The following is a 57,671-nucleotide window of genomic DNA, read 5'->3' as shown; positions in this document are numbered from 1 at the left end:
TGTCTTCGTCGGTGAGGCCGAGCGCCTTGACCTGCATGCCCATGATCGGGTGATTGCGGCGCCCGTCGCGATAGTTCTTCAAGGACTGCACGATGTAGTCGGCGTGTTGACCGGCCAGCACCGGGTAGTCGGGCGCCAGCGGCTTGTCACCCTTCTCGCCATGGCAGGCGGCACAGGCCTTGAGCTTGTCGTCGAAGCTCATGCCGTTGCCGGCGGGGGCGGCCGCTTGTTCGGCGCTGGCGAGGCTGGTGAACGCGGCCAGGCCGAGCGCACAGACGAAAGAGAAAATCATTTTGGTGTTCATGCGTGGTACTCCGGCGACCTTATTGACCGACTACTTGTTGCGGTAGCTTTCGATGTAAGCGCCGATGTCGGCCATGTCCTGATCGCTCAGGTTGGCCGCGTTCGCATGCATGGTGTCGTGCTGACGGCCGCCATCGCGGTATTGCTTGAGCGCGGACTCGATGTACTTGCCACTCTGTCCGCCCAGCATCGGCACGTGATAGCTGGGATATACATTGAAATAGCCCGGCACGGCATGGCAGCCCAGGCAGGTTTCCGCCTTCTTGCGTCCCGCCGCCGCATCGCCATCGGCAAATGCGCTGGCGGAGCCGGCCAGCAGCAGGACGGCGGTGAAGACCGAGCTCTTTCGCAAATTCATCAGGTTCCCCTTCTGCCGGCGCCGACGCCAGCGACGGTAGCCATCACGGCGCACCGTGACAGTCTTGTGTTGTTTCATCTGACCGGCGCGTGGCGCGCCGCTATGACAGCGTGGGGCGGCGGCCGTCGCCGGCACTCGAGTCACCCCACGACACCGCCCATCTCGACGCCAGCGGGTACCCCATACCCGCGGCCGCCATCCGCGCGTGGCCACGAGGGCAGTCCGCGCGAACGCGCGAATACTACTAGACCCGCCTGCCGAGTGGAAGCTGAGGCGCATTCGCATCGACGGTGCGGGCCACGCGTGCTTTCCTTTACCATGGCTGGTCATGTCGATCATTGCCATCCATCGCTGCGCCGTCGCGCGCCTGTGTCTGTTGCTGTTGGTGCTGGGCGTCGCGGCGTGTGGCCAGGGCAGGCATGATGACAGCTATTTCCCGCTCGAGCCCGGCAGCCGCTGGCAGTATCGCGTCGAGCGCACCACCATGGATGGCCGCCGCGAACTGCGTCACGCCTTGTCGGTGCTGGACCCGCTCGCCAATCAGCCGGCCGATCTGCGTGTGCGCGCGACGCTCGACGGCCAACGTTTTCTTTACCGCATCAACGACGACGGCACGTGGCGCGTCGGCGTCGAGCGCAGCCGTGGTCCGCGCGCCGCCGACGACGACCAACCACAAATGGTCATGCCGCTGCATCCGGCGCTTGCGCAAGAGTGGCAGGGCCGCAGCGCCACCACAGTGCTGGAGAGCTCGGCGGCGCCGTGGGAGACGCTGTTCCGCGTGCAGGTGCCGCTGGCGATGCGCTTCCGCGTCGCGGCGCTGGACGCGGCCGTCACCACGCCGGCCGGCGACTTCGAGCGCTGCCTGCTGCTCGAAGGCCAGGGCCAGGCCGACAGCGATCTCGGCAACGGCGTCGGCGCCACGCACATCGAAGTGACGACGCGTGAGTGGTATGCGCCGGGTGTCGGCCTGGTGCGCATGGAACGCCACGAACAGACCAGCGCCAAGGGTCTCCAAGCGGGCTCGCTGGTGATGGAACTCGACGATTGGAGTCGGCCCTGATCGCGGCCTGATCCGGCGCGGCGGACGACGCCTGTCGACGCCCCTGCGCAGCATTGCGCTGACCGGTGAAAATGATTAATGTTGCGCCCCGGTTTTATGACCTGTCTTGCCGGGAAACGTGATACGTGACGCTCGAAGCAATGCGCGCGACACGCACAAGAGGTGGTTAACGTGGCCAATGCAAAGAAGAAATCTTCCGCCAAGCAGAAGGCAAGCCCACGTGCCCCGGTAAAGAAGAAGACGCCCGCGTCGAAACCAGGCAAGAAGGCCGCGCCCGCCAAGGCGGCGGCCAAGAAAGCACCGGCCAAGAAGGCTGTCGCGAAAAAAGCACCGGCCAAGAAGGCGCCGGCCAAGAAGGCCGCCCCCAAGCCCACAGCCAAACCAGCAGCGAAGAAGGTCGTCGCCAAGGCGGCGCCCAAGCCCGCTGCCAAAGCCAAGCCCGCAGTGACCAAGGCCGCGCCGCCGAAAGCCGCGCCGGCCAAGACGCCTGCGCCCAAGACCGCTGCTCCGAAGCCCGTTATGAAGAAGCCCGAACCGCCGAAGGCGGCAGCCACCAAGCCTGTCGCCGTGCCCACTCCCGCCGCGGCACCGGCGCCGGCCAAGGCCGCCAAGAAAGTTACCCCTGTCAAAGAGACCAGCGTGCGCAAGAAAGCCAGCGAAACCCATACCCCGCCCGCCCAGGTAGCCCGCGCCGCGACCGCGATAGCCAAAGCCCCGACGCATGAGCCGGCGCAAGCCGCCGCGCGCCCGCGCATGATCAATCTCGACGAAGTGAAGCTGCCCGCCGGCTACGTGCCGAGCAAGGATGAGGAGTACATGAACCCCATGCAGCTCCTGTACTTCCGCAACAAGCTGCGCAACTGGCGCGACGAGTTGATCACCGAGTCACAGGAAACCCTCGATCATCTGCGTTCCGAGATCCGCGACGTCGGCGACGAAGCCGAACGCGCCAGCCGCGAGTCGGACAACATCCTCGAATTGCGCACGCGCGATCGTTACCGCAAGCTGCTCAAGAAGATCGACGACGCCATCAAGCGCATCGAAGACGGCAGCTACGGGTTTTGCGAAGAGACCGGCGAAGACATCGGCCTCGCGCGCCTCGAGGCGCGTCCGATAGCCACGCTCACGGTCGACGCGCAGGAACGTCGCGAGCTCTTCCAGAAGCAGTTTCGCGACGATCGTTGAGTTCGTCGCGACGCCCGTCGCGCCGAAAATTCGCCCGCGGTCGCGGCCATGGTGCAACGAGCAGGATGCGGTATAGTACGGTCGAGTGACGATGTATCCGCGTGACACTTCGTCAGTCGGCTGGACAGCAGCGGCGGTAACAGCGAACGTGGCGGGAGCAAACATACTTGTCGTCGAAGATCAGCGCGCGGTCGCGGGCGCCCTGCGCATGCGCCTGCGCGGGCTCGGCTACGACGTGGTCGGCATCGCCAAAGACGGCAACGAGGCGATAGAGCGCGCGCGCGAACTGCGTCCCGATCTGATCCTGATGGACATCCGTCTCGGCGATGGCATAGACGGCATCGAAGCCGCACACCGCATCCGCACCCAGTACGACATCCCGGTGGTTTACGTGTCGGCCTACGCCGACCGCGATCTGCTCGATAGAGCGCGCGCCACCCAGCCCGCCGGCTTCATCAACAAGCCGTTCACCACCAAGGATCTGCTGACCACCATCAACCTCGCCCTGCACAAGCAGGAAGAAGCGCGTCAGCACGACGAGGCCGGCAACCGCGAGGGCAAGGATCAGGAAGCGATCATCACCGCCGATCGCGATGCCCGCATCACTTTCGTCAATCGTCATGCCGAGCGCCTGACCGGCTGGACGCGTGACGCGCTGGTCGGCCAACCGCTGGCCAACATTCTCATGACGCTGTACGAGTTGAACGCCAACGATGCCAGCGCGGTGGTGCGTCGCACCTTCAAACTCAATGCCGAACAGGCGGTGCTGGCCGACGACACCAGCGGCAACGACACCCTGAAGCCGCTCACCGACGCCCGCGGCCAGTGTTTCGGCGTCGCGCTGCGCATGAGCGAGTCGACCACCCGCGCAAGCCTCGCCGCGCTGTCGCAGGCCAGCAATGCACTGCGCTTCGTGTTCGATCAGCTGCCGATGGCGATGGTGCTGGTCGACAAGCAGTTGAAGCTGCTCTACATCAACCAGATGGCCGACGAGATCCTGAAATCTCACGCCACGGTGTCAGTGACGCGCGGCCATCTGCGCGCGACCAGCGACCATGACCACGCCAGCCTGTGCGGCGTGGTGCAGCGCGCGGCGGCGCGCGGTCAGCAGCAGGCGCCCGACGAAGTCACGAGCGAGATCTGCACCATCCGCGCCGAAGACGATCGCCGCGTGATCCTGGTGGCCACGCCGGTGCCGGCCGACGGTAACGTGACGGTCGCGCTGCTGGTGTTCGAATCACCCGGCTACCGGCCACTGTCGGCCCAGGTGCTGCAGCAGATCTACGGGCTCACGCGCGCCGAAATCGTGTTGGTGCAGGCACTCGCCAGCGGCCACAGCCTCGAAGAGGCCGCGCATGTCATCGGCATCGCGGTCAACACCGCGCGCACCCATCTCAAGCACATCTTCATCAAGACCGGCGCCAAGCGGCAGTCGGAACTCATCCACCAGGTCGAAACCGGTCCGGCCGCCCTGCCGCTCAAGCTCGAAGACCCGCACTAGGCTTGCTGCCCGCGGCCGGCGTCTCGATCTCGCGCGGTCGCCGTTCTACAATCCAGCGTACAACGCCAGGACGGCGTTGCATTCATCAAAGGGAGTTTGGATATGGATATCCTTCACGCTCGGCGCCTGCGCGCCGGTTTTCTTTCCTGCCTGTGTCTCGCCCCCATGCCCGCCGCCGTGCATGCCAGCACGCTGGTGGCGTTCAGCTTCGACGATGCCGCCGGTGTGTTCGACGCCGCGCCCGGCACGCTCGCCGCGGGCCTCGCGAGTGCGGCCTGGAGCGACGATCTCGGGCGCCTCGGCGACCTCGCCGGCAATCCCGGTCGCGCGCTGTCGGCCAGCGGTTTCACCGGCAGCAACCAACTGCATCTCGTCATCGAACAGAGCGGCGCGCGGCGGCTGGCGCTCGACCTTCTGCATTTCGACATTCGCGGCTCGGCCAGTGGTCCGAACGGCTGGACCTTGAGCCATGCCGGCACGACCTTGGCCAGCGGCGCGGTCACCGGCAGTTTCCACGGTTTCGACATCCCGCTGGCGCTGGTCTCCGACGCGCGCGAGCTGGTGTTGAACCTGGCCGGCAGCGGCGCCACCGCCATCACCGGCACCCTGCGCCTCGACAACGTGCGACTCGAAGGCGAGCTGCGCCCGGTGCCCTTGCCCGGCTCGGTGTTCCTGTTCGCGACGCCGATGTTGGGCGCGCTGCTGGCGCGGCTGCGCGAGCGCTGCGCTCAGGCGCTGGAAGCCGGCCACTCGCGCCAGCCGTCGAGCAAGGGGAAATACAGGCCGAGCATGATCGGCCGCGCATCGAGGCTGGCCATGATGCGTGCGTAGCGTTCGAGCTGCGGCCGGTAGCGCGTGAGTTCTGAATCGAGATAAGCCTCGCGCGCGCCGCCGCGATGGCTGCCGGTCTTGAAGTCGACGATCCAGCGCCGCCCTTCGCCATCGACGAAGGTGCGGTCGATGACGACGCGTGCCGCGCCGCCATGCTCGACCACCGCCAGGCAGAGTTCGGTTTCGACCTCTGCCTGGTCGGCGGCGAACAGCCAGCGACCGCGCGCACTGCCGAGGGTCGCCTCGACCGCGCGTGCGATCTCACCCACCGCGCCGTCCAGTTCATCGCTCGCCACGCCGAGCGCGCGCAGCTGCCCGCGCGCGAACACCGCCAGCGCCGGCGTCCAGGCGCCCCCGGCGCCACGCAGCGACAGGTCCTGCAGCAGACGATGGGCCACCGTGCCGATGTGCTTGGCGGTGGTGCCGGCCCAGTCGAATTCCAGCGGCGGCTCACTGCCGGCCAGCGGCGCCTCGAAGCGCGGCGAGGCGAGGCTGCCGGGCACATGGCGGCGCAACTGCGGGCCGTCCCGCGCGGCCAGCGGTGCCGCGTCCGCGCTTACCGACGGCGCCAGCGTGGCCACGGCGGCCGCGCCGATGGCGGGCCACAGCATCGCGAAGAATGAGCCCTTGGCCGGTTTCGCCGGCGCGTCGTCCTTGGCCGTCAGCTGCCCGAGCAGGTGCACTTCGCAGCGGGCGCGGGTCAAGGCCACGTACAACAGGCGCACCGCTTCGGCGGCCACGTCTTCCTTGTCGCGCTCGCGCAGGTAGGCGAACCATGGGCTGCCGCCCTTGGCGGGGGACGGCGCGAGCAGCAGGTGCGCCGAGTTGTCCTCGTCATGATGTTCCCGCCACGCCAACAGCGGCCGGTCGTCGGCGCGCGGCTTGCGCCCGCAGCCCGGCACCAGCACGTAGTCGAACTCGAGGCCCTTGGCGCGGTGGATGGTCATCACCTGCAGGCGGCTGTCGGCCGCCGCCGGCGGGCTCGAATAACGCGTCGACAGTTGCTCGGTGAGACGCTCGACGGCCAGCGGCGCATCCTCACGATGCAGCGCTTCGAGCAAATCGAGATAGCTCCTGACATCGGCGAAGCGCGCTTCGCCATCGAGCAAGGCCGGCCCGCCCAGCGCCACCCAGCAGCGTTCGACCAGGCTCGCCAGCGGCTCACGTCCGACCCGCGCCAGCGCCGCCGCCAGCACGCCGCCGACGCGCTCGAGGCGCCGCGACTCGTCGTCCGGCAGCGCGGCGCACCACGCGCGGTCCTCGAGCGCTTCGAGCAGCGTGCCGTGGCGTGCGGTCAGATGCTGCAAGGTCGCGAGCGTGATGCCGCACCACGGCGCGCGCAGCACGGCCAGCCACGCGATGGCGTCGGCCTCGTGCAGCAGCGCGCGGGTCAGGGCCAGCAGATCGACGATGCACGGCAGTTCGCCCAGCGCTTCGATCTCGCGCGCGGCGATGGCATGGCCGCGCGCCACGAGCTCGGCCGTCACGCGGCCGAGATGACTGCGGCTGCGCACCAGGATGGCGATGCTGGCGTGCGGCGCCGCGGCGCGAATGGCCTCGACCCGCGCCACGACTTCGGCGGCTTCGCGCGCGGCGTCGCCGTCGGACATGGCGTGCACCTGCCACACCGAGGCCAGCGCCGGCTTGACGGCCGACTGCAGCACGAACGGCACCTCGAACAGTGGCACGCTGGCGCAGGCCACCGGCATGACGTCGTTGATCCATTCGACCAGCGCGGCCTGCGCGCGGAAGTTGGCCGACAGGCGCAGGCATTCGAGCTCAAGCCCGCCGAGCGCGTCGCCGCGCAGCAAATTGGTGAACAGGCGCACGTCGGCCTGGCGGAAGCGATAGATCGACTGCATCGGATCGCCGACCATGAACAGGCTGCGGCCGTCGCCCTGTTCCCAGCCGGCGGTCAGGGCTTCGATCAGCTTGTACTGGGTAAACGAGGTGTCCTGCACTTCGTCGACCAGCAAATGCTGCAGGCGGTAGTCGAGCATGAGCGCCAGATCGGTGGGCTGCTCGGGCGCGCCCAGCGCCTGCTCGGCGGCCAGCGCGAAGCTGGTGAAGTCGACACGGCCGCTGCGCCGGCCCTGCACGTCGAACAGCGCCGCGGCGAGCTTGAGCGCGGCCAGCAGCGCGCTGATCACCTCGCTCTCGCCGGCCACGAACATCTGTCGCGGCAGTTCCAGCACGCGCCGCAAGGCGGTATCCAGCGAAAGCACTTCGCGCAGCGCGGCGATGATGTCCAGCATCGACTGCTTGGCGGCGGCGAACGCCTTGCCACTCGGAAAGCCCTGGTTCTTGTTGAGCGCGCGCCGCCACTCGCCGTCCTTGGTCAGCAGCAGTCGCGCCAGCGCCTGCCAGCTCGGCAGGTCGTCCAGCGTGGCGCCGGGCAGCGCGGCGAGGCCCGCCAGTTCGACGATGGCACGTTCGCCGTCATCGACCGCGGCAAGATGGCGCGCCGCGCCGTCGGCGCCGGCCAGCAGTTCGTCGAGGGCGATGTCGGCGCGGCCCAGCAGGCGCCGCGCGCGACGCAGATCGTTCGCCACCACGCGCGCGAAGCCGACCTCAAGGGCCTGGAATTCGGCGCCCCGGTGCAGCACGCGCAGCCACTGGTCGCGACGCGCCAGCATCTCGGCCAGCAGCGATTCGAGCTTGTGCCAATCGTTATCGAAGTGCGCAAGGAGCTGCGCGATCGCGGCGCTCCACTCGGCATCGTCGGCAATGCTCTCGACCGTTTCGCGCGCCGCCTCGCGGTACAGGCGCGTGGCGTCTTCCTCGACGCCCTGGGCGCTGGCGAGGCGTGCGCTGATCGGCGCCTGGCGCACGATGCTCTGGCACAGCGCATCGATGGTCATGATGCGCAGCCGTGACGGCTGCGCGCGGAGATCCCAGCCGCGTTCATGGTCGTGGGCCAGCACCGCACTGGCGTCGTCGTGGACGGCGGCGCGGAACGGGTCGTCGGGGCGCGGCCCGCAGGCGAGATCGAGGGCGGCGATGATGCGCGCGCGCATTTCCTCGGCGGCCTTGCGCGTGAAGGTGATGGCCAGCACCTGCTCGGGCTGGCGCACGCTCGCCAGCAAGCGCAGCAAACGCTGGGTCAGGAGCGTGGTCTTGCCCGAACCGGCCGGCGCCTGCACCACGAACGAGCGAGCGATGTCGAGCGCCGCACGGCGCGCGGCGGCGTCATCATCATCACGCATCGCCGTCACCGCCCGGCGCCGAGGTGCCGCCGTCCTCGTCATCGTCTTCAGCGCCCAGCGGCATCGAATCGCGCACCCGGCACAACATGTCGAACGCGCAGTAGCGGCAGGTCTGGCCGCCGCGCTTGGGGTCGACGCGCGCCACGCCGGCCGCGATCTCGTCCGCCAGCAGCTCGAGATCGGCGGCCCACGCCTGGCAGCGCGCGGCCCACTGCGCGTCGTCTTCGTCGTCGCTCATGTGCCATGCGGGCCTGGCGCTGTCGACCTGGCCGTAGGCGATGGCGCGCACCCGCGCGGCGTCGCCGGCCACCGCGTAGAACGGCAACTGCGGTTCATTCATGCGCGGCGGCTGCCAGTCGGCGCGCGAACATTTGCCGGTCTTGTAGTCGATGACGATTTCGCGACCGTCGTCGAGGCGGTCGAGTCGATCGAGACGCACCCGCAAGGCGAGTCCCGCCAGCGTCACCTCGCGCGGCTGCTCGACAGCCATCACCGTGAACGGCGCGCGCTTGCGCTCTTCCTCCAACCAGCGCAAGAGCAGCGCCTGCAGGCGCTGACGCTCGACCTCGAGCACGCGGCGTTCGAGCACGGTCAGCGCCGGCCATACCGGCAGCGCCGCGGCGACCGCCGACGCGACGAGATCGGACAAGGCCTCGGCGCCCAGCGCGAGCAGCCGCGCCTGGCTGCCAAGCTCGCTCCACAGGCGCGCCAGCGCAGCGTGCACGACATTGCCCTTGTCGAGGGCGGACAGGCCGGGGCGCGGCTCGTCGGGCGCGCGTGCCGCGAGGCGGTATTGCGCATAGGCGCGAAACGGGCAGGCGGCCTGGGCCGCGAGCATGCCGGTGCCGCCACGCGCGGCGGCCACCGGCGGCGGGCCCCGCTCATCGCGCAATTGTTCGATGGCGGCGGTGCCGGCGCGCCAGGCGCTTGGTACGTAGCGGCTCGGCGCCACCACCGGCACCGCGCGCAAGCCCGGCAGCAAGGGGCTCGGGCTGTAGATCAATTCGCCGTCGCCGGCGCGGTAGCTGGCGATGCGCGCGCCGCCGCCGGCGGCCAGCGCCGCGAGCAGGTGGCGCGCACGCGCGAGGTCGCGCCCGGCATCGGCGCCGGGCATGCCGGCCGCCCTTTGCGTGGCCAGCGGCAGGCACGACAAAGGTCGCGCAGCGCTGACGAAGGCCGACGACTCGCAGCCCGCCAGCCACAGCGCGCGCGGAGCGATGAGCGCGGCTTCGAGCGGCGTGACCACGAATACGCCGCGCCGTGCCGGCGCGCCGCGCACGGCGCTGTCGTTGAGCAAGCGGCGCAGACGCGCCAGTGCCTCGGCGGCGTTATGGGCCGGCAACACGCCGTCGAGTCTTTGCAGACGATCGCAAACCTCGCCCCACTCGCGCTGTACGCGCAGGCTCTCGCCGTCGAGCGGCGCCTCGCCCGGCCAGGCCGCCAGCGCCAGCACGCGCTCGAAATATTCCAGCCAGCGCACCAAGGGCTGACGACGCGGCCGCGCGCCATGCAAGGCCAGCACTTGTTCGAGCATGGCCAACAGCCGCGGACAGGAGTGGGCAGGCAGGCGCAGGTGTTCGCGCACCACGCTGAACGGCAACTCGTAACGATTGAGCGCCCGAAGGGCGGCGTCGGCACGCGCCCGCGCGGCGCGTTCCTCGCTGGCGCCGCCGAGGTTGGGACTGCGCAGCAAAACGCTGAGCTTGTCCCAGCGCGTGAGCTGGCCGAATTCGAGCAGCGCCAGCGCGGTCTCGATGCGCGGCTCGCGGCCGAGCGACGCGCGCACGCCGACGTGCACCGCCTCGCGCGCACCGAACACGTCGCGCACACAGCGCAACACCAGCTCCGCATCGTCACGCAGACTGTCGAGCGCCACCACCACGCGGCCACCGCCTTGCGCCTCCTCGGCGGCGGCCCAGGCCAACGCCGCGTACAGCTCCTGCTCGCGGTCGGCGTAGGCGCGCGCTTCGAAACGCGCGGGGTCCGCCGCCGGCGCGCGCGGCTCGCGCGGTAACAGCGTGGCCACCGCCGGCGGCGGCGCCAGGAAGCCATGGGCGACGAAGCCCGGCGGCAGCGCGTCACCGCCCGCCGACAGCAGGCGCGCGTGGTCGGTGACGCGCAGTTCGCGGCAGCGCTCGAGGTAGGCGCTGCTCCAGCGCTGGAAGGCAGCGACGTCGTCGTTGACGAGGGCCGGCGCCGGCGGCCACGGCAGGCGCCAGGCATGCAACGCGCGCCACGCGTCGCGCGCCGCCAGCGCCGCCGCGTCCGGCGTGTCGAGCGCGAGCACGTCATCGTCGGCAATCAGCGCCGACCACAGCGCCAGCTCCTGCTCGGGCGACAGCACGAAATCGAGCGCCGCGCCGCGCCCCGCCATCTGCTGCTGTTCGAAGCGCTGGGCCAGCACGCTGGCCAGCGTGCGCACGGCGGGCGGCCGCCATGCGGCTGAGCCGGCCGCGCGCGCGGCCTCATCGAGGGCGAGATTCACCACCGACAGCGCCGCGCCATCGGGCACCACGATGCCGGCAGCGGCCTGCATGAGAGCGTCGAATGGGTGCAGGTGCAGACTCATGGCCGCCATCAAACGACCGACACGGGCCACGCGCTGTGCGCTGTTATACTCGCCGACGCCGTCCTGGGGTGTCGTGCATGCGCCGCATCGTATTGTTGATTTGTTGCTATTGCCTGGCCGTCGCGCCGGCCGCCGCGCGCATGTACCAATGGCGCAATCCCGCCACCGGCACCACCCAGCTGTCCGGCACGCCGCCGGCCTGGTATCGCGGCACCGATGCCGGGCCGCGGGTCTACGTGTTCGAAAACAATGCGCTGGTGGATGACACCGGCGTGGCCGTGTCCGATGCCGAGCGCGAGGCATTGCGCGCCGCGGCTTTTGGCGCCGCTGCCCAGCCGCCGGCGACGGCAAACACCACGCCGGCGATGCAGCACGACAGTCCCGCCGCCGTGCCGGCCGTGCCGCCGCCAAGCGCCCCGCGCGCAGCGCCCGCCGAGGCCGAGAACGCCGCCACCGCAGCGAATGGCGACAAGGCCGACAAGGCGGCCTCGCTGAAGGCGCTGATCGACGCCTGGGATCAACGCCAGCTCGACCAGGCGCGTTCCCTGCTGGAGATGCTGCCGGGCGACCAGCCGGCGGCGCCCGCACAGCGTCCTGAGTGCTCACTTGTCGCGCCGGATGAGGCTCGCCAGCGCATCCCAGAACCCCACCTTGGCCTCGCTCGCTATATCGCGCATTTCCGCCAGGCGGTGATTGCCCGGGTCCACCTGCAGTCCGAGCGCGACATAGCTGCGCGCCTGTTCGAAGTGATCCTCGGCGATGGCTTGCTCGGCCAGCATGGCGAAGCGGTCGGCGATATCCTGCATGCCGGCCTGCGCCTCGGCGTTGTTCGGATCGAGCTGCAGCATGCGTGAGAAATAGTAATAGGCGTTGTCGCGCGCGGGCTCGGTCAGGCGCAGATCGTTCAAGCTGTGCCGCCCCAGCCACAGCAGCGCCTGCGCCACCTGTCCCGGCGCCGTGCCGGCCGCCGCCGTCGGCTCGGTGCCGGCCGCTCCGGCAACGCGGCGCTGACGGGCGGCCGGCCGCGGGTGGCGGTTCGAGGCGCTGTTCGATGGTCAGCAACACGCCCCAACCGATGCCGCACAACACCAGGAGGCTCACCAGCACCCATTGCAGCGGCCGCAGGCGGCGTCTGTCGGTCATGGGGAGTTGGGTGGCGGTGGTGCCCAGGCCTTCGGTCGAGCGTTCCTCGGTGATGTCGTAGTCCGGCCGCGCGGTCATTTCGGCCTTGGATTTCACCACCCCGGCACGGCGCATCTGGGCAATGAAATGCTGCAGGCTCTGGGCGTCGCGGAAACGATCCTTGCGCGACTTGGCCATCATCAGGTTGAGCAGTTCCTGGTACTGCTCGAGGCCGGCCGGCAGCTTGGGCACCGCCGCCTTCTTGTGCATGAGGATGACATCGATGACCGAATCGGCAACGTAGGCGCGCGCGCCGGTCAGCATCTCGTAGAGAATGACGCCCAGCGAGTAGATGTCGGCGCGGCCGTCGATGGGGCCGGACTCGGACTGTTCGGGCGCCATGTAATTGGGACTGCCGACGAACATGCCGGTCGAGGTCAGATCGGAGTCGTTGGTGAGGCGCTTGGCGATGCCGAAGTCGCTGAGCAGCGGCGTACCGTCACGCCGGAACAGGATGTTGCCGGGCTTCACATCGCGATGAACGATGCCGTTCTCGTGCGCGGCGGCGAGACCAGCCGCCACTTTCTCGACGATGTCGATGGCCTCGACCGGCGCGAACACCTTGCTCAGCAGGCGGTCCTTCAAATCGCCGCCCTCGACGTACTCCATCGAAATGAAGATCTGGTCGCCGGCCTGGCCGATGTCGTAGATGGTGATGATGTGGGGGTGATTGAGCGAGGCGATGATGCGCCCCTCGTTGAGGAAACGCTCGACGGTCTCGGCGCTGATCCCGGTGCTGGTATCGAGGATCTTGAGCACCACCTCGCGCCCCAGTGAGCGCTGCTCGGCGAGATAAACGGTGGCCATCCCACCTTGGCCGATGAGGCGTTTGATCTCGTATCCCGGGATCTCCATCGGCGGATTATAGAGCCGCTCTGCCCGAAATAGGCGAGGCTCGCCCTGCGTGCCTTTTGCCTCGGCCTCGGGTTACAGTAGGGGCGCTTTTATCAATACGAATAATCTCATGCCCGAATCCAAGAATGCCGCCAAGGCCGCTCGCCCGCGCTCGCGCAAATTGATCGAAGACATGCTGCAGGAACGCCAGCAGATGCTGGTGCTGTTGTGGGAGTTGTCCAAGCTCGACCTCGCCAAGCTCGACGATGCCACGCGCCAGACCCTGGAAGACTTCCAGGAGATCCTGGTCGATTACATCGCCGCCGCCCATTTCGGCCTCTACCAGCGCATCGCCGAAGGCAATGAACGCCGCCAGGCGGTGCTCGACATCGCACGCGAGATCTATCCGCGCATCGCGCGCTCGACCGACATCGCCGTCGAGTTCACCGAGAAATACGACAGTCCCGACGCCGATGCCGCCACCGTCAAGCTGGCCGACGACCTGTCACTGCTGGGCGAGGAGCTGACCTCGCGCATCGAACTGGAAGACCGATTGATCCTGGCCATGGTCGGCGGCGATTTCCCGATCCCGAAGGCGCCAAATCCGGCCTAAGCGCTGCCCTGTAGGTGCGAATTCATTCGCACATTCGAAGGCGCGCAGAAGCGCATCGCCGGGCCTGTGTGCAGAATGAATTCGCACCTACAGGATGCAGCCCTGCATCCGCTCTCACAACTCCCCCGCCGCCTTCAGCTTGGCGCGAATGAAATCACTGTGCGAGAGGTACAGAAGATCCGCCAGCTTGCGGATGTAATACTCCTCGTAATGATCGACGCGGCCATCGGCCTGCGCCACCCGCCACAGCATTTCCAGCAACTCCACCTTCTGTTCGCGTGACAGCCTGTCATTGGCGGTGCGGGTGAAATCAAAGAACGACACCGAGGCATCCACCGCTTCGGCGGCGGTCGTCACCAGGGCATCGATGTCCTCGTCCTCGAGTTCGCAAAAGCGCGCCAGGGCGCCGAGCACCGCGCGCCGTTCCTCGTCATCGACACTGTGATCGGCGCGCGCCACTTCGAGCAGCAGCGCGGCCACCGCGAGCGGCATGGGATCGATGTCGGCGCCCGGGTCTTTCAAGCGCGCGAGACCTTCGTCGAACAGGGCTTTCAGGCTGCGAAACATGGCTCATGGCTACGGCTGTACTGGAGCGACGATGGTAGCCCGCGCCATGACCTTCCCCCAAGCGCGGCGGCCGTAGGAGAAACGCGCGTCGCCCGCTAGCATGGCGCCATGCCTCGCATCCATGTCGACATCGAACTCGCAAGCGGCAAGGACTGCGTGCTGCCCGCCGTCGCCGCCCACCACGTGCGCGATGTGCTGCGTCTCGAACGCGGTGCCGAGCTGACGCTGTTCAACGGCCGCGGGGGCGAATACGAAGCACAACTGGTGACCGTCACGCGCGGCGAAGTGCGCGCGATGATCGGCGCATGGCGTGCCGGCATCGGCGAATCGCCGCTGGCGGTGACGCTGGTGCAATCGATCTCGCGCGGCGAGCGCATGGATTACACCCTGCAGAAGGCCGTCGAGCTCGGCGTGCACCACATCCAGCCCATCACCAGCAGCCGCACCGTGGTGCGGCTCGACAGTGCGCGCGAGGAAAAGCGCCTCGAACACTGGCGCGGTGTGGTGCGCCATGCCGCCGAACAAAGCGGCCGCACCGTGGTGCCGGCGATTGGCGCGGTGCTGAGCCTTGGCGCCTGGCTGGCCGGCGCGCAGGCGGGGCGCGCCTACATGCTCGACCCGTTCGCCCACGACAGCCTCGCGCAACAGGCCGCGCCCGCCGCTGGCGTCGCGATCGTGGCCGGGCCGGAGGGTGGGTTCAGCGCCGATGAACGCGCAGAGATGACGCGTGGCGGCGTGGTGCCCGTGCGTCTCGGTCCGCGCGTGCTGCGCACCGAGACCGCCGCGCTGTGCGCGCTCACCATCATGCAGACGCGCTGGGGGGATCTGGGCTAGACGCCCATGCCGATCGGACGCGCCGCGAATCGTTTGGACTTTAGACGCTTGAGCGGGCCTGTCTCACATTTTTCCAATTTTTACTCACGGGCGATTCGAGTGGCGGGCTATCGTTGCGGCCACTTGCTGTGCCTGGACGCGTGGGGACGTGGCCAGACAGCCCAATAAAAAAAACGAAGAACAAAGCAACCGCATTTCATGAACAAGCGCTCTGCCTCGCGCGGCCAACTGCCGTACTCACCGACATCCCGTTGGCCGAAAACCCCGTGGAACCATCGCATGCGCGACCTGGTACGCCCCGTGGCGACCCTCGCGGCGCTGGCTTTCGGCGCCAGTGCGCAGGCTGCGAACTTCGATTGCTCTTGGGCCAGTGCCGCCAGCGGCACGTGGAACGGCGCAGCCAACTGGGCCAGTTGCAACGGCGCGCGTCCGGACAACAGCGGCACCGATACTTACAACGCCACCATCAATGCCGCCGGCGCCGCCTACACGGTGACGCTCGACAGCGCGGCGAGCATCGGCCAGCTGACTCTCGACTCGACCAGCGCCACGCTGTCCCATACCACCGGCACGCTGACCGCATCGGCGATCGATATCGTCAACGGCAGCTACAACCTGGCCGGCGGCACCATCGTCGGCGGCACCATCGACACCGCGCGCCGCAGCTTGACTCTCTCCCGGCTCGTGGTCACCGCCGACAGCACACTATCCGGCGGTGTGACGCTGTCCGGCTTCATGAGCGTCGGCAATTCCTCGAGCAATATCGCGCTCACCATCAACGACGGGCTGACGCTCGACCAGGCCCCGGGCGAGATCCTGGGGGTGAACAGCGCCAACAATGGCTTCACCACCACCACCAATGGCCTTCTGTTCAACACCGGCACTCTCGGCGGCACCGGTACCGTGATGCTGACGCCCGGCGCGAACTCGACCCTGCGCCTGTTCGTCAACGACGCGCAGACCCTGACCATCGGCTCGGGCGTGACCATCGTGAACAACGGCAGTGCCGGCAACATCGCCGTCAGCTCCGGCAGCGGCGGCACGATCATCAACCACGGCACCATCCGCTCCGCTAACCGTGGCCGCACCGTCACCGTCAATCCCGACAGTTTCACCAACGATGGCACCCTCGCCGCCGTCTTCGGCAGCACCCTCACGCTGGGCGGCAACTGGGACAATTCCGCCGGCACGATTTCGCTGGACGAAGACTCGAACTCGACGGTCAACCTCGGCGGCAACTTCACCACCCACCAGATGGGTACGGTGAGCCGCAGTGGCAACGTCGCGAATGGCGTGATCAACATCACCGGCACGCTGGACAACAGCGGCGACACGCTGTTCTTCAACGACACCACCGGCAACATCAATCTCGCCGGCGGCACCATTGTCGGCGGCACCATCGACACCGCGCGCCGCAGCTTGACTCTCTCCCGGCTCGTGGTCACCGCCGACAGCACGCTGTCCGGCGGTGTGACGCTGTCCGGCTTCATGAGCGTCGGCAATTCCTCGAGCAATATCGCGCTCACCATCAACGATGGGCTGACGCTCGACCAGGCCCCGAGCGAGATCCTGGGGGTGAACAGCGCCAACAATGGCTTCACCACCACCACCAATGGCCTTCTGTTCAACACCGGCACTCTCGGCGGCACCGGTACCGTGATGCTGACGCCCGGCGCGAACTCGACCCTGCGCCTGTTCGTCAACGACGCGCAGACCCTGACCATCGGCTCCGGCGTGACCGTGGTCAACAACGCCAGTGCCGGCAACATCGCCGTCAGCTCCGGCAGCGGCGGCACGATCATCAATCACGGCACCATCCGTTCCACGGTCGGTGGCCGCACCGTCACCGTCGATCCCGACAGCTTCACCAACACTGGCACCCTCGCCGCCATCTTCGGCGGCACGCTGACCGTCGGCACCAACGCCGGCAACCTCACCAACCTTGCCGCCAACACCCTGAGCGGTGGCAGCTGGAAAGTGGACGCCGGTTCGACCATGAACTTCGGCACCGCGACCTTCAGCACCAATGCCGCGACCATCGAACTCGACGGTCCGGGCTCGAGCTTCAACGCGGTCAATCCGCTCGCCGCCAATACCGGTTCATTCACGATCAAGAACGGCCGCAATTTCACCACGGTCGGAGCGCTCGCCAACACCGGCACGCTGGCGGTCGGCCCGCTCAGTACCTTGACCGCGAACGACGCACTGAGCAACGACGGCCAGGTGCAACTCGCGGGCGGCACGGCGCATGCCAACACCTCGTTCGCCAACAACGCGGCCGGCCACATCTCGGGTTTCGGCGCCATCACCAACACGGTGTTGAACCACGGCCTGGTGCGCGCCAGTGGCGGCAAGCTCGAAATCACCGGCGGTATCGACGGCCAGAGCGGCACCATACAAGCCGACAGCGGCGCGACGCTGACGCTAGGCGCCGATTCCGACGGCGATTTGCTGGTCAACAACGGCACGCTGGATCTCGGCACGCACAACGTGACCGTCGCCGAGGACTACACCAACGCCAACTTCGGTGCTGGCAACAGCTTCAACGCGCACGCCAACGTGGTGGGCAGCGGGCAGATCCTCGCGAGTGGCGACGTCGCGCAGGCCCTGAGCGGCGAGGTCTCGGGCAGCGGCTCCAATTACTTCATGAGCTTCGGCAACGTGCACGTGGGTGATGTCGTCACCAAGAATTACCAGGTCGCCAACAGCGGCGTCACCGGCCCGGCGCTGCGCGGCGCGCTGCAGACCAGCGTCAACGGCGGCAACATCACCGATGCACGCTTGTCAGGCAGCGGCGTGACGGCGTCCAATTTCGGCCCGGTAGCCGCGGGCGCCTCCAGCGCCAACCTGGCGGTGACCTTGACCGCCTCCAGCGCCGGCCTGCTCGCCCCGCAGTCGGTGAACATCACCAGCAACTTCGACAACGTCGCCGACACCACCCTCGACATCGTGAGCTCGGCGGCCTACCGCTACGCGGAACCTGGCGCGCTGACGCCCGCGCCCGTGAACTTCGGCACGCATCGTGTCGGTGACGTGGTCGAGCAGACCCTGGACGTGACCAACGTCGCGATCAATGACGGTTTCTCGGAACGACTCAACGCGAGCTTCGGCGCCGTGACCGACGGCTTCACCGCCGCCGGCAGCGTCAACCTGCTCGGTGCGGGGCTCGGCGATTCGAGCGCAATGAAAGTGACCCTCGACACCGCCACGGCCGGTACCAAGTCCGGTACCGCGGTGGTGAATTTCGTGTCGGACGGCGCCGGCACCAGCGAACTCGGCCAGACCGCGCTCGGCGCCCAGGGCATCGCCCTCTCCGGCAAGATCTACGCGCAGGCTGTCGCCAGGCTCGACAACGCGCCGATCGACTTCGGCATCGTGCACAAAGGCGACGTGGTCGGCGCGCGCAACATCGCGATTGCCAACGGTGCGAGCGGCGCCTTGACCGACGTACTGCTGGCGAGTGTCAGTGCCAACTCGGCATTTGCCGGCAGCAGTGGCAATCTCGGCGCCGGCCTCGCTGCCGGCGGCGCGGACAACCTCAGCCTCAATGTCGCGCTCGACACCAGCGCCGCCGGCATTTTCAGCGGCACGGCGCTCATCGCTCTCAGTTCGCACAACACCGACATGTCGGACTTGAGCCTCGCACCGGCGCTGGTGGCGCTCAACGCGCAGGTCAACGAGTTCGCCAACCCGCTGCTGGCCAAGACCGGTGGCGACGGCAGCTTCGAACTGCAGGGCGCCAGCGTGACCCTGGACTTCGACACCCTCGCCGAGAACAGCGGCAGCTTCACCGCACTGCTCGCGCTCAGCAACGACATCACCGGCCCGGCCGACGATCTGCGCTTCGAGTTCTCGGGCACGAGCAGCAACTTCGGCGTCAACGGCTTCGGCGCGGCAACCCTCGCCGCCGGTGATGCGCACAACCTGTCGGTGGTGCTCGACACCCTGGTGGCCGGCAATTTCCAGGATGTCTTCACGCTCAACCTGTTCAGCGCCAATGCCAGCGGTTTCGATCTGCGGATTGGCAGCCTGAGCGTCACCTTGAAGGGCGTGGTGACGCCGGCCGCGGTGCCGGTGCCGGGTGCGGTGTGGTTGCTGGGTTCGGCACTGGCGGGCTTGGCCGGCCTGCGTCGGCGCAAGGCGCGGGGTTGAGTTCACTCTTTTTGGGTCAAGCTTCAGCCCGACATTTATTGGCAATGAAGACGCCGGTCGCCGCCGCTGAATGTCAGACTGAAGTCTGACCCACAGGTGGAGTGCTTCTCTTTGTGGGTCAGGCTTCAGCCTGGCCTTATATCGGTAATGGAGACGCCGGTCGCCGCCGCTGAATGTCAGACTGAAGTCTGACCCACAGGTGGAGTGCTTCTCTTTGTGGGTCAGGCTTCAGCCTGACCTTATATCGGTAATGGAGACGCCGGTCGCCGCCGCTGAATGTCAGACTGAAGTCTGACCCACAGGTGGAGTGCTTCTCGTGGGTCGGCTTCAGCCTGGGGGGGCCGGTAGGCTTGCCTGGCCTTTATCGGTATGGACGCCGGTCGCCGCCGCTGAATGTCAGACTGAAGTCTGACCCACAATGTTGGTGACTGCATTGTGGGTCAGGCTTCAGCCTGACATCAGGAAATGTTGTGCGGCGCGTTAGTTTCCCCGCAAACTCTTCCTCACCTGCGCCATCAGGCGGCGGCTGACCATCAGCCGCTCCGGCCGCGCCTCGAACACCACGAACACATTGCCCTCGGCATCGCGCTCGAGGCCGCGCACGTGGGCCGGCGCCACCAGCGCGTTGCGATGGATGCGCACGAAGTCGTCGGGAAATTCCTCTTCCAGCGCGCGCAGCGAATCCTCGATGAGCAACTGGCCGTGGGCGGACACCGCGCTGACATAGCCCTGGTCGGCCTGGAAATACAGCACCTCGATGATCGGCATGAGCCGCAGCGCGCCGCCCACCACCGCGCTCACGTGGCGACGCCGCACGCTGGCCGGCAGTTGCTGCTCGGCCAGCACTTCGCGACCGACGCGCAGGGTCTCGGCGCGTTGCAAGGCATCGCGCAGGCGCTCGCTGCGCACCGGCTTCAAGAGGTAGTCGAGGGCGTGGGATTCGAAGGCCGCCAGCGCATGTTCGTCGTAGGCGGTGGTGAAGATCACTAGCGGCGGCGTGGCCAGCGTGCCGAGATGACGCGCCACTTCCAGGCCGTCCATGCCGGGCATGCGCACGTCGAGCAGCACGACCTCGGGCGCCAGGCGTTCAACGGCGGCCAGGCAGGCCAGCCCGTCGTCGGCTTCGCCCACCACCTCGCCCATGCCGAGTTCGGCCACCTGCGAGACGAGTCGCCGGCGCGCCAGCGGCTCGTCGTCGACCACCAGGATCCTCATGCCACGCCCGGGCCGGCCAGGGGCACGCGCAAGCACACCACGTAGCGCCCGTCACGCTGCTCGCTGTCGAGTTCGGCGTCGTTGCCGAAATGCGCACGCAGACGCTGCCGTACGTTATTGAGGGCAATGCGATTGCCGTCGTGATGATGGGTGGCATGTTCGGCTTCGAAGGGATTGGAGACCGTCACTTCCAGGCGGCCGTCGCGGCAATGCGCGGCAATCACGATGGTGCCGCCGCCACGGATCGGCTCGATGCCGTGGTAGATGGCGTTCTCGACTATCGGTTGCAGGCTGAGCAGCGGCAGGCGCGCGCCCTGCGGCAGGTCCTGCACCTGCCAGTCCACCGCCAACCGCGCGCCGAGGCGCAAACGTTCGATGCTGAGATAGCGCTCGACGAAATCGAACTCGGTGGCGAGCGGCACCGGCGCGCGCGCGTCGGCGAGGCTGGCGCGGAACAAGTCGGCGAGATCCTCCACCGCACGCTCGGCCAGCGGCGGATCGCTGCGCGTGAGGCTCGCGATGGTGTTCATGCAGTTGAAGAAGAAATGCGGCCGGATGCGCGCCTGCAGCGCTTCGAGCCGCGCGCTGGCCTCCGACGCCACGCGCTGCTTCCAGTGGAACTGCACGTAGAAGTAGCGCAGCACCAGGGCCGCGACGATGGCCGCCACGCACACCGTGCGGCCGACCAGGTCCGCGTGTCCGATCTGGATGATGGCGCCGGCGCCGACCACCGGGTTCAAGACCCACCACGCGAGTTCCGCGACCAGCCACGCGATCGCCACCACCAGCAGGAAGCTCGCAATGGCGATGCTGCGTTCGGAACGGCCGGCGAGCGGCCGGCGCGCCAGGCACAGGGCGCCCGCCGAGGACAAACCCAGCCATTGCGAATACATCGACAGCAGCGCCAGTTCGTCGACGAAGCTCGGCCCGAAGCCATGGCGCGCGATGATGATGATGAAGGCCACCAGTTCGCTGGAGATGACGACCACGAACAAGGCATGCACGCCGCACAGGTCCGGCAGGAACACCGCTTCCGCGTCGAGGCCGGCGTCGCGTGGCGTGGCGTCAGCCATGGCAATGCGCCGACGCGGCGATGCGTGACACGTGAACGAGGGGCGAAGTGGCGGCCGGCATGGTTGGCGCTAGTGTCGTTCGCCGCTCGCCGCGGGGTCAATCCACGGCCGGGGGCCAAACCGCCGCCGGCATGGCCTGGGCTATACTGGCCACTCCTTTTCATAGCCCCAGACCGCAAGCCCACGCCATGTCATCGACCTCCGCACCCGACAAACCCTGGGGCGGCCGCTTCACCGCGCCGACCAACGCCTTCGTCGAGGAATTCACCGCCTCGGTGAGCTTCGATCAGCGCCTCGCGCTGTGCGATATCCGCGGCTCCATCGCCCATGCGCGCATGCTGTCCGAATGCGGCGTGCTCGCGGTCAGCGAATTCGAAACCATCGCCGACGGCCTCGCGGCGGTGCGTGCCGACATCGAGGCCGGCCGCTTCAGCTGGTCGGTGAAACTCGAAGACGTGCACATGAACGTCGAGAGCGCGCTGGTGGCGCGCGTCGGCGAAGTGGGCAAGAAGCTGCATACCGCGCGCTCGCGCAACGACCAGGTCGCGACCGACATTCGCCTGTACCTGCGCGAAGAGATCGATGCCCTCGTCGAACGCCTGGGGCGCCTCATGCAGGCGCTGGTGAATCTCGCCGAACAGGAAGCCGACACCCTGCTGCCGGGCTTCACGCACCTGCAGGCCGCGCAGCCGATCTCTTTCGGTCATCACATGCTGGCGTGGTTCGAGATGCTGCTGCGCGACGCCGGCCGTCTGCGCGACTGCCGCGCGCGCGGCTCAACGTGCTGCCGCTGGGCGCCGGCGCGCTGGCCGGCACCACCTTCCCCATCAACCGCGCGCGCAGCGCCGAGCTGCTGGGCTTCGACAGCGCGGCGGAGAACTCCCTGGACGCGGTAAGCGATCGCGACTTCGCCATCGAGTTCGCGGCCGCGGCATCGCTGCTCATGGTGCATTTCTCGCGCATGTCCGAGGAACTGGTGCTGTGGAATTCCCAGGCCTTCGGCTTCGTCGACATCGATGATGCCTTCTGCACCGGCTCGTCGATGATGCCGCAAAAGAAAAACCCCGACGTGCCGGAGCTGGTGCGCGGCAAGTCGGGACGCGTGGTCGGTCACCTGATGTCGCTCATCACGTTGATGAAGGGCCAGCCGCTGGCCTACAACAAGGACAACCAGGAGGACAAGGAACCCTTGTTCGATACCCTGGATACCATCAACGCCTGCACGCGCGCGTTCGCCGATCTCGTGCCGACCCTGAAGGTCGAGCGTGCGCGCATGCGCGCCGCCGCCGCGCGCGGCTATATCGCCGCCACCGATCTGGCCGATCACCTGGTGCGGCTCGGCCGGCCGTTCCGCGATGCCCACGCGGTGGTGGGCGCGGCCGTGGGTCTGGCCGTGGCGCGCGGCTGCGAACTCCATGAGCTGCCGCTGGCCGAATACCAGAAGCTCGACGCGGCGCTCGATGAGTCGGTGTACCGCGTGCTCGACATGGATCAGTGCCTCGCCGCCCGCGATCACTTCGGCGGCACCGCGCCCAACCAGGTACGCGCGGCCTGCGCGCGGGCCCGTACTCGCATCGCAAAGGTGCTGACCAGCGTCGGCGCCCCGGGAGTTGCCGATGAAAGTTCTTAAAGTCCTCGCCATCGCGGTCGTCGCGCTGGTGGCCGTGGTGGTCATCGGCGCCGGCATCTTCATCGCCACCTTCAATCCCGAAAAATACAAGGACGAACTCATCGCGCGCGTCAAGGCCGAGACCGGTCGCGATCTCGTGCTGAGCGGCCCGCTGGAAGTCGCGCTGTGGCCGAAGCTGCGCCTGAAAGCCGGCCCGCTCACGCTCGGCAACGCGGCCGGCTTCGGCGACGAACCGATGCTCGCCGCGCAGGACATCCAGGTGGCGGTCGCAACCTGGCCGCTGCTCGAAAAGCGCGTGGAGATGGATACCGTGGTGCTGCACGGCGTGAGCGTCAATCTCGCGCGCAATGCCGAGGGCGTCACCAACTGGGAAGACCTTTCCAAACCCGGCGCGGCCGGCGATGGTGCCGCCAAGCGCGACGGTGGCGCGCCGATCGCTGCGCTGATCCTCGGCGGCGTCGACATCAAGGACGCGAGCTTCACCTGGAAGGACGCGACTACAGGTCACGAGCTCGCACTCAAGAACCTCACCGCCACCACCGGCGCGCTGACCTTCGGCAAGCCCATCGAGCTCGCGCTGTCGGCCACCGCCACCGCCAACCAACCGGCGCTCGATGCCGACATCAAGCTCAGCGGCACGCTCAATTACAACGTCGATGACAAGCACTACGTGCTCGCGCCCCTGGTGCTCACCACCGACATGCGCGGTGCGACCCTGCCGGGCGGCGCGGCCAAGCTGGAACTCGACGCCGGGCTGGACCTCGATCTGAAAGCCGGCACCGCCAAGCTCAGCGGCTTGAAACTGAGCGGGCTCGGTACCGACGTCAGCGGCGAGTTCAGCGCGCGCAACATCGAAGATGAACGCCCGAGCGCCAGCGGCCAGCTGGTCTTGAAGGGCGCGGATCTGGCGCAGCTGTTCAATGCCTTCGCCCTGCCGGCCGGCAAACAGCTGGCGGGCGTCAACGATCGCAGCTTCGATTTCACCACCGCCTTCGATGCCAACATGGACAGCGGCGAAGTGAAGGTCTCGCAGCTCGAGGGCCGGGTGCTGGGCGCGCAGTTGACCGGCGCCTTCACCGCCACCGCCGCCAACACCGACAAGCCGACCGCCAAGGGCAACCTGCATGCCCACGGCCCGGACCTGCCGGCCTTGATGGCCATCATCGCGCAGCTGCAGGGCGCGAGCGGCGCCACGCAGAAGCAGCTCAACCAGGCGCTCGCCGGCAGTCCCGACAAGTCCTTCGACGTCAACGTCGACCTCGATGTCGACATGGGCGCCGGCAAGGCCGCGCTGCCGCGTCTCGAGGCAAAGCTGCTCGGCAACGAACTCCGCGGCCGCGTCACCGCGACCAATGCCAACAGCAAGCAACCGGCGGTGCAGGGCGAACTCAAGGCCAGCGGCGCGGATTTCCCGGCACTGCTGGCGGTGGCCGCCGGCCTCGAGGGCAAGGACTCGGCGCTCGCGCCGATGGCGCAATCGCTGGCCAGGGAATCGAACAAGCGCTTCGACTTCGAGAGCGGCTTCGATGCCGATCTCGCCAAGGGACGCATGAGTCTTTCCAAGCTCACGGCGAACCTCGCGGGCGTGAACCTGAGCGGCAATCTCGACGGCAGCGGCCTCGACATCGCCAACAAGCAGGGCCAACTCAACGGCAAGCTCGTCATCGAGAGCCAGGATACCGGGCCGCTGCTGCGCGCCGTGGGCCAGGGCGAGATGGCGCAAGCGGTGAAGAGTCTCAAGCTCGATACCGGTGTGGCGGGCGGACTCGACGACATGCGCCTGTCGCCGCTGTCGGTGGTGGCACGCGTGGCGAGCGCGGAACTGCCGCAGGCGGTCGACCTCGAGATCACCGCCGCGTCGGCGCACGCCAACCTCAAGGCCGAGACCGCCAGCATCAAGTCGCTGGCCGTGACCGGCCTCGGGCTCAACGCCAAGGCCGACATCGAGGCCGAGAAAATCATGAGCGCGCCGCGCTACAGCGGCAAGCTCACGGTGCCGAGCTTCAATCCGCGCAACCTCATGAAGACCTTGAACAAGGCGGTGCCGAAGACCGCCGATGCCAAGGCGCTGACGGCGCTCGCCATCGACACCTCGTTCAGCGGCACGACCAGCAGCATCAAGCTGCCGGATCTCGCGGTGACGCTCGACGACAGCCATCTGAAAGGCAGCATCGACGTGGCGGCCTTCAGCGGTCCCGACCTCAGCTTCAAGCTAGCGCTCGACAGCATCAACGCCGACCGCTATCTCGAACCACCGGCCAAGGGCGAGGGCAAGACCGTCGTCACGCCCGATGCGGCGGTGGCCGGCGCCGCCAATTCCCTGCCGGTGGAACAATTGCGCGGCTTGAAGATCAAGGGTGAACTCAGCGCCGGCGCGCTGCAGATCTCGGGCGCGAAGATGAAGAACGTGAAGTTCGCCATCGATGCGGCCAAGGGCCTCATCAAGCTCGACCCGCTGGCCGCGCAGCTCTACGAAGGCGCCTACAAGAGCGCGGTGGTGGTGGATGCGCGCGGCAAGCAGGCGACGCTGGCGCTCAACAGCCAGCTCGACAAGGTGCAGATTGCACCGCTTTTGAAAGACACCGCCAACAACGAAAGCCTGTCGGGCGCGGTGAGCTTCGACGCCGCCTTGAAAGCCGCCGGCGGCGACGGCCCGCACATCAAGCAGAGCCTCGGCGGCAATGGCCATTACGCCATCGACAACGGCGTGTTTCGCGGCGTCGACGCGGTCGCGATCCTGCGCGCCGTCGAACAAATCATCGAATGCAAATGCGTGGTGCCGGTGCCGAAGGGCGGCCAGACCCAGTTCAAAAGCCTGACCGGCACGCTGGCGGTCAAGAACGGCGTGGTGCGCAATGACGATTTACTGATGGCGGGCGAAGGCTTCACCATCAAGGGCAAAGGAATGCTGGTCAATCTCAACGACAACAGCATCAAGTACGACCTCTCGCTCGGCGTCACCGAACAGCGCACCGCCACCGCCACCAACACCTTCAAGCTCGGCGGTTACCAAGTGCCGATAGCCTGCCGTGGCCAGGTCGACAGCCCGTCCTGCCTGCCGGATTTCGGCCACATCCTCGGCGACGTGGTCAAGGACGCCGCCAAGAAGAAGATTGAAAAGGCCGTGGGCAAGAAGCTCAAGGGCATCATCGATGGCAAGGACGGCGAAACCATCAAGAACCTGCTCAAGTTCTGAGTCCGTCGGATCTCGCGCCCGCTCATGTTCATTGCCCTGCGCGCCGCGGCGCTGCTCTCGCTGCTGCTGTGCCTGCCCTTACACGCGGCCGATACCGAGCGCGCCGAGATCAGCTTCCAGGGCCGCACTTACCAGTACACCTTCGTCGCGCGCCTCAAGGCCAATGCGCAGGACGTGCACGCGGTGGTCACCGACTTCGAACACATGAAGCGCGTCAACGACGACATCGTCGAGAGCCGCGTGCTGCATCGCTACGACAACGGCGAATTGAAGCGCCTGCTGAAGCTGCGCCACTGCATCCTGGTGTTCTGTTTCGACATGGACTTCGTCGAGCGCGTCAAGGAATCGCCCGGCCACCTCACCACCACCATGGTGCCGGAGGAAAGCACGTTCGTGGACGGCACCGCGAACTGGCAGATCGATGCGCTTGGCGACGACAGCACGCGCATCAGCGTCAGCGCGCGGCAGACGCCGCGTTTCTGGATCCCGCCGGTGCTGGGGCCACTCATCCTCAAGAAAGTGTTCATGAGCGAAGTGGCCGAGACCTGCGCCAACATCGAACGCATCGCCAATGCTGGCTACCGCCGTGGCTGACAGCGGATTCAGCGCACGCCTGCTGGCCTGGCACGCGCGCCACGGACGTCACGGTCTGCCCTGGCAACAGGACCGGACGCCCTATCGCGTGTGGCTGTCGGAGATCATGTTGCAGCAGACCCAGGTCGCGACCGTCATTCCCTATTTCGAACGCTTCGTCGCCCATTATCCCGACGTCGCGGCGCTGGCGGCGGCGGTCCAGGACGAGGTGCTGCACCTGTGGTCGGGGCTCGGCTATTACAGCCGCGCGCGCAACCTGCATCGCTGCGCGCAAACGGTGATGGAGCGCCATGACGGAGAATTCCCCACCGACCTCGATGCGCTCATGGCCCTGCCCGGCATCGGCCGTTCGACCGCCGCGGCCATCCTTGCCCAGGCCTGTGAACAGCCCCACGCCATCCTCGACGGCAACGTCAAACGCGTGCTGGCGCGCTACCACGCGGTGGCGGGATGGCCGGGAGAATCAGCGGTGGAGAAGCGCCTGTGGCAATACGCCGAAGAGCACATGCCGCGCCACGACGTGTGCAATTACACGCAGGCCATCATGGATCTCGGCGCGACGCTGTGCACGCGCAGCCGTCCGCGCTGCGTCGATTGCCCGCTGGCCGGCGACTGCGCGGCCCTCGCCGCCGACAGCGTGGCACGCTTCCCTGCCGCGCGCCCCAAGCGCGTGATGCCGAGACGCCGCACGCTGTTCCTGGTCATCGAGAACGCTGGCGGCGAAGTGCTGCTGGAGCGTCGCCCGCCACATGGCATATGGGGCGGGCTGTGGTGTTTTCCGGAAATGGGTGACGAGGACGCCTTGCCCGCGCGGCTCGCCGAACTCGGCCTCGGCGGCGGCGAAATCGTCGAGACCCTGGCGCCCATCGCCCACAGCTTCACGCACTTCCATCTCGACATCACGCCGCTGCGCGTGCGCGCCGACAGCCACGCGCTGGCGGTCCGCGAAGGCCAAGCGCTGCGCTGGCATTCGCCATTCGATTCGACAAGAATTGGCTTATCCGCTCCCGTCACGCGACTGCTGGAAAGTCTGCGCTGACCGTCAACCCAGAGGCTCGTCATGTCCCGTACCGTTCACTGCATCAAACTCGACCGCGAAGAAGAAGGCCTGGAGAGACCGACCTATCCCGGCGAACTCGGCAAACGTATTTTCGAATCGGTGTCGAAAGCCGCCTGGCAGATGTGGCTCAAGCACCAGACCATGCTCATCAACGAATACCGCCTGACGCCCATCGAACCCAAGGACCGCGCGTTCCTGGTGGCGGAAATGGAAAAGTATTTCTTCGGTGAAGGTTCGGCGACGCCGAAGGAGTTCGTGGCGCCGAAGGAATAGTCCTGCCGCATCCTTGTGTGGGTCCGACTTCAGTCGGACATTTGCCGCATTGAACGCATGGTGCTCTGCAAGTCCCGTGTCCGACTGAAGTCGGACCCACCCAGCGCCGCATTCAGGCCATCATCGCCCCGCCCAGCGCCAGCAAGCCCAGCCCCGCGCCCCACGACACCCACGCCCCGCCGGGCAACACCCTTTCGGCAAGAATGAACAGCGCCAGCGCCGCCATGGTGGCGACGCTCATGGCACCGCCGGCGAACATCAATGCCATCAGCATCCAGCAACAGCCAATGCAGAACAGGCCGTGACGCAGGCCCATTTCCAGCGCGCCCGCACGGCCGCCGCGCCAATGCTTGAGGAAAAATCCCATCGGCCCGCGACAATGGGCCAGGCACGCGGCCTTCAAGGGTGTGAGCTGCCATAGCCCGGCGGCGATGAGGATGGCGCCGGCCACGCGCGGCGAAGTGGCGAGCAGCGCGCCGCCAAGCAAGCCCTGGCCGTGCAGCCACCATTGCAGGAGCGCGGCGAGCACACCGAAGGCGCTCCACGCCACCAGGTAGCCGGCGCCGAACCACAAGGCATCGCCCTCACCGCCCGGACCGCGATCGAGGCTGCGGAACACCAGCATCATGGGCAGCGCCGACGGCGTCATCATCGCCACCATCATCACCAGCCACATGAGCGCGGTGGACAACAGATAGGGCAGCGCCGCGCCCGGCGTCATCATTGCCATCGCGAGCCGCGCCAAGGGCGCGTCGCCCTGCATGGTCGCCATCGCCTCTTCAGCCGCCACCAGCCACGCCCAGGCCAGCGCCGCCGTCACCAACAGGGCGGCGAGCGCGAGTGAAAAGCCCACGCGCGAGAAACTCGCGCCGTGGGGCATGTCGCTCACGGCGCGAATCTCGCGATCAGGAGGGGTGTCGTCAGGCCGCCTGGCCCTGCCAGTCGAAGGGTGAGAAATGGCCGTTGTTGTTGCCCGAGGTGTCGCGCCACAGGATGCCGAAGGCGTCGATCACATTGCGCACCGCGGTGGCGAGATTGAGGCGCTTGCTGACCGGGTGCGCGGTGTTGTCGATGGCGATGCACTGGCCGGGCGCGGTCATGCTGGCCACGCCGGTGACCGACTGGTCCAGCAATCCCCCGATGCGCACCGTATGCGTGGCATCGTTGCGCTCGTATTCGATGAGCGCCCGCTCCACCCCGCGAAAATCCGCGATCAGCGGCGCGAACATCGCCAGCGGTCCATTGCCCGCCGCACTGGCGATGGTGCCGACCGCGGCCGCCTGGTCATCGCTGGCGCGTGAATCGATGACCAGTCCCCCGATCCACTGCCCGGCCGACATCAGCGCCAGGGACTGGGCGAACATGGTGAAACGCACGCCATCGAGCTTCACGTCGCCGAAATGCCCGGCAGTGATCTCGAACGTCAGGGCCACCTTGCAGAATTCGTGGGTGGCGGGAAGAGACATGTTCTTGACGATGCAAGGACACAGAAAGTCACAGCTGCACGCCTCCATGTACTCGCCTTTGACCGCCCAGGATGTAGCCATAGCGCGCCCCTCGTAATGCAGTGTTGGATGACCCGTGCGGCAATCTTGGTCACAGGCCGTGCCAGGGTCAAGGTAAATGGCCGCGGCGGGTTGACTAGACGCGCCCCAGCCTATTTAATGCCGGGCTTCGCGCGCAAGGCGCGAGGGGCCGGACGGCCGCGTCTCCACGCACCCCATCGTCCGCCCGCGACCTTCCTGGCCGAGTAGCTCAGTTGGTAGAGCAGAGGACTGAAAATCCTTGTGTCGGTGGTTCAATTCCACCCTCGGCCACCACATTCGAATGCTTAAAACGTCAAGCAGAATTTTCATGCAGCCCTGGGCTGTATGGACTCGACCAGCACTCGTCCCAGGGCTGCGTTGGCCTCTTCCAGGTCGAACGCCGCCTGCAATGCCATCCAGAATTCAGCCGTTGTCCCGAAGTAGCGCGCCAGCCTGAGCGCGGTGTCCGCGGTGATGGCTCGCTTGCCCAAGACAATCTCGTTAATCCTTCGAGGCGGCACGGCAAGCGCCCGAGCGAGCGCGTTCCGGCTCAAGCCGATGGGCGCGAGGAACTCCTCTGCCAGCACCTCGCCCGGATGAACGTTTGGAAGCTTCTTGGTCATGGCGCTCTTCAGTGGTAGTCGCCAAGTTCAACGTCGTGGGCGCCGTCCGCCTTCCACACGAAGCAGATGCGCCACTGATCGCTCACAAGAACGCCGGCTGGCCTTTGCACGACGCCATGAGCTCATTCAGCGAGACAGCTCATGAGCGCATTGTCCGCCATGATGTTGCTCATCGCCGCTGAAAGTGCGGTATTCAAGTGCTTGGTGTTCGACTCGGCGAACTGTACGACGAAGACCTCTTCGGTCGACTCACCGCGGTAGAGGTGTTCGTATTTCCGCTCGCCACCAAAGGAGCAGATTCCTTTCAGCGCGGCTTCCGCGCGCAGATGTCCCGTGACGATGCCGGGAGTAACCTGGTACTGGACATTGCGCAGCTCGATTCGCAGTTCGTGGAGCTCGCGGTTGCGTCCAGCAACGACATCGAAGCCTCGAGCCGAGAGCGCGGCCTTCAACTGGCTTTCTATCAGCGCGGCCAAATCGTCGTTGGTCGTGATCTCGGCGCTCATTCCAACGCCCACGCCTCGATTGCCGATTGAGGTGCTGGTGCGCTCATCGGCGCTCACCAGGACAATCTGCTTCTGACTAGCCTGTACGGGCCCGGTGCGGCTCACCGGCGCGACCGTCGGAGCGAACTTGACCTCTTGAGGAGTCAGCGCGCAAGCGCCGAGTGTGACCAGCAACCCGAGAAGCATGGCCTGCCCGACAACCATTCCTGTCGCCCGGCCAACTGTCCTGCAAACTGTCATATTTCCTCCAATGTACGCCGTGGCAATCACCGCCAGCCGCGCTCTTTCATCACACCATCGGATTCAGATCGGTGGCGCCCAACAGGCTGCGGCCATGCTGTTCGAAGATCGCATCGCTGGCGAACAGGTGCACGCTGGCAACTTCGAGGTCACGCACGCAGCGCTGCAGCATGTTGTCGAGCCGTGCGGCGCTGCCGCCGCCGTAGCGATAGGCTTGACTGGCGACTTCGGTTGCCACCCTGACCATGTGGGCAACGATGCCACGCAGTTCAATCTGTTCCGCGACACCGATGGTTTCGCCGGCGCAGAGGCGCAGCCAGGCTTGTTCGTAGGCATCGAACATGAGCGTGCGCGCGGCGCGCAGTTTGAAATCGGCTTCGCCTAGCCAGCACTGAAAGGTCGGGCGATCCGCGAGGGTTGCCTTGCCCGCGTAGCCGCGTGACTTGCCGGCCGCCTGCGCCGTGATTTCGTCCAGCGCGCGGCGGCCCACGCCCGCGGCGAAGCCGCCGAACTCGTTGGCGATCAGCCCCGGGATGCCCATGCGAAACGCGGGGCCGCCGCGTAAGGGGCGCATGGCACGCAAATCAAAGGTATGGCTTGCGGGCACGAAGCGATCGCGGATGGCGAAGTCGTAACTGCCCGTGCCCTTGAGGCCGGCGACGTGCCAATTGTCGAGGATCTCGACCTGCGCGGCGGGCAGCATCGCCAGCACCGAGTCCGGCGGCGCGCCTTCGTTCTCCACCAGTACATGCACGCCCACCCATTCGGCATGGTTGATGCCGCTGCCCCACGACCAGCAGCCATCGATGCGATAGCCGCCGGCCTCGCGCGTGGCGCGCCCCGGCATGACCACCGCCGCGACGGTCGGAATGCGCCCGCCCGCCCACATGTCTGCTATGCATGCATCAGGCAGGTAGCCGGTCATCACCAGCGCGCCGCAGCCGATGAAACAGGTCCAGCCGGCCGCCGGGTCGATGCGCGACACGGCTTCGTAGACATGCATCTGCGTCACCGGATCGGCGTCGGCGCCGCCCAATTCGGCCGGCACCTTGAGCGTGAACAATCCTTCGTTGCGCAGCGCCGCGACCGCGTCGGCGGGCAAGGTGCGCAGGGTCTCGCTCTGCACGCCGCCTGCTGTGAGGACGGGCTGGATGCGCGCTACCGAGGCGAGCAGCGCTTCGCGTTGGCGGATGCGTTCTTCATATGCAACAGGCAATGTCGTGTCTCCTCGCGTTGATGGCGGCGCGACCGCGCCGGTGGGTCACCGGTCAAAAAAATCTCAGCCGCCGCACACCTGCGCCAGCAAAGCCGGCACGTCGGCCGGCGGCGCATCGCCACGCCAGGCGATGTGTTGATCAGGCCGCACCAGCAACAGTCGGCGTGCATAGATGGATAAGAGATCGGGGCGCGCGAGTCGCACCACCGTGAACGGCATGCCACGCCGGGCCGCCGCCTGTTCGAATGCGCGCATGTCTTCGTCACCGTCGACGACGACCAGCGTGAAGCCAAGTCCCAGGCGGTCGTGAATGCTGACACCATCGGCGAGGAAGACATGCGGCAAGCGTGCGCCGGGCCATGTCGACGCGACGTAGGCCAGCGGTTCGACGCTGGGCGCGTCGTCTTCCGTCGCGACTATCGGCGACTGGTCGTAACGAAAGCCGAGTTCCACGCCCCAGGACTCGTTCTCGGCATTGCCGGCGGCCGCGATGCGCGCGCCCACCTCGGCGCGCCGCGCAACGGTCTCGGCGTCCTCGCCTTCGAGTTCGCCGGCGGCGGCGAAGATCTCGGCTATCTCGATACGCACACCGAGATGGCGGCGCGAGGCATCGCGATGCCACCAGGCTGTCGGCCGTCGTTCGGCGTCATGGGCGGCCAGCAGCTGGGGCCCGCCCCAGCCCTGCACCAGGGCCGCGAACATCCAGGCCAGACCGATGGCGTCGCACACGCCGGAATTCATGCCGTAGCCGCCGGTGGGCATGAACTGGTGGGCCGCATCGCCTGCCAGCGCGACGCGCCCGTCAACGTAACGCTCGGCGACCACCATGTGCGCGCTCCACGGATTGTGCAGCAGGATCTCGTAATCGAATTTGCGACCGGCCCAGCGCTCGAGCACCTCGCCCGGGTCCCAGGTGCTCGGATCTTCTCCCGGCATTATCCAGGCCTGCAGGGTATGGATTTCGTCGTCGTCCTGGTGAATCAAGGTGCCCATCGCCGACTGCGAATGCCAGGTCTTGCCCCAGCGCTGCAGGAAGGCCCGTTCAGGGCTGCGGAAGTGGATCATGTAGGCGCTCGCGACCGCGAAGTCGCCTTCGAGCGCAATGCCCAGCGATTCGCGCACGCGGCTGGCGCCGCCGTCGCAGCCGGCGACATAGGCGGCACGCAGCGTGATGCGCTTGTTGGTCCGCATATCGAGCGCCTCGATATCGACGCCTTCCGCGTCCTGGCCAAGCACACGCTCGAAACGCACCTGGAAGCGTGCATCGATCAATGGTTCGGCTTCGACCGCGGCCTTCAAGATCGGCTCGATCGCAACCTGGCTCACGCGCAACGGCGCTTCGCCGGGCTGGTTGCCGTCGTTGCGCTGGCGCGCCGTCGCTGCGAACTCGGCTGAGGACGGATAGCGAAAGCGATGCAGCTCGTGGCCGCACAGCGAGGTCATCCACAGGATGTCGAAAGGATTCTCGCGCGGCACGCCGACATCGCGCAGCCGCTCGGCGAGACCCAGGCGCCGATAGAGTTCCATCGAACGCACGTTGGTCAAATCCATCTTCGGATAACGCGTCGTGTGTTCACTCTGCTCGAGGAGCGTGCAACGCACACCGAGCCGCGCCAACTCCAGCGCGAGTGTCATGCCGACAGGCCCGCCGCCGGCGATCAGCACCGGCGTTTCGACGGCTGCTTGGGCGTTCATCGTGTCTTGTTCTCCTTCGCTTCGAGTAACGTCAGCGCGCGGCTCACGGCCAGGCCAGGGGCTAGCGTCGCTGCCGCCTGGATGCTGGCCGCGAGCATGAGCATGAGAGCGTCGATCAGCGCTTCGGTGACGACCACGCGCGGCGCTTCCAGTACCTGCAGCGTCGATTCGTCGATGGCGCCGCTCAAGGCGCGCAACATGAACATCAAGGCACGGGCCTCGGCGTCGAGATGCAGCAACTCGCAGACGCGCATCAGGAACTGCCGCCGCACCACGTCGAAGATCGCCCACGCGTCCGGATCGGCGCCGATGCCACCACGCAGCAGCGCGACCGCGAGGGTCGGCCTGCGCACCATGAAATCGAAATGCGCGGCAAGCATCGCGCGCAGCTCGTCGCGCGGCGCCGCAGCGCGGGCGCTGGCGTGTGCCTCCGCCAATTCACGCGCGGCGTCGCGCATGGCGGCCAGGTACAGGCCGCGCTTGTTGCCGAAATAGTGGAAAGGCAAGCCATGGGCACAGCCCGCGGCATCGGCGATGGCCGCCATGGACACGGTGTCGTAGGGCCGCGCGGCAAATTGATCGGCGGCGGCGGACAGCACGCGCGCGGCCGTGGCCTCGGCCTGGGCCTGACGACGGGTGCGTGGCATTTCGGCGAGGCGCGTCATGCACAGCGCCATGCCGGCCTTGCGGACGGCGCACGCATAAGGATGGGTATGGTCATGACGATGGATTTTCGTTGACTATCAGTCAACGAATCTAGCCGGTCAGTCCAAAACGGGCAAGCGCCGCGCCGGAAACCCGCGATGGAAACGACGCCGAAGCGCGCCCCACCACCGCTTCATGCATTGGCCTTGTTCGTGCCAGCGTGAACCTCGGGCGACGGCTAGCGTCGCCGTTTGGATTTCGACTTGGCCGGCGCCCTGGCGCCGCCGCTGCCCTGCTCACCGAGTGGCAGCTGGGTTCGGTACACGACCGGTTTCAGCGCGAAGCTGGTCTGGATGTTGCCCACGCCCGGTATGCGCGTGAGCTTGTCGCCCAGGAATCGCTCGTAGGCATCGAGGTCCGGCACCACCACGCGCAGCAGGTAGTCGGAGTTGCCGGTCATCAGGTAGCACTCCATCACTTCCGGACAGCCGGCTATCTGCTCCTGGAACTGCTCGAGCGCCTCGCGTTCCTGGCTGCGCAGCGACACGTTGATGAAGGCGCTGATGGGCAGCCCGACCGCCACCGCGTCGAGTATGGCGACGTAACGACGGATGATGCCCGCGTCCTCCAGGGCCTTGACGCGACGCAGGCACGGCGACGGCGACAGGCCAACCTTGCCGGCGAGTTCGAGGTTCGTCAGTCGCGCATCGTCCTGCAGATGCAGGAGGATCCGGTAGTCCATGCGGTCAAGTTTCGCTATTGGCATATCTGGCCCTTTTGTTCGCTCGATTTTTATTTTCATTGCCAATCATCGCAATCTCAGGGCCATTTCAGCACTTAATTGCAGCACCGCACAGCTAGACTTTTCGGCACCGACAGCCAGCGCGGAAAGTCGCCATGAACAACCCGGCACAAGCTTCAAACACCTTCGCCCTCGATCAACGCGAATGGATCGATTCGCTCGATTACGTGTTCGAAACCCATGGCGCCGAGGGCGCCCATGCGCTGCTGCGAACGCTGCTGGGTCACGCCAGCAACATCGGTATCCCGGTCAGCGAGGCACCGCTCAACACCCCCTACGTCAATACCGTCTCGCTACTCGAGCAGCCGCCTTATCCAGGCGACGTGGAATTGGAAAAGCGCATCGAGAACCTGGTCCGCTGGAACGCGATGGCCATGGTGCTCAAGGCCGCCGACGCCGGCCACGGCGTGGGCGGTCACATCGCGACCTACGCCTCGGCCGCCACGCAGATGGAAGTCGGCTTCCAGCACTTCTTCCGCAAGAAGAGCGCGGACTACGGCGGTGACATCGTCATACCGCAGCCCCATGCGGCGCCGGGTGTGTACGCGCGCGCCTTTCTCGAAGGCCGGCTCGACGAAAATCAACTCAACAACTTTCGCCGCCAGCTCGCGCCGGGTGGCGGGCTGTCGTCCTACCCGCATCCGCGCGCACTGCCGGAATTCTGGGCCGTGCCCTGCGCATCCATGGGCCTGTCGACGCCGACCGCGATCTACCAGGCGCGCTTCGCCAAGTATCTCGAGAACCGCGGACTCAAGCCGCGCAATGGCGGCAAGGTGTGGTGTTTCATCGGCGACGGCGAGGCCGACGAGCCCGAAGTGCTCGGCACCATCTCCATCGCGGCGCGCGAAAAGCTCGACAACCTCATCCTCATCGTCAACTGCAATTTGCAGCGTCTCGACGGCCCGGTGCGCGGCAATGGAAAAATCATCCAGGAATTGGAGCGACGCTTCCGCGGCGCGGACTGGAACGTCATCAAGGTGATCTGGGGCAGCGGCTGGGACAGCCTGCTCGCGCAGGACCACGCCGGCACGCTGCGCAAGCGCATGGAAGGCGCGCTCGATGGCGACTACCAGTACTACTCCGTGCTGCCGGGCGACCGTCAGCGCGAGCACTGGGTGGAGGGCAACCCCGAACTCGAGCGACTCATGAATTCCCTGACCGACGAGGAAGTGAAACTCATCAAGCGTGGCGGGCAGGATCCGAAGAAGGTGTACGCGGCCTACCTGCGTGCGCTCGGTTCGAAAGACAAGCCGACCGTCATCCTCATCAAGACCGTCAAGGGCGACGGCCTCGGCGCCGTACAGGGCACCAACACCGTGCACCAGAAGAAGAATCTCAAACGGGAAGAACGCGAACGCTGCGCGGTTTCCTACGGCATTCCGCTGACCGCCGATGCGATGGCACGCGCGGAGTTCTATCGGCCGGCGGACGACAGCGCGGAGATCGAATACCTCAAGAGCCATCGCCAGGCCTTGGGCGGATTTCTGCCCAGCCGCGAGGTGGCCTGCCCGCGTCTGCAAGCGCCGCCGCTCGAACGCTTCGCGGAATTCCTGCAGGGCTCGAACCAGCGCGCCGTGTCGACCACCGCCGCGGTCGTGCGCCTGCTCACCAAGCTTTTGAAGGATCCCGACATCGGCCGCTACGTGGTGCCCATCGTGCCCGACGAAGCGCGAACCTTCGGCATGGACGCGCTGTTCAAGGCGGCCGGCATCTACGCGCCGGAAGGCCAGAACTACACGCCGGTGGATGCCGGCTCGCTGTTGCCCTACAAGGAAGCGGTCGATGGCCAGATCCTGCAGGAAGGCATCTGCGAAACCGGCGCCATGGCTTCGTTCCTCGCGGCGGGCACGGCCTACGCCGTGCACGGCGTACCGACCATCCCGTTCTACATCTTCTATTCGATCTTCGGATTCCAGCGCGTGGGCGACATGATCTGGGCCTGCGGCGACATGCTGGCGCGCGGCTTTCTGCTGGGCGGTACCGCGGGACGCACCACGCTCAACGGCGAGGGCCTGCAGCACCAGGACGGCCACTCGCAGGTGGTGGCGAATACCGTGCCCAACCTCAAGAGTTACGACCCGGCATTCGCCTATGAACTCGCGTTGATCATTCGCGATGGCATCGAACGCATGTACGAGAAGGGCGAAGCCATCTTCTACTACATCACCGTCTACAACGAAGCCTACGCAATGCCGCCGCTGCCGCGCGAAGATCTTTGCGCAGGCATCCTGCGCGGCATCTATCGCTACAGGAAGGCTGATGACACCGACGGGACGACACGCCGCGTGCACCTTCTGGCGAGTGGAAGCCTGATGCAGCAGGCGCTCGCCGCCGTGCCACTGCTGGAAGAACGCGGCTGCAGCGTGGACGTGTGGAGCGTGACCAGCTTCAACGAGCTGCAGCGTGACGGCCTGGCCTGCGAACGCTGGAATCGTCTGCATCCCGAACAAGCGCCGCGCCTGCCTTATCTTTGCCAAGTGCTCGCCGGCGAGAGCGGTGCATTCGTGGCGGTGTCGGACTACATGCGCGCCTATGCAGGCGCCATCGCGCCCTGGGTGCCCGGCGAGTTTTCCGCGCTGGGCACCGATGGCTACGGCGTGAGCGAGACACGAGAATCCCTGCGCCGCTATTTCGAAGTGGACCCGCCGCATATCGTGCTCGCCGCGCTCGATGGACTGCGGCGCGGCGGCGCCGCCACCAGCGCTGAAATGGCGGCGGTGATCCGCGACTTCGCCATCGACGCCGACGCACCGGCGGCCGCCGAGCGCTGAGATGAGCGCGCAAGCCAAAGTGCTGACCATACCGGACCTCGGCGAAGCCGCGCTGGAAGGCACCGTCACCGCCATCCTCGTGAGCGTGGGCTGCGAGGTATTGGCGGGTCAGAGCCTGCTCGAATTGGAGACCGACAAGGTCACGATGGAGGTGCCCGCCGAATGCGCCGGCCGCATTCTCGAGCTGGCCATCGCCGTCGGCGACACCCTCGCCGGCGGGACGCGCTTCGCAACCATGCTGGCGAACGACGGCAACGCGTCTTCACAAGCGGCTGACGACGCCAGCGCATCGTCGGCGCAGGCACCCACTGTTGTCGAATGCGGAGCGTCCAGCATGTCCGTGACAACGGCGCGCGATCATTCATGGGGTCCGGTGGCGACCTCCGCGGGCAGCGCTTGCGCCGCGTCGACGGTCGCGCCGACCTCCCAGCGGAGGCACATTCTTCCGGCCGGCCCCGCGGCGCGGCGTGAGGCCCGCGAGTTGGGCATCGATCTTGCCGAGGTGAGCGGCAGCGGGCCCGGCACGCGCATCAGTCGCGATGATGTGCGACGTCATGCCCGCTCCAAGATCGAAAACCGTGGCAGCAACGACCCCGCCTGCACGCCCTTGCCCGCTCTCGCTGCCTTCGGCCCGGTACGCAGCGAACCCTTGCCGCGCATCGCGCAAACGACCGCCAGGAACATGGCGCGCGCGGCGAGCGAGATCCCCCACGCATGGATACAGGCAAGCGCGGACCTGACCTCCCTCGAAGCGGCCCGGCGCGCGATGCGTCGCGCGCAGCCCGCGAGCGAGGCGCCGCTGACCCTGAACGTGCTGATCGTGCGCGCGGTGGCGAGGCAGCTCGTGGCCCACCCGCGTTTCAACACTGCCTACGACGCCGAGCACCAGGCGTTGGTGTATCGCCAGTACATCAATGTCGGCATGGCCGTCACCTCGTCGCGCGGCCTGGTGGTGCCGGTGTTACGAGATCCGTTGACGCACGGTCTCAAAGCACTCGCCACGCAGCTCGACGAGCTGATAGTCGGCGCGCGCGAACAGAAGCTGCCGCTCGCCGCCTACCAGGGCGCGGGCTTCACGATTTCCAACCTGGGCAGCCACGGTGTCGACAGTCTTCAGCCATTGGTGAACTGGCCCGAGGTCGCCATCCTCGGCGTCGGCGCACTGCTCGACACGCCCGCCGTGGTCGACGGCCAGATTGCCATCCGTCGCTGCCTGTCGCTCACGCTCGGCTTCGACCACCGCGTCATCAATGGCGCCGATGCGGCCGAGTTTCTCGGCGGCGTACGCGCGGACCTGGAAAATCCCTTGAGCTTCGCGCTCTGACCGACGCCGCCCGGCGGTCACCACTTTTCCAGCCACGGCCTGAGCACGACCTCGAAGGCCCAGGTCGAGCGATGCTGTCGATGGAGCTGCAGGTAGAGTTCGGCGATGCGGTCCGGGTCGGCAAGATTGTCATCGACGGACGTGCCGGCCAGTCGATGGGCGCGAGAACCATCGTCCTGTGTCCAGCCGATGGCCGCGTCTATCGGTACGTTGGCGACGTGGATGCCCTGCGGCATCAATTCCCGCGCGATGCTTTGCGCGAGCCCGGCCTTGGCGTGGCAGGCCATGGCGAAGGCGCCGCTCTTGGCGTATCCCTTCAGCGCCGCGCTGGCGTTGGTGAAGATGATGGTGCCCTTGGCGCCGCTTGCCGCGGGCGGATTCGACAGCATGACGCGTGCGGCCTGCTGCGCGACCAGGAAAGCGCTGAACGCGGCGTTGTGGAGGGTTTCGAGCACGACCTCGGGCGCCGCCTCGGTGATGCTCTTGCCAAACACGGCGGCAACGCGGCCGTCGATGTTGTGTATGACCAGGGTCGGCGCGCCAAGATCGGACGTGACCTCGCGGAACAGGCGCTCGACATCCGCCGCAACGCCGGCGTCACAGGCATAACGGCGCACGCCGTGTTGCTGTTCCAGTGTTTTCAACACGGGCTTGCTCGGGTCTCGCGCCGCCACGGCGACCTGCATACCCTCGGCTGCGAACAGTCGCGCGCAGCTCGCGCTGATGCCCGGCCCGCCGCCCACGATCAATGCTGTATCTCTCTGCAAGACATTTGTCGGCTGTGTCATTTTCCGGCTCCGCGCTTTAGAAGGTTGCATGATGAAACTATATGGTTGTTTAATGCAACCTAAAACTCGCCCCCGCGATGAACCAACCGAGGAGAGACCCATGACACCTGTTTGCCTGGTCATAGGCGCCGGCGCCGGGATCGGCGGCAACGTTGCGCGACGATTCGCACGCGAGGGTTATCACGCGGTGCTGTGCCGTCACAGCGATCAGGCCGGGCTCGACGCGCTGGTGGAGAACATCCACCAGGATGGCCATGCCGCGAGCGGCTTTCTGCTCAATGCCGTCGAACCAGGCAGCCTGGAAGACCTCGTTGCCCGCGTCGAGGCGGACATTGGTCCCATCGAGGTCGCGGTGTACAACCTCGGTGCGCAGATTGGTGATCGCGCGCTGGCCGAGACTTCGCTGAAGGCTTTTGAAACCGGCTGGCGCATCGGCACCTTCGGCCTGTTCCGCCTGGCGTCCGCGTTGTTTCCATCCATGCAGGCGCGCGGCCACGGCACATTGTTGGTCACATCTTCAACCGCCGCCATGCGTGGCAACGGCGGTCAGCATTCCCATGCCGCGGCGATGGGCGGCCGACGCATGCTGTGCCAATCGCTCAACGCCGAATTCGCCGCCAAGGGTATCCACGTGGCGCATATCGTGATCGATGGACCGGTGGATGCACCGGATACGCTCGGCAAATTGCTGGGCGCCGAGTTGTTCCAGGCGCTGCGCGAATCGCGCGGCAACGAACACGATGGCCTGCTGTTGCCCGAGCAGGTCGCCGAGACGTATCTTCATCTCGCGCGTCAGCATCGCTCGACCTGGACGTTCGAACTCGATCTGCGCGCCTGTTCAGACCGTGCCTGGTGGAATCACTGATCTCATGGGACGCAAACGCTTCGGGGACATGAATTGCGGCGTTGCCCAGGCGCTGGAAGCCTTGGGCGACTGGTGGACGCTGCTGATCGTGCGCGACGCGTTCTTCGGTGCACGGCGTTTCGGCGAATTCGAGCGCAGCCTCGGCATTGCCAAGAACATCCTGACCACGCGCCTGCGTCGCCTGGTCGAGCATGGCGTGTTCGAGCGCGTCGCCGCCGGTACGGCCGGCGATCGTTACGAATACCACCTCACCGCCAAGGGCCGTGCGCTGTTGCCGGTGCTGATGGCGCTGCGCGAGTGGTCCGACGAATGGGTGTTCGGGCGCGGCAACGAACCCTTGGTCCTGCGCGAACGGGCCACCGGGCGCCGGCTTCCGCGCCTGCGCGTCACCAACCGCGACGGCCGGGAGCTGAAAATTGAAGACATCAGCGCCGCGCCAGGGCCAGGCGCCTCGGCCGAGACGCGCACGCGACTTGGGCGTCGCGCGAACACCGAACACTGAACGCCTGCGCCGTCAATCGGCGCCAGGCCGGAGCAATACACCAGCGTCACCACCCCAGTGCACTCACCTTCAAGGAGACTCTCCATGCCGACCACCCGCGAATTCCTTGTGAGCTTCACGCTGAGCGTTGCGCTGTTCGCAAACGCCCAGCTCGCCACCGCCGCCGAACTCAGCGAAGCGCGCCTGCGCGCCTATTACGCCGCGTGGTCGAGCGGCAAGGTCGAAGAAGTCATGAGCTACTTTGCGCCCGACACCGTCTACGAAGACGTCGCCACCGGCGAGCTTGCCACCGGCCCCACCGAGGTCCGCGCCTTCGCAACGAAATTCCTGCAGTCCTCGCCCGGCGTCACGGTCGAGCCGACCAGCATCTTAATTGGCGACCACGCCGCGGCCGTCGAGTGGACCATGAAGGCCGGCACAGGCAAGGACGCCTGGAGCGTCAGGGGCGCCGCCATCCTCCAGCATCGCGACGGGCAGATCGTGCGGGCCACCGATTACTGGGACAGCAAGTGAATCGGCGTCCGCTACCGGCCTCGTGCAAGAACGCGGGGGCGGCAATATCAGAGGACTGTCCGACAGGCGCTCACAGCCCCTCTCGCCATCCTTGAAGACGGCCCTTCCTGCGGCCAGCGCCATAGGTAGGCTGGTGCTCGCCAAGTCCCCGGCGCGCTCGCCGAGCGCGCCTGCTGTAAGCTCGGCCTGCACGTCTTGAATTCAACGCGTCGGCTCGACGGTGTCCGGCCAGCCACTCGCAGCGAGGAAATCCCATGTCCAGACTCCGCGTGGAGAGCTTCACGATTTCACTTGACGGCTATGGTGCCGGCCCCGACCAGGACCTCGACAACCCGCTGGGGGTGGGAGGAACCTCGCTGCACGCCTGGGCATTTTCCACGCGAACCTTCCAAAAAGCGGTGCTCGGTAGCGACGGCGGAGCAAGCGACGGTGTCGATGAGCAATTCGCCGCGCGTGGCTTCAGGAACATCGGCGCCTGGATCCTCGGCAGGAACATGTTCGGTCCCGTGCGCGGCGCGTGGCCCGACGAATCCTGGCGCGGTTGGTGGGGCGAAAACCCTGTGTACCACGTGCCCGTTTTCGTACTGACGCATCACGCACGGGCGCCGTTGGTCATGGAAGGAGGGACGACTTTCCATTTCGTAACCTCTGGCATCGTCGACGCCCTGGCCCAGGCGCGCGAGGCCGCCGCCGGCAAGGACGTGAGGCTGGGAGGCGGCGTCAATGTCATCCAACAATACTTGCGCCTAGGCCTGGTGGATGAACTCCATATCGCCATCGCGCCCGTCCTTCTCGGCGCGGGTGAACGCTTGTTCGATGGCGTGAACCTGCCGAGCCTCGGCTACGCCTGCACCGAACAGGCGGCATCGCCCCTCGCCACGCACGTGGTCATCACGCGGCAGTGACGCCGAATACTCCCAGGTGCCCAGATTTTCCCTGGGCGCGGGCCGTTGAAAGACCTGCGGCGTCGGCGCCATCAGTTCCTATGACTCAAGCCAGCGGATGAAACTCGAAGCGGAATTCAAGCTGGAGCAGCAATGATCACCATCGGGAGCTGATCCGATGCCGCCGCTGCCATCGGCTTGTCGAATGTTCGCTCTAGATTCACGGCCATCCATCGCCCGCGCCCCACTCGCATGAGTGGTCTACGCTAGGTAAGGGGTGTCGTTCACGCGCGCCAAGGGCCGTGGCTTCGTCGGGGGGAAGGGAATGCACGATGTAATCGTGGTCGGCGCGCGCTGCGCGGGCGCCAGCACCGCCATGCTGCTGGCGCGCCAGGGACACCGGGTGCTGATGCTGGACAAGGCGGCGCGGGACGAGGAAATGAAGCATTCAACCCATTTTCTGCAGGCGCCAGGGGTGGCCCGGCTGCGTCGATGGGGACTGCTGCCGCGGCTCGAGGCGGCATGCCCGGGCTTCGATCGCTATGAATTCGACTTCGGCTTCGTGCGTATCGAAGGAACGCCGCCGGCCGTCGATGGCGACGCCCGCGCCTTCGGTCCGCGACGCTTCGTCATCGATCCCTTGCTGGTCGACGCGGCCATCGCGGCCGGCGTGGACTACCTGCCGGACACCCGCTTGGTCGATCTCCTGCGCGACGGGCAGCGCGTGGTCGGCGCGCTCGTGCAGGATGCACACGGCCACAGGCGATCGTTACAAGCGCGCATGGTCATCGGCGCCGACGGCCCGGCGTCCACCGTCGCCAAGCTCGTCGACGCGCCGCACTATCACGAAGCCCCCGCGCAGCAAGTGACCGTGTGGAGCTACTGGGCCGATCTGACTAGCGACCGGCTGCGCTTTCATACCCGGCCGGGCGTCGGACTCTACTGGGGACCGACCGCAAGCAAGCAGACGCTGGTCGGCGTCAATTGGGCCATGCCCGTGTACAAGTCCCTCGCGGTCAGCGCCGAGGTGGACTACTACGCACGCATTCAGGAACTCGCCCCGGCGCTCGCCGAACAAGTGGCGCGCGCCACGCTCACCGAACCCTTGCGAACGCGTTCGACACGCAATTTCCTGCGCGTACCCCACGGCCCCGGCTGGGTATTGGTGGGCGACGCCGGGCACAAGAAAGACCCCTGCACCGCGCAAGGCATATCCGACGCGTTCATCGACGCCGACGAATGCACGCAGGCGCTGGACGCAGGCCTGCGTGGTGAGCAGGACATGACCGCCGGCCTCGAACAATGGCACGCGCGACGCGACGCGCGACTCGTGCCGCGTCATCACATGACGGTGCAGATGGCAGGCTTCGCCGCGCAGGACACTCAGGAGCGCGCGCTCTTCCAGGCGATCGCAAGCCAGCCGACCGCCACCACCGCTTTCCTCGGTCTGTTGAGTGGCGCTACCTGCCCGCAACAGTTCTTCGCGCCGGACAACCTGGCGGCCATCGCCCGCGGCGCTTGAGGTAATCCGACGTGACACCATCGACTTCACGACCGCGGCTCACCACCATTGATGGCCGCCGCATCACGCCAAGGAGAGAGCAATGACGCAACGCCTGACGGTCAATGAGCAGGTCCACGAGGTCGAGCTGGCGCCGTCCACGCCGCTACTGTGGGCGCTGCGCGATACGCTGGGGTTGACCGGCACCAAGTATGGCTGCGGGGTGATGGCGTGCGGTGCCTGCACGGTGCTGGTCGACGGCGTTGCCACGCGTAGCTGCGGCACGCCGCTCAGTGGCATCGCCAGCGACAAGAAAATCACCACCATCGAAGGCCTCACCGCCGCCCCACTCCATCCCGTCCAGAGCGCCTGGGCGGCACTCAATGTCGCGCAATGCGGCTACTGCCAGTCGGGAATGATCATGGCGGCGGTGGCTTTGCTGAAGGAGATCCCCAATCCCACCGACGCCGACATCGCCGCCAGGATCACCAACCTGTGCCGTTGCGGCACCTACCAACTGGTGCGAGCCGCCATCAGGCAGGCAGCAAAGGCCGGCACCCATGGCTGAGCTGCAACTCGGACGCCGCGCTTTCCTGGCAGGCGCCGCGGTGTTGACCTTTGGCCTGGTCATGCCGTCGCGCCGTGCGCTGGCGGCGCCCACGCCGTCGGCATCTTTCTCGCCGAGTGCGCTGCTGCGCATCGATGCCGACGACAGCGTGCGCATCATCATGCCGCACGCGGACCTCGGCTGTGGCAGTTATACCGGCATGGCGCAGGTGTTGGCCGATGAACTGGATGCCGACTGGAAGCATGTCGTCGCCGAGCATCTGGACTCGCTGGACCCGGCGTTCAATCACCGCGACTGGGGAGTGATCGCGGTCGGTGCATCGACTTCGCTCAGCAGCCAGTGGCGATACCTGCGGGAGATCGGCGCCACCGCGCGTGCCATGCTGCTGGCGGCCGCGGCGGAACAATGGCAGGTGCCGGTCGCGCGCCTGGTCGCGGCCAACTCGCGCGTGTCGGATCCCGCCACCGGCGCCCAGGCGAGTTTTGGCGAACTCACGGCGAAGGCGGCCACGCTCACGCCGCCCACCGCCGTGAAGCTCAAGGAACGACAGCAGTTCACGCTCATCGGCCGCGGCATGCCGCGACTCGACCGGCTCGTGAAAAGCAACGGCACGGCGAGGTTCGGCATCGATGTGATGCTGCCCGGCATGCTGCACGCCGCCATCGCGCATGCGCCGGTGTTCGGTGGCAAGTTGCTCGCGGTGGATAGCCGTCGTGCCGAAGGCATGGCGGGCGTGCGCAAGGTGGTGCGCATCCCGACCGGCGTGGCGGTGATCGCCGACACCTATTGGCAAGCCCGGCAGGCGCGCGACGCCCTCGACATCAAGTGGGATGACGGCGCCTTTGCAAAAGTCTCGTCGGCCGATCTGTGGCGCGAATACGCCGCGCTCGCCGACACACAGGGCACGTCTTTCCAACGCCAAGGCAGCGTGCGCCTGGAGGAGGCGGATAAACGTCTTGATGGCGAGATGCGTTTTCCGTTCCTGGCCCACGCGCCCATGGAGCCCTTGAACGCCACGGCGCGGGTCAAGGATGGCGCTTGCGAGATCTGGTGCGGCACCCAGTTCCAGGGTATCGACGTGCCGAACATCGAGAAGGCCACCGGCATTCCCGCAGCCAAGATTTCTATCCATACCCAATGGCTGGGCGGCAGCTTCGGGCGCCGCGCCTCGCCCCAAGCCGACTACCTGGTCGAGGCCGTGCAGGTGGCGCAGAGCGCGGGACTCGACGTCCCAATCAAACTCACCTGGCAGCGCGAGGACGACATTCAAGGCGGTCTCTATCGGCCGATGGCACTGCACCGCTACAGCGTCGGCCTCGATGCGCGCGGCTTGCCTATGCATTGGCTGCATAAAGTGGTCTGTGCGTCGATCACCAAGGGCACGTTTTTCGAGGCATCGGCCAATGCCGACGGCTTCGATCGGTTTTCCGTGGAGGGATTGCTGGACAACCTCTACGCCGGGCCCAATGTCGACTACCAGCTGCATAGCCCCAGCCACGCGGTGTCGGTCTGTTGGCAACGCGGCGAGGCGGATTCACATAACGGGCCGGCGGTCGAAGGCATCATCAATCGCCTGGCGCGCCTGGTCGGCGCGGATCCGTTTGAATATCGCCGTCGGCTGTTGGCAGGCAAAGAGGCGGCCAAGACCGCGCGCGTCATGGGCGTGCTCGACGTCCTGGAACGCGAATCCGACTGGAAAGCCGCGGCCGCCGCCAAGGTCTTCCGCGGCATGGCGGTACATGCGTCTTTCGGATCGGTATGCGGCTACGTGGTGGAAATCATCAAGAACGGTTCACGCCTGGACTTCCAGCGGGTGACCGCGGCCTTCGATTGCGGCCTGGTCATCAACCCGGAACTGGTCAAGGCCCAGGTCTACAGCGCGGTCGCGTTCGCGCTCTCGGCCTTCCTCGGCCAACAGGTTGAAATAGTCAACGGCCGCGCCAAGCAAAGCAACTTCACGGATTACGCGATAGCCGCGATGCGCCACACCCCCGATGTCGACGTTTATCTCATCGATAGTCCACTCGATCATCCAACCGGCGTCGGAGAAGTGGGCGTGCCGCCGTTCATTCCGGCCTTGTCCGAGGCCCTGTTCCAAGCCACCGGCCAGGAGGTCGACCAATACCCGGCGAGTCTGCGTGGCTTCACGTTTCTCGAGGGGTGACGACCTGTCTTCACAGCTGCAGGCGCGTCGGGCCCATCATCGCCAAGCCGCGGCGTTCGGTCATCAAAGTTTCATCAAACTTGAACCGCCGCGCTTTTGATTGCCTTGTAATTGCCGTGCGCGTGGTCGATTTTTTTCTGGTGGCGCTCGTCGCCTGCGGCGTTGCCTGCCACACAGAAGAACATTCAAAAACGAGAGGGACCGACCATGACCACACCAACCGGCGCTATCGAATTTCGCGCAAGCATCACTTCCATGACCGTCTCGCGGAACGCCGCGGGCATGCTCACCACGGCGGTGAATGTCGAGGGCGAGGCCGGTGCCTATGGGCCTTTCGCCGGCACCATGGTGGTGGCGGGCGCCAACAAGGGCGGCGCCTGGCACTACGACGGCTTCGGCATGCCCGCCGACGGCAGCAATCTTTCCGGCACCTGGAACGGCAGCTATGAATTCGTCGGCCCGGGCCGATGGCGCACCAACGGTGCCGGCATGTTCCACACCGACACCGAGATGCACTCGAGTTGCATACAGGGCGAAGTCAATCTCGAAAAAAGGGAATGGCGAGGCCAGATCGTGGTGCAGTGACGCGCGCACCAAGGGTTTGCTTGCGCTACCGCAAGCGGGGAACTGAAGCGCGCACCACGCCTGCATACGGCGTCGCGCATCCCGCCGCGGGCCATCGCTGAACGTGGCCACCGGCGGCGCGGCGGCGCCTCGCTCCGCGCCATCCCGACTCGAATCCTGGGCACGGCCGAAAGCAGTCGTGTACAAATTCCAGCCAGCCCTCTATAACAACGGCCACGCCCGCGCCCGCCACCCGCGCGGTGCATACCGCGGCCGCACCTCGCCGTTCCCTACACTTTGCTTCATCGCGACAGAGACGGCCGCCACCATGCAAGAGTGGATAGAGTTGCACGCGAACCTGCTGTCCGGCATGGCCGGCATCGTGGCTTTGCTGGGTGCGTTTCTGAGCCCGTTGGCGAGACACTCGGTGCCGAAGCTGCTGCGTCGGCGCGACGATGGCGCGGCAACGGCGCTGAAAGCCCCCACGGTCAGTGCAGCGGTCAGCGCGACGCCGGCGCGCCCCGGCCACGGACAGTCGTCCATACCGGTCGCGGTCATGCCCTTCGACAGCCTTTCCAGCGATGGCAACGACGCCTATCTCGCCGACGGCTTGAGCTGCGAATTGATCTCGGCCTTGAGTCGCGCTGGGCGCCTGATGGTCACGCCGCGCTCCGATTCCTTCGCCCTGCGCCAGACTGCCCTCACGGTCGCCGAGATCGGCGCCCGTCTCGGTGTCGGCTACCTGGTGACCGGCAACGTGCGGCGCAGCGCCGAGCGTTTGCGTGTCATCGCCGAGTTCTGCGAAACGGCCAGCGGCCGCGTGCTGTGGACCAAGGTCTACGAACGCACCATCGCCGACATCCTCGCCGTGCAGGAAGACATCGCCAGCCACGTGGCCGCCGCGCTGGGCGGCGAAGCCTACCGCGCCGAGGTCATCAACCGGCCGCCCGATACCGGCAACCTCGACGCCTGGAGCCTCACGCAACGTGCGCGCCACGACTACATGGTGGGGCGCGGACCGGCGGCGAACCAGGCGGCGATGGAACTGGCGCGCAAGGCCACCGAGCTCGACCCCGACTACGCGCTGGCCCAGGCCTTGTACGCAGCGCTCCTGATGGACGGCGTCTCGACCGCCAGTGCCGCCGATCCCGAGGCCGCCCGTCACGCGGCGCGCGCCGCCATCGAACAGGCGCTGCAGCGCGGCGCCGATCAGCCGGACGTGCTGATGTACGCGGGGCGCGTGTGGGTGGAGCTCGGCGAGCGTGTGAAATCCATACAAGTGCTGCGCCGTGGCACCCAGCTTTCGCCCCACGACCTGATGGAATGGGGCTTCCTCGCGCGCTCGCTGGCGTTCGGCAGCGTGGCCGAGGCCGAAGAAGCCATCGTCATCGCCGATCGCATCCTCGGCCTGTCACCCGATCATCCCTGCGCGTGGTTGTGGCAGATGTTCAAGGGCATCGCCAACATGAATCTCGAACGCTATGCCGAGGCCAGCGCGCTGCTCGACCACGCGGTCAGCGTCTCGCCCGATTTCGCGCGCGGCTGGATGTGCCTTGCGTCCGCGCGCGGCGCACTGGGCGACGCCGAAAGCGCACGCGAAGCGGTGGCACGCGCACGCGCCATCAACCAGGGCCTCACGCCGGCGCGCTTCGTGGGCTACGTGCGCGTGATGGCGGGCGACGCCGATGCGAGCGCGCGGATTACACGGGGCTTGGGCGACGCGGGGCTGCTGGCGGACTGAGCACACCTCGATTTGAACGCAGCGCGTTTGGTTCGCTGCGTTCTAATGGGCGTCCGACCGGCAAGGCCTTCGCCTTGTGAGCCTGCTAAGCGGGTGTTACTTTCAAACGACGACACGGCAGGGGCGAGCCCCACCCGTGCCGGTCCTTCCCCAGCCTTCTCGCGCCTGGCATCGCCGTCCCGCACAACGGAGGAAAACACCCCATGCCCACCTCGCCCTCTTCCGTGGCGGCCCACGCCGCCGACGTGCTCGACGTGGTCGTCATCGGCGCCGGCTTTTCCGGTCTCGGCATGCTTTACCAACTGCGCAAGCGCGGCTACACCACGCGCGTGATCGAAGCCGGCGACGACGTGGGCGGCACCTGGTACTGGAACCGCTACCCGGGCGCGCGCTGCGATTCACCGAGCGAGGTGTATTGCTTCTTTTTCGATGACCAGTTGTTGCAGGACTGGAACTGGTCGCGACGCTACCCGGACCAGCCCGAGATCCTGCGCTACCTGCAACACGTGGCGGACCGCTTCGACTTGCGCCGCGACATCACTTTCGACACGCGGGTGTTGTCGGCGCACTTCGACGAAGCTGCGCGGAACTGGACCACAGTACTCAGCAACGGCGAGCGTTTGACCTCGCGTTATCTCGTCACGGCGGTCGGTTGTCTGTCCGACTACGAGATCCCCGACTTCAAGGGTCTCGAACGTTTCCAGGGTGAGTGGCACCACACCGCGCGCTGGCCGCAGGACGGCGTGGATTTCAGCGGCAAACGGGTGGGCGTGATCGGCACCGGCTCCACCGGCATCCAGGCCATCCCGGTGATCGCCGAGAGCGCCGCGCATCTGTACGTGTTCCAGCGCACGCCCAATTACAGCATTCCGGCCCGCGACCGCGTGATGACGGACGCCGAGCGGAACGAGGTCAAGGCCCATTACCGCGAGATCCACGACAGCATCATTCACACCACGCTCGGCCAGCGTTACGCCATGAAAGCGGGCTCGGCCTTCGATGTGAGCGATGCGGAGCGCGAGGCCATCTACGAGGCCGATTGGCAGAAGGGCGGCTTCGCCATCATGTTCAACGCCTGGGAGGATCTCTATACCAACGCCGCCGCCAACGAGACCCTGGCGAGTTTCGTGCGACGCAAGATTGCCGAGACCGTGAAGGATCCCAAGACGCGCGAATTGCTCACGCCACGCGATCATCCCATCGGCACCAAGCGCCCGCCACTGGACACGCGTTACTTCGAGACCTTCAATCGCGACAACGTCACGCTGGTCGATGTGCGCAGCGCGCCAATAGTCGAGATCACCGAGACGAGTTTACGCACCAGCACCGATGACTACCCGCTGGACATGCTGGTGTTCGCCACCGGTTTCGATGCCATGACCGGCGCGCTGTTCAACATCGACATCCGCGGCCGCGGCGGCATGGCGCTGAAGGACAAATGGGCCGATGGCCCGCTGACCTACCTCGGCCTCGCCAGCCACGGCTTTCCCAACCTCTTCACCATCACCGGCCCCGGCAGTCCGTCGGTGCTGAGCAACATGCCGATCTCCATCGAGCAGCATGTCGAGTGGATCAGCGATTGCCTGGAATACATGCGCCGCAACGATGTCGCGCTCATCGAAGCCGAGCCCGCCGCCGAAGAAGAATGGACGCGCCACGTGGGCGAAGTGGCGGCGCCGACCCTCATGACCAAGGTCGAGTCCTGGTACATGGGCTCCAATATTCCGGGCAAGCCACGCCGCTTCGTGTCCTATCTCGGCGGCGTCGGCCCCTACCGCGACATCTGCCAGCAAGTCGCGGACGACGGCTATCGCGGTTTCACTTTGAGCAAGGCCGGATGACGGCCGCCTGTCACCCATGAGGCCCCCACCATGAACCGCTTCACCGTCGGCGCCGCCGAGGTACTGCGCATCGAAGAAACCATGGTCCACTTCGACGGCCGTGAATTCTTTCCCGAGCTCGAGCAGGCCACCCTCGACGAACACGCGTCCTGGCTCGCGCCGTTCTTCGATATCGAAGGCTTTCGCATGCCGTGCATCTTCCAGTCCTTCGTCATCCGCCACGGCAAGCTGAACGTGCTGGTCGACACCTGTCTCGGCAATCACAAGGAGCGGCCGGACTTCCTGCTTGCCCACCAGTTGAACAACCCCTATCTCGAGCGTCTCGCCGCCGCCGGCCTCGCGCCGGAGGACATCGATCTCGTGCTGTGCACCCACATGCATGTCGATCACGTCGGCTGGAACACGCGGCTCGAGAATGGGCGCTGGGTGCCAACCTTCCCCAATGCCAAGTACGTGTTCTCGCGCGAGGAGTACGCACGCTACGCGCCGGAGAATCTCGTCCCCGACGAGCCACCATTGTTCTTCGAGGTCTACCAGGACAGCGTGCTGCCGGTCATCGAAAGCGGCCAGGCGTTGATGGTGACGGGCGAGCATGCGCTGAACGAACTCATGACCGTCGTACCGACACCGGGCCACACGCCCGGCCATATCGGTCTGCGCTTGACGCACGGGGGAGACTCGGCAATCTTCCTGGGCGATGCCATCCACAACCCGGTGCAGATAGCGGTACCGGATCTCAACAGTCTCTTTCTGCGGGGACCCGGCGCCTGCCACCCTCAGAAGCGTGGAGCGCGCTCGTACTGGCCCGGCCATTTCGCGCGCCCCATGTCGGGCGAGGCAGGGCGCCGCTTATCGGTCCTGCCTGTCCATCTAGGCTGGTGAAAATCTACTGCGCCATTTCGTCCCGGCGCCGCATGTCGGGCGTTCCGTATACGCTGCGGTTCCTGCGCGCCGGCAGGACACGAACTGCCTTCGCTCGCTACGTTTTTCACCCGCCAGCTAAGCGGGTTCGAACAACAGGGTGAAGCGCGTGCTTTCGCGCGGACGCGAAGCGAACAGGACATGGCCGCGTGCGTCGTGCACGAGTTGCGCGACGATGGCAAGCCCAAGTCCACTGCCGCCACTGCGCCCGCGCGTGGTAGCGAAGGCTTCGAAGGCACGGGACAGAAAATCAGGCGGCAGCCCCGGCCCGGTGTCGTCGCACACCAGGGCCGCCCACTCACCTTCTACCGCCTGTGCACACACTGCGCAGCGCCCCGCGGATACCTGGGCCAAGGTCGCAAGCAAGGTGATGGCACCACCTCGATCACCGAGCGCATCGCGCGCATTGACGACCAAGTTGAGCAGGCACTGCTCCGCCGCCACCAGACTGATGCCCACGCCGACGACCGGCGTGTCGGCGGCCACCTGCAGCTCCGTGTGCTCGGCCAGCGTCGGTCGCAACAGACGGGCCAGCGCATGGGCCGCTTGATCCAGCCGCACAGGACCTTGCGTGGCGCGCGGCCGCTCGCGCAACAGGTCGAGCAGGCCACTTGAGATGTCGCGACACAGCTCACCGGCCGCCGTGACTTCGTCGAGGCTGCGGGAGAGTCGCGGCAGGCGGCCCGCAAGCGCGTGGCGGCGCGCCAGTTCAGCGTGACCGAGCACCGCCGCGATGACATTGTTCAGATCGTGCAGCACGCCGGCCGCGACCTGTCCCAGCATGCGCAGACGGTTGGCGTGCACCACTGGCGCGGCCGGCACGACTTCGTGGCCGATGGCGGCGTACAGCGGTCGCTCGTCGCTGGCAACGGCAAAGCCGATGACAAGACACTCGACATGGTGGGACTGTCCATCAGCGCCCTCCAATTCCAGCAGACCGTGCCAGTCCTCACCAGCGACCAAGGCGGCGCGTATCGCCGCCCATGGCGCCGGCTCGCGCAGGCGGCCCTCGATTTCCTGTGCGCCTCGTTCAAGCATGCGCGCGCTGTCCACACCCAACAACTGGCACAGCCCGTAGCTGACCGCTTTCACATGCCCCTGCCCGTCCGCCACCAGGGAGAGCAGGGCGGGAACGATGGGAGGTGGCAGGCCCGAGGGCGCAGTGATAGATACACGTTGATCCATGAGAGGGCTCCAGCAGAATTTTATGAGGGCAGTCCGTTCAGGCCAGCCAGTCGCGACACATCGCCACCAGCGCGGTCGCCGGCAATGCCGGGCTGGCGACGAAGCCTTGATAGTCGTCGCAGTCCATCGCGCGTAGCGCAACGAGCTGGGCAGACTGTTCGACGCCTTCGGCGGTGACACGCAGTCCCAGCCGGTGCGCGAGCGCGATGACCGCCGAGACGATGGCGGTGTCGCCGTCGCCGCACTGCACGCGCTCGATGAACACGCGGTCGACCTTGACCGCATCGACGTCCAGTTCGCGCAGCAGCGACAGCGAGGAAAGCCGGTACCGAAGTCGTCCAGCGCTACCCGCACGCCCGCCTCACGCAATCGCCGAATGACACGGCGCGCCGCGCCGATGTCTTGCATGATGTGATTCTCGACCACTTCGAGTTCGAGCACAGCCGGCGGCAGTTCGTGCCGGGCCAGGACAGCCAACACCTCGTGGACAAGATCGGCGCAGAGCTGACTGGCGGTGATGTTGACCGCCAGTCGCTCCAACACCAGCCCGTCGGCGCGCCAGCGCGCGAAATCTTCGCAGGCCCGCTCGAACACCCATCCGCCCAAGCGGCGACCGAGCCGCAGTTCCTCCGCCAAGGCCACGAATACCGCCGGCCCGAGCGGTTCACGGTCCTCGCGCGGCCAGCGCAACAAGGCCTCGACCCCCATAACGCGCTCGTTGTTGCAGGACACCTGCGGCTGGTAGTGCAGCTCGAATTCCTCGTTGTCGAGTGCCGCCCTGAGCTCTTGCTCGAGGCGCACGCGCGACACCACACGTTCGTTGAGTTCCGGTGTGTAGAAGCGGAAGTCACCCTTGCCCTCGCCCTTGGCGTGGTAGAGGGCGATGTCGGCGCGCCGAAGCAAAAGATCAAGATCGATGCCGTCGTCGGGCGCGAGCGCAATTCCCAGGCTGCAGCCAATATGTACAGTGTGCTGGTCGAGCACGAAGGGCGTGCACAGGAGATCGCGAAGTTTGGCCGCAAGGTGCGCCACATCGTTGACGTCTCCGACATCGTGCAGCAGCAGCGCGAATTCATCGCCGCCGAGACGCGCGAACACGTCCGATTCGCGTATCGCACTCTTGACTCGCTGGCTCGCCGCCACCAGCAGCGCGTCACCCATCGGGTGACCAAGCGAGTCATTGACCAGCTTGAAGTTGTCGAGGTCGAAGTAGATGCAGGCCAGGCGCTGCTGACGGCGCTGCGCGAGGCTGAGGGCCTGGGCCAGCGCATGACGGAAGGCGTTGCGATTTTCGAGCCCGGTCAGCGGGTCGCGGGTGGCGAGCCCTTGCAGGGCATGTTCCAACGCGACGCGCGACTCGTGCTGTTGCTGGAGTTCCAGGCCCAGGCGCCGATGCTCGAGCTGCAACACCGCCTGGCGCGCGAGCGCCGCAAGTGCGGCGCGCTGGTCCGCATCGAGACGGCGTGGCACGTGGTCGATCACGCACAGCGTACCAAGCGTGTGGCCATTGGCGACCTTGAGCGGCATGCCGGCGTAGAACACCACGCCGCGCTCGCCCTGCACCAGCGGATTGCTGGCAAAACGCGGGTCGCGGCGCGCATCCTCCACCTCGAACAGTCCGTCGGCTTCGATGGCATGGGCGCACAATGCCACCGAGCGCGTGGTGTACTCGGCGGCAAAGCCGTAGCGGCTCTTGAACCACTGCCGGTCGGCGTCCACCAGGCTGATCAGCGCCACCGGCACACCGCACACGCGGGCTGCCAACGCGGTCAGATCGTCGAACGACTGCTCAGCCGGCGTGTCGAGGATCTGGTAGTTGAACAAGGTCAGCAGACGCTCCATCTCGGCGCCAGGCGGCGCCGAGACAGGGGCCTGCTCACCGCCGATCAAGGCCGGCACACGCTGAAACTCGAGCGTCTTGTCGAGGAAATAATGGGCGCCCAGGGCCAGGCAGCGCTGCCGATACTCCGGCGTCGGGTAGTTGGTCAGGACGATGATCTCGAGCGGCAGCGCTCGGTCGCGAATGTCAGCCAACAGATCCAGGCCATTGCCGTCGGGCAACTGCATGTCGAGTACGAGTACGTCGGGCAGACTGCCCGCCAGCGCCGCGCGCGCCGATGCGAGGTCCCAGGCCTGCGCAACCGCTGCGATGCCCGGCGTATTCTCCAGCAGTTCGGCGAGGCGACCGCGCACCGCCGCGGAGTCATCCACCAGCAACACGCGGCGTGCCGCTGGCGGGCTTTGGTTCAAATACATAGGCGCAACCCACCGGGTTCGAGACGGGATGCAGTGTGTTCTTTGGCTACCAGGGCTGGGAGCGGGCCAGGTCGTGGGCCTGGGTCGGGGCGGGTTGCCGGCGCGTGTAGGGGATCGCCGACGGCGCTATTCGACCAGCCCGTGCTCGATGCAATAGCGCACCAACTCGGCATTGTTGGCCAGGCCGAGCTTGGTGAGGATGCGGGCGCGATAGGTGGTGACGGTCTTGGGGCTCAACGCCAGACGGTCCGCAATGCTGATGAGCGGCTCGCCGCGGGCCAGTTCACGCAGTACGCGGAATTCGCGCGCGGACAAGGCCTCGTGCGGCAGGGCCTGCGGTGCGTTGCGCTGCATCGCCAGCGTCTCGGCGAGATCCGAGCTGATGTAGCGCCGACCGCTGCGGATGCGCTTGACCGCACCGACGATCTCTTCGCTGGCGCGATCCTTGGTGAGATAGCCCATGGCACCGAGATCGAGGGCGCGCAGCGCGAAGGTGTCTTCGGCGTGCATGCTCAGGATCAAGACCGGCACGGCGGGGTGACGACGCGCCAGCTCGCCGAGGCAATCGAGGCCGTGGCGATCGGGCAGCGACAGATCGAGGATGACGACATCCGGCGCGGCCACGCCGATACGTGCGAAGAGTTCGCCCGCGCTGCTCACTTCATCGAAGCGGGCATCGGCAAAGGCGTGGCGCAACACGCTGATCACGCCCTGGCGCGTGAGCGGGTGATCGTCGGCCAGCAGCACGTGCAAGGCGGCGCTCATTGCGGGATCTCCAGGATTACGCTGGTGCCCTCTTCGCTGTCGATCTCGAGGCGGCCGCCGATCGCGCGGGCACGTTCGCGCATGCCGACGATGCCGAGGCGCGCGCGCTGATCGCTGTCCACGCTCAAGCCCACGCCATTGTCGTGGATCTCGATGCGCACGTTGCCATCGATCTTGCCCAACAACACTTCCACCTCGCTCGCACCGCTATGACGCGCGACATTGGTCAAAGCCTCCTGAACGATGCGGTAGACCGCTAGCTTGTGCGCGGTCGGCACGTGCACGCTGCCATCGATACTGGTGCGCGCCTGCATGCCGGTGCGTAGGGCAAAGCCCGCCACCATGGTTTCCACCGCCGATTTCAGGCCCAGCTGCTCCAGCCCGATAGGTCGCAGGCTGGCGCTCAGGGAACGCGTCTCAGCGATGGTTTCATCGATGATGCCGGCCATGCCCTGCAGACGATCCACGACACCGGCGCCGGCCGCGGCATGGCTCAAACAGCCACAGCAGGTCGATCTTGAGCGTGGTCAAGCGCTGCCCCAGTTCGTCGTGCAGTTCGCGTGCGATGTGCAAACGCTCGGCTTCCACCGCCTGGTCCAGGTGTTGGCTGTAGGCGCGCACTTCCTCGCGCGAAGCGGCCAATGCGCGCTCGGTGAGCACGCGCGCGGAGACATCGGTCACCACCCGCTGACCGCCGCGACATCGCCCTCGGCGTCACGCTCGACCGTGCCGCGCACTCCTATCCAGCGAGGCCCAGTTTCGCCATCGAGCAGACGCGCGTCGAAGCGCAGCGCCAACCCCTCGCTCGCCGCCATGCGCAGCAAGCCCAGGGTCTTGTCGCGGTCGTCCTCATGCACGAGCGGCAAAACGTCATCGAGCCCCTGCGAGCCGCTGGTGGACTGCGCCGGCGGCACGGCCAGCAAGGACACGGTTGCAGCGTCCCACTCGATGCAGTCCGCGCGCACGTCCCAGCGCCAGGTACCGGCGCCGCCACGCCGCATGGCGTCCTGCACGGCCGCGCGCGCTGCC

The 57,671-nt window shown here is 66.7% G+C and carries 45 protein-coding genes, 1 tRNA gene and 1 pseudogene (2 of these 47 only partly in view); 26 read left to right on the top strand and 21 right to left on the bottom strand.

Features of this window, described 5'->3' with window-relative positions:
- A protein-coding gene (locus IPM80_05540) for a cytochrome c (GenBank protein ID MBK8957893.1) crosses the window boundary here: on the bottom strand, window positions 1-292 show its 5' portion. 62 nt of this gene lie to the left of the window's left edge; the window shows 292 of its 354 coding nt (coding positions 1-292); its start codon is at window positions 290-292; the stop codon falls past the left edge of the window.
- A 42-nt stretch (window positions 293-334) separates the two neighbouring features.
- Window positions 335-661 (bottom strand): c-type cytochrome, encoded by a 327-nt coding sequence (locus tag IPM80_05535; GenBank protein ID MBK8957892.1) that lies wholly within the window; start codon window positions 659-661, stop codon window positions 335-337.
- Window positions 662-989: 328 nt separating this feature from the next.
- Between IPM80_05535 and IPM80_05530 the strand changes: the two genes are divergently transcribed.
- The 4 genes from IPM80_05530 to IPM80_05515 all read left to right on the top strand — a co-directional run bounded on the left by IPM80_05530 (window position 990) and on the right by IPM80_05515 (window position 5,238).
- Complete coding sequence (locus tag IPM80_05530; protein ID MBK8957891.1) at window positions 990-1,721, top strand: hypothetical protein; 732 nt, start codon at window positions 990-992, stop codon at window positions 1,719-1,721.
- A gap of 162 nt (window positions 1,722-1,883) precedes the next feature.
- Window positions 1,884-2,906: an RNA polymerase-binding protein DksA gene (dksA, locus tag IPM80_05525; GenBank protein ID MBK8957890.1), complete on the top strand. Its 1,023-nt coding sequence runs from the start codon at window positions 1,884-1,886 to the stop codon at window positions 2,904-2,906.
- Window positions 2,907-3,054: 148 nt separating this feature from the next.
- On the top strand, window positions 3,055-4,407 hold the full coding sequence (locus tag IPM80_05520) for a response regulator (protein ID MBK8957889.1): 1,353 nt from the start codon (window positions 3,055-3,057) through the stop codon (window positions 4,405-4,407).
- Between the two features lie 102 nt (window positions 4,408-4,509).
- Window positions 4,510-5,238, top strand: a complete 729-nt coding sequence (locus IPM80_05515; GenBank protein ID MBK8957888.1) for a hypothetical protein — start codon at window positions 4,510-4,512, stop codon at window positions 5,236-5,238.
- Here the strand turns inward: IPM80_05515 and IPM80_05510 are convergent.
- Entirely contained in the window at window positions 5,136-8,444 is a 3,309-nt protein-coding gene (locus IPM80_05510) for a UvrD-helicase domain-containing protein (protein MBK8957887.1), read from the bottom strand. The two genes, IPM80_05515 and IPM80_05510, sit on opposite strands and share 103 nt — an antisense overlap.
- Complete coding sequence (locus IPM80_05505; GenBank protein MBK8957886.1) at window positions 8,437-13,002, bottom strand: protein kinase; 4,566 nt, start codon at window positions 13,000-13,002, stop codon at window positions 8,437-8,439. The genes IPM80_05510 and IPM80_05505 overlap by 8 nt, the downstream gene beginning before the upstream one ends.
- Window positions 13,003-13,159: 157 nt before the next feature.
- On the opposite strand from IPM80_05505, the gene IPM80_05500 reads away from it, so the two are divergent.
- The gene (locus tag IPM80_05500) at window positions 13,160-13,642 is read left to right on the top strand and encodes an Rsd/AlgQ family anti-sigma factor (GenBank protein ID MBK8957885.1); all 483 of its coding nucleotides are present in this window, start codon (window positions 13,160-13,162) and stop codon (window positions 13,640-13,642) included.
- Window positions 13,643-13,756: 114 nt separating this feature from the next.
- On the opposite strand, the gene IPM80_05495 is transcribed toward IPM80_05500, so the two are convergent.
- Window positions 13,757-14,209 carry a TerB family tellurite resistance protein gene (locus IPM80_05495; protein MBK8957884.1) on the bottom strand — a complete coding sequence of 151 codons (453 nt, stop codon included), beginning with the start codon at window positions 14,207-14,209 and terminating at the stop codon, window positions 13,757-13,759.
- A gap of 108 nt (window positions 14,210-14,317) precedes the next feature.
- Between IPM80_05495 and IPM80_05490 the strand changes: the two genes are divergently transcribed.
- Both IPM80_05490 and IPM80_05485 read left to right on the top strand, forming a co-directional pair.
- Complete coding sequence (locus IPM80_05490; GenBank protein ID MBK8957883.1) at window positions 14,318-15,043, top strand: 16S rRNA (uracil(1498)-N(3))-methyltransferase; 726 nt, start codon at window positions 14,318-14,320, stop codon at window positions 15,041-15,043.
- Between the two features lie 279 nt (window positions 15,044-15,322).
- Window positions 15,323-19,195, top strand: coding sequence for a choice-of-anchor D domain-containing protein (locus IPM80_05485; protein ID MBK8957882.1), 3,873 nt, complete (start codon window positions 15,323-15,325; stop codon window positions 19,193-19,195).
- A 480-nt stretch (window positions 19,196-19,675) separates the two neighbouring features.
- Here IPM80_05485 and IPM80_05480 read toward each other — a convergent pair whose 3' ends face one another.
- Window positions 19,676-20,410: a response regulator transcription factor gene (locus IPM80_05480; protein MBK8957881.1), complete on the bottom strand. Its 735-nt coding sequence runs from the start codon at window positions 20,408-20,410 to the stop codon at window positions 19,676-19,678.
- Window positions 20,407-21,483 carry a histidine kinase gene (locus IPM80_05475; GenBank protein ID MBK8957880.1) on the bottom strand — a complete coding sequence of 359 codons (1,077 nt, stop codon included), beginning with the start codon at window positions 21,481-21,483 and terminating at the stop codon, window positions 20,407-20,409. The genes IPM80_05480 and IPM80_05475 overlap by 4 nt, the downstream gene beginning before the upstream one ends.
- 188 nt (window positions 21,484-21,671) lie before the next feature.
- Between IPM80_05475 and argH the strand changes: the two are divergent.
- The 5 genes and pseudogenes from argH to IPM80_05450 all read left to right on the top strand — a co-directional run bounded on the left by argH (window position 21,672) and on the right by IPM80_05450 (window position 28,236).
- A pseudogene (gene argH, locus IPM80_05470) lies at window positions 21,672-23,113 on the top strand (argininosuccinate lyase).
- Complete coding sequence (locus IPM80_05465) at window positions 23,100-26,309, top strand: AsmA family protein (GenBank protein ID MBK8957879.1); 3,210 nt, start codon at window positions 23,100-23,102, stop codon at window positions 26,307-26,309. Before argH ends, IPM80_05465 begins: the two are co-directional and overlap by 14 nt.
- 24 nt (window positions 26,310-26,333) lie before the next feature.
- A complete protein-coding gene (locus IPM80_05460) occupies window positions 26,334-26,903 on the top strand; it encodes a hypothetical protein (GenBank protein ID MBK8957878.1) in 570 nt (189 codons plus the stop codon).
- Complete coding sequence (mutY, locus tag IPM80_05455) at window positions 26,881-27,942, top strand: A/G-specific adenine glycosylase (protein ID MBK8957877.1); 1,062 nt, start codon at window positions 26,881-26,883, stop codon at window positions 27,940-27,942. Before IPM80_05460 ends, mutY begins: the two co-directional genes overlap by 23 nt.
- Window positions 27,943-27,963: 21 nt before the next feature.
- A complete protein-coding gene (locus IPM80_05450; GenBank protein ID MBK8957876.1) occupies window positions 27,964-28,236 on the top strand; it encodes an oxidative damage protection protein in 273 nt (90 codons plus the stop codon).
- 112 nt (window positions 28,237-28,348) lie between these two features.
- Here the strand turns inward: IPM80_05450 and IPM80_05445 are convergent, their stop codons facing one another.
- Both IPM80_05445 and IPM80_05440 read right to left on the bottom strand, forming a co-directional pair.
- Window positions 28,349-29,125: a DUF2182 domain-containing protein gene (locus IPM80_05445; GenBank protein MBK8957875.1), complete on the bottom strand. Its 777-nt coding sequence runs from the start codon at window positions 29,123-29,125 to the stop codon at window positions 28,349-28,351.
- 31 nt (window positions 29,126-29,156) lie between these two features.
- Window positions 29,157-29,783 carry a DUF1326 domain-containing protein gene (locus IPM80_05440; protein MBK8957874.1) on the bottom strand — a complete coding sequence of 209 codons (627 nt, stop codon included), beginning with the start codon at window positions 29,781-29,783 and terminating at the stop codon, window positions 29,157-29,159.
- Window positions 29,784-29,980: 197 nt separating this feature from the next.
- Between IPM80_05440 and IPM80_05435 the strand changes: the two genes are divergently transcribed.
- Window positions 29,981-30,056 (top strand) — tRNA-Phe (locus tag IPM80_05435).
- Between the two features lie 32 nt (window positions 30,057-30,088).
- Here the strand turns inward: IPM80_05435 and IPM80_05430 are convergent.
- The 6 genes from IPM80_05430 to IPM80_05405 all read right to left on the bottom strand — a co-directional run bounded on the left by IPM80_05430 (window position 30,089) and on the right by IPM80_05405 (window position 35,447).
- Window positions 30,089-30,385 (bottom strand): HigA family addiction module antidote protein, encoded by a 297-nt coding sequence (locus IPM80_05430; GenBank protein ID MBK8957873.1) that lies wholly within the window; start codon window positions 30,383-30,385, stop codon window positions 30,089-30,091.
- 122 nt (window positions 30,386-30,507) lie between these two features.
- The gene (locus IPM80_05425) at window positions 30,508-31,095 is read right to left on the bottom strand and encodes a hypothetical protein (GenBank protein ID MBK8957872.1); all 588 of its coding nucleotides are present in this window, start codon (window positions 31,093-31,095) and stop codon (window positions 30,508-30,510) included.
- Window positions 31,096-31,180: 85 nt separating this feature from the next.
- Window positions 31,181-32,347 (bottom strand): acyl-CoA dehydrogenase family protein, encoded by a 1,167-nt coding sequence (locus IPM80_05420; GenBank protein ID MBK8957871.1) that lies wholly within the window; start codon window positions 32,345-32,347, stop codon window positions 31,181-31,183.
- Window positions 32,348-32,410: 63 nt separating this feature from the next.
- Window positions 32,411-34,042 carry an FAD-dependent monooxygenase gene (locus tag IPM80_05415; GenBank protein MBK8957870.1) on the bottom strand — a complete coding sequence of 544 codons (1,632 nt, stop codon included), beginning with the start codon at window positions 34,040-34,042 and terminating at the stop codon, window positions 32,411-32,413.
- Window positions 34,039-34,707 carry a TetR family transcriptional regulator gene (locus IPM80_05410; GenBank protein MBK8957869.1) on the bottom strand — a complete coding sequence of 223 codons (669 nt, stop codon included), beginning with the start codon at window positions 34,705-34,707 and terminating at the stop codon, window positions 34,039-34,041. Before IPM80_05410 ends, IPM80_05415 begins: the two co-directional genes overlap by 4 nt.
- A gap of 218 nt (window positions 34,708-34,925) precedes the next feature.
- The gene (locus IPM80_05405; GenBank protein MBK8957868.1) at window positions 34,926-35,447 is read right to left on the bottom strand and encodes an Lrp/AsnC family transcriptional regulator; all 522 of its coding nucleotides are present in this window, start codon (window positions 35,445-35,447) and stop codon (window positions 34,926-34,928) included.
- 137 nt (window positions 35,448-35,584) lie between these two features.
- On the opposite strand from IPM80_05405, the gene aceE reads away from it, so the two are divergent.
- On the top strand, window positions 35,585-38,260 hold the full coding sequence (gene aceE, locus IPM80_05400; protein MBK8957867.1) for a pyruvate dehydrogenase (acetyl-transferring), homodimeric type: 2,676 nt from the start codon (window positions 35,585-35,587) through the stop codon (window positions 38,258-38,260).
- 1 nt (window position 38,261) lies between these two features.
- Window positions 38,262-39,584, top strand: a complete 1,323-nt coding sequence (locus tag IPM80_05395; GenBank protein MBK8957866.1) for a 2-oxo acid dehydrogenase subunit E2 — start codon at window positions 38,262-38,264, stop codon at window positions 39,582-39,584.
- 17 nt (window positions 39,585-39,601) lie between these two features.
- On the opposite strand, the gene IPM80_05390 is transcribed toward IPM80_05395, so the two are convergent.
- The gene (locus IPM80_05390; GenBank protein ID MBK8957865.1) at window positions 39,602-40,372 is read right to left on the bottom strand and encodes an SDR family oxidoreductase; all 771 of its coding nucleotides are present in this window, start codon (window positions 40,370-40,372) and stop codon (window positions 39,602-39,604) included.
- Between the two features lie 100 nt (window positions 40,373-40,472).
- Here IPM80_05390 and IPM80_05385 point away from each other — a divergent pair, with 100 nt between their 5' ends.
- From IPM80_05385 to IPM80_05335, 11 genes are all read left to right on the top strand, one after another.
- Window positions 40,473-41,237: an SDR family NAD(P)-dependent oxidoreductase gene (locus tag IPM80_05385; protein ID MBK8957864.1), complete on the top strand. Its 765-nt coding sequence runs from the start codon at window positions 40,473-40,475 to the stop codon at window positions 41,235-41,237.
- 4 nt (window positions 41,238-41,241) lie between these two features.
- Window positions 41,242-41,739 carry a helix-turn-helix transcriptional regulator gene (locus IPM80_05380; protein ID MBK8957863.1) on the top strand — a complete coding sequence of 166 codons (498 nt, stop codon included), beginning with the start codon at window positions 41,242-41,244 and terminating at the stop codon, window positions 41,737-41,739.
- Window positions 41,740-41,823: 84 nt separating this feature from the next.
- Entirely contained in the window at window positions 41,824-42,252 is a 429-nt protein-coding gene (locus IPM80_05375) for a nuclear transport factor 2 family protein (protein ID MBK8957862.1), read from the top strand.
- Between the two features lie 254 nt (window positions 42,253-42,506).
- Window positions 42,507-43,157 (top strand): dihydrofolate reductase family protein, encoded by a 651-nt coding sequence (locus IPM80_05370; protein ID MBK8957861.1) that lies wholly within the window; start codon window positions 42,507-42,509, stop codon window positions 43,155-43,157.
- A gap of 304 nt (window positions 43,158-43,461) precedes the next feature.
- Window positions 43,462-44,658 carry an FAD-dependent monooxygenase gene (locus tag IPM80_05365; protein ID MBK8957860.1) on the top strand — a complete coding sequence of 399 codons (1,197 nt, stop codon included), beginning with the start codon at window positions 43,462-43,464 and terminating at the stop codon, window positions 44,656-44,658.
- Window positions 44,659-44,740: 82 nt separating this feature from the next.
- Window positions 44,741-45,205 (top strand): (2Fe-2S)-binding protein, encoded by a 465-nt coding sequence (locus tag IPM80_05360; GenBank protein ID MBK8957859.1) that lies wholly within the window; start codon window positions 44,741-44,743, stop codon window positions 45,203-45,205.
- Window positions 45,198-47,369, top strand: a complete 2,172-nt coding sequence (locus IPM80_05355; protein ID MBK8957858.1) for a xanthine dehydrogenase family protein molybdopterin-binding subunit — start codon at window positions 45,198-45,200, stop codon at window positions 47,367-47,369. Before IPM80_05360 ends, IPM80_05355 begins: the two co-directional genes overlap by 8 nt.
- Window positions 47,370-47,624: 255 nt before the next feature.
- Entirely contained in the window at window positions 47,625-47,954 is a 330-nt protein-coding gene (locus tag IPM80_05350; GenBank protein ID MBK8957857.1) for a hypothetical protein, read from the top strand.
- A gap of 307 nt (window positions 47,955-48,261) precedes the next feature.
- A complete protein-coding gene (locus tag IPM80_05345; protein MBK8957856.1) occupies window positions 48,262-49,674 on the top strand; it encodes a hypothetical protein in 1,413 nt (470 codons plus the stop codon).
- A gap of 203 nt (window positions 49,675-49,877) precedes the next feature.
- Window positions 49,878-51,515 carry an NAD(P)/FAD-dependent oxidoreductase gene (locus IPM80_05340; protein ID MBK8957855.1) on the top strand — a complete coding sequence of 546 codons (1,638 nt, stop codon included), beginning with the start codon at window positions 49,878-49,880 and terminating at the stop codon, window positions 51,513-51,515.
- A gap of 30 nt (window positions 51,516-51,545) precedes the next feature.
- On the top strand, window positions 51,546-52,397 hold the full coding sequence (locus IPM80_05335; GenBank protein ID MBK8957854.1) for an MBL fold metallo-hydrolase: 852 nt from the start codon (window positions 51,546-51,548) through the stop codon (window positions 52,395-52,397).
- Between the two features lie 117 nt (window positions 52,398-52,514).
- Here IPM80_05335 and IPM80_05330 read toward each other — a convergent pair whose 3' ends face one another.
- From IPM80_05330 to IPM80_05310, 5 genes are all read right to left on the bottom strand, one after another.
- The gene (locus IPM80_05330) at window positions 52,515-55,877 is read right to left on the bottom strand and encodes a diguanylate cyclase (protein ID MBK8957853.1); all 3,363 of its coding nucleotides are present in this window, start codon (window positions 55,875-55,877) and stop codon (window positions 52,515-52,517) included.
- Window positions 55,878-56,003: 126 nt separating this feature from the next.
- Window positions 56,004-56,642: a response regulator transcription factor gene (locus tag IPM80_05325; protein MBK8957852.1), complete on the bottom strand. Its 639-nt coding sequence runs from the start codon at window positions 56,640-56,642 to the stop codon at window positions 56,004-56,006.
- Window positions 56,639-57,109, bottom strand: a complete 471-nt coding sequence (locus IPM80_05320) for a hypothetical protein (protein MBK8957851.1) — start codon at window positions 57,107-57,109, stop codon at window positions 56,639-56,641. Before IPM80_05320 ends, IPM80_05325 begins: the two co-directional genes overlap by 4 nt.
- The gene (locus IPM80_05315; GenBank protein MBK8957850.1) at window positions 57,072-57,323 is read right to left on the bottom strand and encodes a hypothetical protein; all 252 of its coding nucleotides are present in this window, start codon (window positions 57,321-57,323) and stop codon (window positions 57,072-57,074) included. Before IPM80_05315 ends, IPM80_05320 begins: the two co-directional genes overlap by 38 nt.
- Window positions 57,320-57,671, bottom strand: partial view of a hypothetical protein gene (locus IPM80_05310; GenBank protein MBK8957849.1) — the 3' portion only. It continues 89 nt past the right edge of the window; the window shows 352 of its 441 coding nt (coding positions 90-441); its start codon lies beyond the right edge, outside the window; its stop codon occupies window positions 57,320-57,322. The genes IPM80_05315 and IPM80_05310 overlap by 4 nt, the downstream gene beginning before the upstream one ends.

This window comes from Pseudomonadota bacterium (genome assembly GCA_016719885.1).
GTDB lineage: Bacteria > Pseudomonadota > Gammaproteobacteria.
Note: the sequence above shows the minus strand (reverse complement) of the source record. Positions and strands in the feature narration are given on the sequence as shown.

What these genes read in the sequence shown, in the direction of transcription:
- IPM80_05535 (MBK8957892.1), bottom strand. Translation starts at nt 661, where the DNA reads ATGAATTTGCGAAAGAGCTCGGTCTTCACCGCCGTCCTGCTGCTGGCC.
- IPM80_05530 (MBK8957891.1), top strand. Translation starts at nt 990, where the DNA reads ATGTCGATCATTGCCATCCATCGCTGCGCCGTCGCGCGCCTGTGTCTG.
- IPM80_05515 (MBK8957888.1), top strand. Translation starts at nt 4,510, where the DNA reads ATGGATATCCTTCACGCTCGGCGCCTGCGCGCCGGTTTTCTTTCCTGC.
- IPM80_05510 (MBK8957887.1), bottom strand. Translation starts at nt 8,444, where the DNA reads ATGCGTGATGATGATGACGCCGCCGCGCGCCGTGCGGCGCTCGACATC.
- IPM80_05505 (MBK8957886.1), bottom strand. Translation starts at nt 13,002, where the DNA reads ATGGCCACCGTTTATCTCGCCGAGCAGCGCTCACTGGGGCGCGAGGTG.
- IPM80_05500 (MBK8957885.1), top strand. Translation starts at nt 13,160, where the DNA reads ATGCCCGAATCCAAGAATGCCGCCAAGGCCGCTCGCCCGCGCTCGCGC.
- IPM80_05495 (MBK8957884.1), bottom strand. Translation starts at nt 14,209, where the DNA reads ATGTTTCGCAGCCTGAAAGCCCTGTTCGACGAAGGTCTCGCGCGCTTG.
- IPM80_05490 (MBK8957883.1), top strand. Translation starts at nt 14,318, where the DNA reads ATGCCTCGCATCCATGTCGACATCGAACTCGCAAGCGGCAAGGACTGC.
- IPM80_05485 (MBK8957882.1), top strand. Translation starts at nt 15,323, where the DNA reads ATGCGCGACCTGGTACGCCCCGTGGCGACCCTCGCGGCGCTGGCTTTC.
- IPM80_05480 (MBK8957881.1), bottom strand. Translation starts at nt 20,410, where the DNA reads ATGAGGATCCTGGTGGTCGACGACGAGCCGCTGGCGCGCCGGCGACTC.
- IPM80_05475 (MBK8957880.1), bottom strand. Translation starts at nt 21,483, where the DNA reads ATGGCTGACGCCACGCCACGCGACGCCGGCCTCGACGCGGAAGCGGTG.
- IPM80_05465 (MBK8957879.1), top strand. Translation starts at nt 23,100, where the DNA reads ATGAAAGTTCTTAAAGTCCTCGCCATCGCGGTCGTCGCGCTGGTGGCC.
- IPM80_05460 (MBK8957878.1), top strand. Translation starts at nt 26,334, where the DNA reads ATGTTCATTGCCCTGCGCGCCGCGGCGCTGCTCTCGCTGCTGCTGTGC.
- mutY (MBK8957877.1), top strand. Translation starts at nt 26,881, where the DNA reads ATGCTGGCTACCGCCGTGGCTGACAGCGGATTCAGCGCACGCCTGCTG.
- IPM80_05450 (MBK8957876.1), top strand. Translation starts at nt 27,964, where the DNA reads ATGTCCCGTACCGTTCACTGCATCAAACTCGACCGCGAAGAAGAAGGC.
- IPM80_05440 (MBK8957874.1), bottom strand. Translation starts at nt 29,783, where the DNA reads ATGGCTACATCCTGGGCGGTCAAAGGCGAGTACATGGAGGCGTGCAGC.
- IPM80_05430 (MBK8957873.1), bottom strand. Translation starts at nt 30,385, where the DNA reads ATGACCAAGAAGCTTCCAAACGTTCATCCGGGCGAGGTGCTGGCAGAG.
- IPM80_05425 (MBK8957872.1), bottom strand. Translation starts at nt 31,095, where the DNA reads ATGGTTGTCGGGCAGGCCATGCTTCTCGGGTTGCTGGTCACACTCGGC.
- IPM80_05415 (MBK8957870.1), bottom strand. Translation starts at nt 34,042, where the DNA reads ATGAACGCCCAAGCAGCCGTCGAAACGCCGGTGCTGATCGCCGGCGGC.
- IPM80_05410 (MBK8957869.1), bottom strand. Translation starts at nt 34,707, where the DNA reads ATGACGCGCCTCGCCGAAATGCCACGCACCCGTCGTCAGGCCCAGGCC.
- aceE (MBK8957867.1), top strand. Translation starts at nt 35,585, where the DNA reads ATGAACAACCCGGCACAAGCTTCAAACACCTTCGCCCTCGATCAACGC.
- IPM80_05395 (MBK8957866.1), top strand. Translation starts at nt 38,262, where the DNA reads ATGAGCGCGCAAGCCAAAGTGCTGACCATACCGGACCTCGGCGAAGCC.
- IPM80_05390 (MBK8957865.1), bottom strand. Translation starts at nt 40,372, where the DNA reads ATGACACAGCCGACAAATGTCTTGCAGAGAGATACAGCATTGATCGTG.
- IPM80_05385 (MBK8957864.1), top strand. Translation starts at nt 40,473, where the DNA reads ATGACACCTGTTTGCCTGGTCATAGGCGCCGGCGCCGGGATCGGCGGC.
- IPM80_05380 (MBK8957863.1), top strand. Translation starts at nt 41,242, where the DNA reads ATGGGACGCAAACGCTTCGGGGACATGAATTGCGGCGTTGCCCAGGCG.
- IPM80_05375 (MBK8957862.1), top strand. Translation starts at nt 41,824, where the DNA reads ATGCCGACCACCCGCGAATTCCTTGTGAGCTTCACGCTGAGCGTTGCG.
- IPM80_05370 (MBK8957861.1), top strand. Translation starts at nt 42,507, where the DNA reads ATGTCCAGACTCCGCGTGGAGAGCTTCACGATTTCACTTGACGGCTAT.
- IPM80_05365 (MBK8957860.1), top strand. Translation starts at nt 43,462, where the DNA reads ATGCACGATGTAATCGTGGTCGGCGCGCGCTGCGCGGGCGCCAGCACC.
- IPM80_05360 (MBK8957859.1), top strand. Translation starts at nt 44,741, where the DNA reads ATGACGCAACGCCTGACGGTCAATGAGCAGGTCCACGAGGTCGAGCTG.
- IPM80_05355 (MBK8957858.1), top strand. Translation starts at nt 45,198, where the DNA reads ATGGCTGAGCTGCAACTCGGACGCCGCGCTTTCCTGGCAGGCGCCGCG.
- IPM80_05350 (MBK8957857.1), top strand. Translation starts at nt 47,625, where the DNA reads ATGACCGTCTCGCGGAACGCCGCGGGCATGCTCACCACGGCGGTGAAT.
- IPM80_05345 (MBK8957856.1), top strand. Translation starts at nt 48,262, where the DNA reads ATGCAAGAGTGGATAGAGTTGCACGCGAACCTGCTGTCCGGCATGGCC.
- IPM80_05340 (MBK8957855.1), top strand. Translation starts at nt 49,878, where the DNA reads ATGCCCACCTCGCCCTCTTCCGTGGCGGCCCACGCCGCCGACGTGCTC.
- IPM80_05335 (MBK8957854.1), top strand. Translation starts at nt 51,546, where the DNA reads ATGAACCGCTTCACCGTCGGCGCCGCCGAGGTACTGCGCATCGAAGAA.
- IPM80_05330 (MBK8957853.1), bottom strand. Translation starts at nt 55,877, where the DNA reads ATGTATTTGAACCAAAGCCCGCCAGCGGCACGCCGCGTGTTGCTGGTG.
- IPM80_05325 (MBK8957852.1), bottom strand. Translation starts at nt 56,642, where the DNA reads ATGAGCGCCGCCTTGCACGTGCTGCTGGCCGACGATCACCCGCTCACG.